A 57547-nucleotide genomic window follows, 5' to 3' on the forward strand; every position below is an offset into this window, starting at 1 on the left:
CCAGCCCAGCAACAGGGTCAGTCCCCCTCCCACCGTCAGCGCCGCCGGGAGCGCCCCCAGCCGGTCCATGGCCCAGCCGGTGGCCTGGGTGGTGCCCAGCGCCAGCCCGCCGCCCAGCAGGTAGATCAGCCAGAGCCGCGTCTCCTCCACGCCCAGGTTGCGCAGCGCATAGGTGCCGAGGTGCGGCGAGATCAGCAGCGTGCCGAAGGAGGCACTGGCGATCAGGGCGAGGCCGGTCAGCCCGACGGGCTGCCGCAGCAGCGCCATCATCCCGCCGGGCGAGGGGCGCGGCGCCGATGCCCCGGCCTTCGGCCCCGGCAGCGCCGCCATCCCCGCCAGCGACAGCAGGCAGAGCGCGGCCAGCGCCAGGAAGGAGGGGCGCCAGCCCCCGTCGGCGACCAGCGCCAGGACCATCGGCAGGCCGAGCACCAGCGCCAGCCCATAGGCGGACACCACCAGGCTGACCGCCTGATTGCGCCGTGCCGGAGCCACCATCTCCGGAATCAGGGCGAGGACCGCCGCCAGCAACGGCCCCGCGCAAAGCCCGGAAAACAGTCGCGCCGCCAGGAGGGCCGGGAAGCTGGGCGCGAGCGCCGCCGCCGCCGAGCCCAGCCCCAGCCCGGCCAGCGCCCAGGCCGCCACCCGCCGCCGCTCGCAGCCACCCAGCAGCAGCGCCGCCAGCAGCCCGCCAAGGCCGGCCGCCAGCGCGAAGACCAGGCTCGCCAGCGCGGCCCGTGCCGCCGGGATTGCCAGATCCTCGGCCAGGAAGGGGGCTAGTGGAAAGGTGATGACCGAGGCCAGCGCATTGACGAAGGCCACGGCGCCCAGCAACACCAGGGGCACGAGGCCGCGAAGGCCGCTCGGGGGGCGCATGGCGGTGTTTCCGTCCGTGAGAGTGACATGATATGAACCGGTTCATTATAGGGCGGTCAAGCAGGGGGCGCCGGTGCCGACGCCACGGGTGAAGCTGAAGGATGTCGCCCGCATGGCCGGGGTGGCGGTCGGCACCGTCTCCCGCGTGCTGAACGACAACCCCACGGTCGCCGAGCCGATCCGCTGCAAGGTGCACGAGGCCGTCGCCCGCCTGGGCTACCAGCTGGATCCGGTGGCGCAGAGCATGCGTGGCAACCGTAGCCGGCTGGTGGCCTGCGCCATCCGTGACTTCGACATCCCCCGCTTCGGTACATTCATCCGCGAGGCGGAGCAGGTGCTGCGCGTCGCCGGCTACACGCTGCTGCTGTCCAGCACCACCAACAGCCCCGCCGTGGAGGTCGCCCTGCTGCGCGCCTTCGAGAGCCGCAAGGTGGAAGGCGTGATGATGACCGTCAGCGACGAGCGCAACGCCGAGGTGCTGGCGGCGCTGGCGCGGGCGCCCATGCCAGTGCTGGCGATCGATCGCGACCGGCTACCCGGCATCGACCGTGTGGCGGCGGACCATCGCAGCGGCGCCGTGGCGGCGATGGCGCATTTGCTGGAGCTGGGGCATCGGCGCATCGCCATGCTGGTGGGCGATACCCGGGCCTTCCCCTCGCGCAGCCGGGTGGAAGGCTTCCGCCAGGCCCTGGCCGCCGCCGGGGTCGCGCCGCAGCCGCGCCTGCTGCGCGACCGTGTCCTCACGGCCGAGGATGCCTTCCGCGAGACCATGGCGCTGATGAACCTGCCAGAGCCGCCGACCGCCATCTTCGTCGCGGCGATGGACATGCTGGGCGGATGCCTGCGCGCCCTGCGCCAGCTAGGCAGCCAGGTGGGGCGGGATATCTCGCTGGTGGCGGGGTCGGATTCGGAGCTGGCGGAATTGCACGAGCCGCCGGTTACCGCGATCTCGTGGGACCTGGCGGCCATGGGGCGGCATGCGGCCACCATGCTGCTGGAACGGATGGGCTCGGCCGAGGTGGAGGTCGGCCGGTCGCTACTGCTGCCGACGCAACTGGTGATCCGGCGCAGTTGCCGGGCGCCGTGACATCCGGGCCATGCCGAGAGGATGTCGCGCCGCTTGGCCGCCCGCGAGCGCGGAAGGCGGCAAAGATCTGCCATTGCAATCGAACGCCGCCGGATGTGAGCGCTGCGTGGTGGCGCGACAAGCGTGTCGCCGGAGTGGCCAGGCGCCGGCCCCGGCTGAAGCGCCGCCATCGCCGATGGCGCCTTTGACCGCGACAGGGTTACGGGTGCCGCTGCCGGGTCAACAGGGCTTCGAGCTCCTGCCACCCCCTCCCGGCTGGCTCCGCGGTGGGTGGTGAAGAAAACCTTCGGCCGGATGACCCGCGGACACCGCCCTGGTTCGCGATCAGGAACATTGCTGCGATATCTCCGAAGCGCCGTGACCCATATCGGCATGGGTGCCCCTGCTTCAGGCGAGGATGCCATCCATGGCCATTTCCGAATGGCCGGGCCGCAGAAGGTCGCGACGCGACGTCCGACCAACGTCGCCGGGAAGCTCTCCCGCTTGCTCCGCAGGCGCGGGACGTGGACGATCCCCATCCCAGAACAAGAACCGGGAAACAGGTCTCGCCAGGCGCAGCACGGCCTTTCCATGGGTGAGGATGCAGGCGATGAGACACGACACTTGGACGCGCCGGGCCATGCTGGCAACGGCCGTGACGACAGCGGGAAGCGGCATGGCGCGGGCACAGGCGGCGGAGCGGCCGCTGCGGCTGGTGGTGAATGCCGGGCTGCAGGTTCTGGACCCCATCGCCGGCACCTCCTTCGTCACGCGCAACTTCGCCTACATGGTGTTCGACACGCTGGTGGCCATGGACAGCCAGGGCATCATGCGGCCGCAGATGCTGCAGGGCTGGAAGGCCAGCGATGACCGGCTGACCTACAACTTCACCCTGCGCCCGGGCCTGGAATGGCATGACGGCCAGCCGGTGACGGCGGAGGATTGCGTTGCCTCCCTCAAACGTTGGGGGGCGCGGGACTCTACCGGGCGCCGGCTGATGGGCGCGGCCCGATCCCTCCGCGCAACAGCCACGGACAGCTTCGTGCTGGAGCTGGCGCGACCTTTCGGCGGTGTCATCAGCGCCCTCGGCAAGCCCAGCGTGCACGTGCCCTTCATGATGCCCGCGCGTATTGCCGCCAACACTCTACCGACCGTGCCGGTGAAGGAGATCATGGGGTCCGGCCCCTTCGTCTTCCTCAGGAACGAATGGGTGCCGGGTGAGAAGGCCAGCTTCCGCCGCAACCCGCGCTACCGCCCGCGCGAGGAGCCGGCGGACGGTCTGGCGGGTGGCAAGCGCGTCTTCATCGAACGCGCCGAGCTGCTCAGCATGGACGACCCTTCCATGCGCGTGGCGGCACTGCAAGCGAACGAGGTGGACTACCTCGAATACGCTCCCTTCGACTATCTGCCCATCCTGCAACGCGACAGAGGCACGACGCTGGCAAAGCCGGGCGGCATCGCGCAGATCATGGGCGGGCTCGTGCTCAATCACGCGCAGCCGCCCTTCAACGACCTCAAGGTACGGCAGGCGCTGCAACTGGCGCTGGACCAGGGCGGGATCGTCGCCGCGCACGGCCTGCCGGAGGGGATGTTCCTGCCGCGCTGCCAGTCCATGACGCTCTGCGGCACGCCGCTCTCCTCCGAGGCGGGCGGCGAGGCGCTTCGGCCCGACATGGAGCGGGCCCGCGCCGTGTTGCGCGAGTCCGGCTACGACAACGAACGGGTGGTGCTCCTGGATGCTCAGACATCCTCGCTGATCCATCCCATGGCCATGGTGGTGTCGGACCAGATGCGCAGGCTCGGACTGAATGTCGATCACCAGGTGATGGACTGGGCGACCGCCGCGCAGCGCTGGCTGAGCAGCGAACCGGTGGAGCGTGGCGGCTGGAGCGCCGTGCCGGTGGTCTATACCGGCTTCGACATGGCGGACCCGCTGGTGAATGTGGGCATCAGCTACAATGGCACCCGCGCCGCGCCCTGGCTGTATGACGACGCGGCGCTGACACCGTTGCTGCGCGAGTTCGAGGCCGAGCCGGAGGACAACATGGAGCGGCGGCGCGCCCTGGCGGCCGAGATGAACCGCCGCGCGCTGATCAATGTCAACATGCCGCTGACCGGGCAGTTCTCCAGTCCCGCCGTCTGGCGCAGCGAGCTTCAGGGCGTCATCGACTTCGGCTTTCCCGTGCTGTGGAACATCCGCCGGGCCTGAGTGCCAGGCCATCCGGCAGACCAGAACAAGGACTTTCCCATGCCTCGTCATATCGCCTGCCTGTCCTATGATTTCGACACCTGGTCCGGCTTCGCCGCGCGCGGCATGACGACGCCGACGCCCATCTCGCGCGGCGAGTTCGGCGTCGTCGGTGCGCGCCGCATCCTCGACCTGCTCCGCAGCCGCGGCATCAAGGGAAGCTGGTACATCCCCGGCGTGGTGATCGAGACCTACCCCGAGGCCTGCGCGAGGGTGGTGCAGGAGGGGCACGAGATCGGCCACCATGGCTGGAGCCACGTGCCGCCCGCCGAGCTTCCCGCCGAGGTGGAAGCGGAGGAATTCGCCCGCGCCATCGAGTCCATCCGGCGCCTGACCGGCAGCAAGCCGGCCGGCTACCGCTCCCCCGCCTGGGACCTCAGCGAACGCACCATCGACCTGCTTCTTCGGCACGGCCTGCGCTACGACAGCAGCATGATGGGGCATGACTGCGAGCCCTACTTCGCCCGGCGCGGCGACCGGGTGGCCGTCGACGAGCCACTGATCTTCGGCGAGACGACGGACCTCGTGGAGGTGCCCATCAGCTGGTCGCTCGATGATCACCCGCATTTCGAGTTCTTCCGCACCAAGGCGGGCGTCATGCCCGGCCTCGCCAATGCGAGCGCGGTGCTGGAGAACTGGCTGGCTGATTTCGAGTACATGTGCCGCACCAGCGAGTGGGGCGTCATGGTCTATACCTTCCACCCGTATGTCAGCGGCCGCGGCCACCGCATGATGATGATGGAGAAGCTGATCGACGGCCTAGCGGGCATGGGGGCCGAGTTCCTGACACTGCAGCAGGTGGAACAGGAGTTCCGCAATCGCCAGGTGGGCTGAGAATGGCGCAGGCATCGCGCTTCTCCGGCCGCGCGGCCATTGTAACGGGCGCGGCGGGGGCATCGGGGCCGCGACGGCGCGCCGGCTGGTGGCCGAGGGCGCCAGGGTCCTGGTGACGGACCGCTCGGCGGAGGTGGAAGCCGTCGCGCGCGAGATCGGCGGCACGGCGCTGCTGCTCGACGTCAACGAAAAAGGGGCGGGGGCGAAGCTCGCCGCCGCCGCGCCGGAGGCCTTCGTACGCCGGGATGCGCTGGTGAACAATGCCGGCATCGGCGGCAGCCGGCCGCTCGCGGAATCCGATGACGACCGCATCGACCGCTCCATCGACACCAATCTCAAGGCGGTGCTGCGCATGACACAGGATTGCCTGCCGCACCTTGCCCGCCCGGGCGGGCGGATCATCAATGTCTCCTCCATCTTCGGCCTGGCAGGCTACCCCGGCTCGGCGGCCTATGCGGTGGCCAAGGCGGGCGTCGCGCAGCTCACCCGGCAATTGGCCTGCGACCTGGGGCCGGACGGCATTCAGGTGAACGCCGTCGCGCCGGGCATGATCGAGACGTCAATGACGGCGGATCATCTGAGGGATCCCCGCTACCTGGCCAACATGCTCACGCCGACGCCGTTGCGCCGCAGTGGCAAGCCGGAGGAGATCGCCTCGGTGGTCGCCTTTCCGACGTCCGACGATGCCTCCTTCGTCACCGGCCAGGTGCTGGTGGTGGATGGCGGCTGGCTGATCTCCCGCGCCGCGCTCGCCCCCGGAGGGAGAGCCCGCATGAGGCGCCATGGCTTTCCTCGCCACCAGTCTCGCCCCTGGTTACCTGGCGGCCGAGGCCGCGGCCTGCCGCGCGGCCACGTGGCGATTCACCGGCCATTTCAGTCCGAGATTCTCCCGTAGCGTACGGCCCTCATAGGCTGTGCGGAACAGCCCGCGCCGCTGCAACTCGGGCGTGACGAGCTCGACGAAGTCCTCGCAGCCGCCGGGAAGCTGATTGGGCGTGATGTTGAAGCCGTCGCAGGCACCGCGGGTGAACCAGTCCTCCATCACGTCGGCCACGTCGCTGGCGGTGCCGATGACGCAGGAATTCCCCTCGCCCGCCATCTGCCGGCAGAGCTGGCGGATCGTGAGGTTGTGGCGGCGGGCGCGGGCCAGGATGCGCTCGGCGGCGCTGCGCACCTGCGGCTCGCCCCGCGGCTCCGGGACCGGCCCATCCAGATCGTGTCCGGTCAGGTCGCCGAACTCGTTGTAGACCCGCGCCAGCCCGACCAGGGGATCGAGCAACTCTTGCAGCCGGTCGAACTTGGCCTGTGCCTCCTCGCGCGTGCGACCCACGATCGGGCGCAGCGCCGGCATGATCTTCAGCTCGTCCCAGTCGCGGCCATGCCGCGCCAGCCGGCCCTTCACGTCGTCATAATAGGCCTTGGCATCGTCGATGGTGTCCTGTGCGGCATAGATCACCTCGGCATGGGCGGCGGCAATGTCGCGGCCTTGCCCAGCGGCGCCGGCCTGGAACAGCACCGGGCGGCCCTGCGGCATGTCCGCAAGGTTCAACGGTCCCTTGACCTTGAAGTGCTTGCCGACATGGTTGAGCTCGTGCATCCGGTCCTCGTCGTAGAAGAGGCCGGATTCGCGATCATAGATCAGCGCCCCGGGCTCCCAGCAGTCCCAGAGACCCTTGACGACCTCGACGAACTCGGCGGCGCGCTCGTACCGCGTGTCATAGTCGAGATGCCGGTCTCGGTTGAAGTTGCGACCCTCCGCATCGGACCAGGAGGTGACGATGTTCCAGCCCGCGCGACCCTTGCTGATCAGGTCCAGCGTGCCGAACTTGCGCGCGATGTGGAACGGCTCATTGTACGTGGTCGAGGCGGTGGAGACGAGACCTACATGCTTCGTCACCATCGCAAGCGCGGGAAGCAGCGACATCGGCTCCATCTCCGCAAGCTCGAAGCCGGAGCGGGCGAGCGAGCCGGGCGGCAAGTCCTTCTCGCGGATGGCGATGCCATCGGCGAAGAAGACCATGTCGAACAGGCCGCGCTCCGCCGCCTGGGCCGTGCGGACATAGTGCTCAATGCGCAGTGTGCCATCGGCCGGCACGTCCGGGTGGCGCCATGCGGCGGGGTGATAGCCGAGGCCGCGCATGGACATGCCGAGCCGCATCTTTCGTTTCTGCATACGAGATCTATCCTTTCTGCCTGTCAGGTCGGCAGCGAAACCGGCTGCGGCCGGGGTTCCAGCGTGGGAATGGCGGCGATCAGCGCGCGGGTATAGGCCTCGCGCGGGGCACCGAAGACGGCGGCGGGGGAGCCGCTCTCGACAATCCGCCCTTGCCGCATGATGGCGACGTGGTGCGCGACATGCCGCACCACGCCAAGGTCATGCGAGATGAAGAGGTAGGAGGTGCCATGCCGCCGCTGCAACGCCAGGAGTTCGTTGAGGATGGCGGCCTGCACGGAGATGTCGAGCGCGGATGTAGGCTCGTCACAGATCACCAGGCGCGGATGGCCTGCGAAGGCGCGGGCGATGGAGACGCGCTGCTTCTCGCCGCCCGACATCTCACGTGGATAGAGATCGAGGTAGCGCTCGCCGAGCTTCACCGATTCGAGCTGCTCGATGACGCGTCGGCGCAGCGCCCTGCCGGCGAGGCCGCCATAGAGCTGCATCGGCCTGCCGACGATCTCGGCCACCGTGCGGTGCGGGTTCAACGCCGCATCCGGGTTCTGGAAGACGAACTGCACCGCCTGCTGCGCCGGTCGCGGCCGGCGCTGCACCAGCCGCTCCAGCACCGCCTCCTCAAGGCGGATATCGCCTGCCTCCGGCACGATCAGCCCGGCGACACAACGTGCCAGGGTGGACTTGCCCGAGCCGCTCTCGCCGACCACCGCGAGGGTCCGCCCGGCAGGGATGTCGAGCGTCACGTGATCCACCGCGCGCACCGGCGCCGGACCGCGCAGGAACGGGAGCGCTGAGCGGCCGCGGAAGCTGCGGCAGAGATCCACCATCTGCAAGCGGGGCCGGCCTTTCACCGCCGTGGTTACGGCCTCCTCCTCCATCAGCGGTTCCGGCGGCAGGCGCTGATGGATCTCGTTCTGGAAGTGGCAGCGGCTGTGATGCGTGCTTCCGGCGTGCCCGGCGGCATCCAGCTCCGGCATGACATCGTGGCAGGTGGCTTCGGCGATGGCGCAGCGGGGGGAGAAGACGCAGCCGACAGGCGGTGTGCGCAGGTCCGGCAGCCGGCCGGGAATGGCGGCAAGCCGCCGGCGTGGCCCCCCGATCGCGGGCATGGCCCGCATCAGCGCGACCGTATACGGGTGGCGCGGCGTGCGCAGCACCTGCTGCGTCGTGCCCTCCTCGATGAGCTGTCCGGCATAGAGCACGCCGACCCGGTCGCAGACCTGCGCGACGACGCCCATGTTGTGGCTGATGAACAGCACCGCCACGCCGGTCTCGCGGCGCAACTCGTTCACAAGCTCCAGGATCACCGCCTCGGTCGTGACATCGAGGCCGGTGGTCGGCTCATCCATGATCAGGAGGCGCGGCTGGCAGGCGAGCGCCATGGCGATGACGACGCGCTGCTGCTGTCCGCCGGAGAGCTGGTGTGGGTAGCGGTGCGCGATCTCGGAGGGGTGCGGCAGATGCACTCGCTCCAGCAGCGCGACGGCACGCGTCCAGGCGGTGGACCTGTCCGCGGCCCTGTGCAGGCGGATCGCCTCGGCGATCTGCTCGCCGACCTTGATGGCCGGATTGAGCGCGCTCATCGGGTCCTGGTAGACCATGGCGGCGGTGCGGCCGCGCATACGCGCCAGGGCCGGCTCGGAAAGGGTCATGATGTCCTGGCCATCCACCCGCACAGTGCCGGTGGCCTGGCCCTTGATGTGGCGCATCACCGCATAGGCAACGCTGCTCTTGCCGGAGCCGCTCTCCCCGATCAGCCCCAGCGCCTCGCCCGGGGCAATACTGAAGGAGACGCCGCGCACGGCGCGCAGCGGGCCATAAGTGATGGAGAGGTTGCGCACATCCAGGACGGGCGGAGCGAGCTGGCCTATGGCGTTCACCGCATCCTTCCTCCGCCCGGCAGGGCAAGCCTGTGGCGCAGCCGCTCGCCGAGGAGCACGGTACCGATTGAGGCGAGCGCGATGGCCAGGCAGGGATAGATGACCAGCCAGGGCGCGATCTCGATGAACTGCTGTCCGTCCTTCACCATCAGCCCCCAGGCCGGGGTCGGCGGCGTCACGCCGATGCCGAGATAGGCCAGCGAGGCAGCCAGCAGAATGCCGGATGTCACCCGCAGCGAGAAGTCGACGACGATGATGGGCAGGACGTTGGGCAGCAGCTCGCGGAAGAGGATGAAGCGCCGGCTCTCGCCGCGCGAGCGTGCGGCCTCGATGAACTCGCGGGTGGCGAGGTCCACAGTGATGCTGCGAACCAGCCGGGCCGATCGTGGCCAAAAGACAAGGGCGATGGCAGCGATGACATTGATCGGCGCGGGGCCCAGCATGACCACCACCAGCATGGCGAGAATCAGGCCGGGGAAGGACATCAGCGCGTCCATGATGCGCATGATGGTCTCGTCGGCTGCGCCGCGAAGGTAGCCGGCAGCCAGGCCGGTGACGGTGCCGAGCATGACGCCGAGCGCTGCGGCAGCCATGGCAAGCAGCAGGGTGGGGCGGGCGCCGGTCAGCACGCGGGAGAAGACGTCACGGCCGAACTCATCGGTGCCGAAGGGAAAGGCCAGGCTGGGCGGCTCCAGCGCGTGCAGCGGGTCGAACTCGGTCGCCGAGAGCGGCGAGAGCGAGGGCCCGAGGACCACCAGAACAGCCATGCCCAGCACGATGAAGGCGCCAGGCAGATCGCCCGGCCGGATGCCAGGGACGAGGCGGCGGGCGCTCGGCGCAGCCCCGCTCACGCCCGCAACCTCGGTGTCAGCAGCAGTGCCACGACATCGGCCAGGAGATTTCCGATGCCGTAGGCGGCGGCCACCAGCAGGACCGTGGCCTGGATGACCGGCACGTCGCGGTAGCTCACGGCGTTGGTGACCAGCTGTCCGAGCCCCGCATAGGAGAACAGCGTCTCGACGACTACGAGGCCGCCGATGACGTAGCCTAGATACATGCCGATCTCCGTGATGGTAGGCGGCAGCAGGTTGGGCAAGGCGTGCTTCAGCACCACGCGCCGGAAGGGCACCCCCTTCAGGATGGCGGTGCGCACATAGGGGCTGGCCATGACCTGGATCATGCTGGCACGGGTGATCTGACTGATGAAGGCCAGCATACCGGTGATCAGGACGCAGACGGGCAGCACCAGCGCCTCCGGCCTCGCCAGTGGGTTCTCGTTGGGATCCATCAGGCTGGTGCCAGGAAGAACCGGAAGCCAGATGCTGAAGGCGAGGATGGCGAGCAGGCCGATGACATACTCCGGCAGGGCATAGGCGCCGACGGCGATGGCTCCGATGAGGCGATCGAGCAGCCCGCCCGGCCGGAGTGCCGCGACGATGCCGAGGGCGACAGCCAGCGGCGCCGCGATGGTCAGCGTCAGCAGGCCCAGAATGGCGGAGTTGCCGAGCCGTCCCATCAGCAGGGGCGCGATGGGCTGGCCGTGCTGCAGCGAAGTGCCGAAGTCACCCTGCAGCAGGGCAGTGAGCCAGGCGAGGTATCGCTGGGCCAGCGGCTCGTCGAGGCCAAGGCGCTCGCGCAGCGCCGCAGCCTGCTCCGGTGTCGCCATGTCGCCGAGTACGGCGGTCGCGACGTCGCCCGGCAGCACGTTGACGATGCCGAAGGTCAGCAGCGACACGACCAGCAGCACCACCGCCAGCAGCAACGTCCGGCGGAGGATGAAGCCCAGTGCCTGCATCGGCTCAGGCGCTCAGCCAGATGCCGCGGGTCTCGATCGTGCCGTACTTCGGGGGCTCGAAGCCTTGCACCTTCTCCGAGGTGACGCCGACGTAGTTGCGGAAGTAAGGCACCATGCGATCGCTGTGCGCCTGGATCAACTTCAATGCCTCGCCGGCGACCTGCTTGCGCTTCGCCAGGTCCACCTCGGCGATCATTGCGTCGAGCTTGGCGTCCAGACCTGGCGCCACCTCCGTGTTGCCGTAGTTGTAGATCGCCTTGCTGTGATGGATCTTGTAGACCCCGTCGTACAGCGTGGCGGAGCCGGAGAAGTAGGAGGAGTACATCGGCATCTTGCGCGCAACGTTCGCCGCGTACTCTGTATAGGGGATGTCGCGCACCCGGACGGTGATGCCGATCTTGGACGCGGCCTCGGAGAAGGCGAGGACCATCTTGGGTGCCGGTTGGCGGTCGCTGGTCGTATAGGCGTCAATACTCAACTCCTTGACGCCGGACTCATCGAGCAGCTTCCTTGCGCGCGGCAGGTCCTGCTCGATCACGGGAAGCTGCGGCAGGTAGACGTTGCCGGGAGGCAGGGTCACGTCATTGCCCGGCACGCCCTGGCCGAAGAGCGCGGCGGCAACGATGGCCTTGCGATCGGGAATATACTGGAAGGCCTGCCGCACCTTCGGGTTTGTGAAGGGCTCCTTGTTCCCCATGATCTGGATGGTGTGGTAGTCGCCGGTCGGCGCCGAATGGGCCTTGAAGCCCGGCAGGCGGCGCATGACGAGGTATGTTTCCAGCGGGATCTGGGTGATGAGGTCCACCTGCCCGCCGCGCATGGCGGCCTGCATGGCTACTGCCTCACGGATGAAGACCATGCGCACGCCGTCCAGATGCTGCACATCCGGGTTCCAGTAGCCATCGAACTTCTCGACAGTGATGGAGCTGCCCGGCTGGAACTCCTTGAAGCGGAAGGGGCCGGTGCCATTGGGTGTCTCGCGCAGGCTGTCGATGCCGCGGGCGGGCAGGATGCGGCAGGCGCGATAGGCAAGAACGACGGGGAACTCGCCGAAGGGCATGGTCATGGTGACGCGGAGCTTCGTCGGCCCCTCGGCCGCCACCGACTGCACCGGGCCGAAGGCGCCGAAGCCGGCGCCGGCGCGGGACTTGTCAATCGAGCGCTCGATGGTCGCGGCCACGTCGGCCGAGGTCAGCGTCTGCCCGTCATGGAAGCGCACGCCTTCGCGAAGGGTCAGCAGCCACTCCTGTCCGTCCTTCAGCCCTTCCCAGGCCGTGGCCAGCCAGGGTAGTGGCTGCGCGTCGGCATCAAGCATCACGAGGTTGTCGTAGACCATCTGCGAGAACTCCATGCCGGAGAAGGAGTTGGTCGCCATCGGGTCGAGCATGTCGGGCGGGTCGGGGCGGCAGAAGCGCAGCACGCCGCCCTTGCGCGGGACCACGCCGGACTGCGCATAGGCGCGGCGGCCCGGCAGCAGGGCGGCGCCGGTCAGCGCGGCGGCGCCGCCCAGGATCACGCGGCGGGAGAGGATGAGGTTCGGCATTCGCGGCGGCATCATGGCGGCACGATCTCTCCTAAGGGGGGGCTGTCGTCGTCAGGCGTCAGGCGGCGCTCTGCGTGTGGCGGCTCGGCACGGGCGGCAGGCCGAGGTTCTCGCGCAGGGTGTCGCCCTCGTATTCGGTGCGGAACAGGCCACGGCGCCGCAACTCCGGGATCACGAGTTCGACGAAGTCACGTGCGGAGGTGGGCAGCCAGGGTGGCTGGATGATGAAACCATCGGCGGCGCCTTCGGTGAACCATTGCTCCATGGTGTCCGCGACGGTGTCCGGCGTACCGATCACGCCGAGGTGCCAGAAGCCGGCCGAGATAGCGGCGAAAAGGTCGCGCACCGTCATCCGCTCGCGCCGCGCGCGCTCCATCATGGTCTGGGTGAAGCTCGCATCGCGGCCGGGCGTGTTGTGATGACTGGCCATTGTCATCTCCGGCACCGGCGCATCCAGCGGCAGGTGACTGAGATCCGGGAAATGGTTGATCAGCAGCATGCCATGCGCCACGCGCGGATCGAGCAGATCCTGCGCGCGCTGGAACTTCTGGCGCGCCTCCTCCTCAGTGTGGCCGACAACCGGCATGATGCCGGTCATCACCCTCAGGGCGTGATCGGGGCGGCCATGGGCGGCGAGGCGCCGCTTGACCGCGGCGTAGTAGTCCTGCGCCAGCGGCAGCGTCGGCTGTGCGCTGTAGAGCAGATCGGCCCGCGCCGCCGCGAAGTCGCGCGAGTTGGCGGAAGTGCCGGCAGTGCAGACCGGCAGCGAGCCTTGGATCGGCCGGGCTGTGTCCAACGGACCGCGGACCTTGAAGTGGGCGCCCTCATGATCGAGGAAGTGGACCTTCGCGCGATCGAAGTACCGACCACTCGCCTTGTCGCGCAGGAACGCGTCATCGTCCCAGCTGTCCCAAAGCCCGCGCATGACCGACAGGAACTCGGCCGCGCGCTCATGCCGAGCCTTGGAGGATTGCGGGTCCTGCTGGCCGAAGTTGCGCGCCTCGTCAGGGCTGGTGCTGGTCACCAGGTTCCAGGCGGCGCGGCCTTTGCTGAGATGGTCGATCGAAGCCAATCGCCGCGCCAGCGCGTAGGGCTCCATGTAGCTGGTCGAGGCGGTGATGACGAAGCCGACATGCTGCGTCACGGCAGCCAGTGCGGCGCAGAGCAGCGTCGGCTCCAGCTTCAGGTGCCCCTGCTCCATGTCGCGGCGGATCCGCGGATCGTCCTGGTTCCGCATTGCCGCCTGATCAGCGAAGAACAGGAAGTCCATCCGTCCCTGTTCGGCAATCTCGGCGCATTCACGATAATGCGCTAACGACAGGCCATTGTCCGCCGGGCTCTCCGGCAGGCGCCAGGCGGCATAGTGGTAGCCTTGGTTGGCGACCGAGAGGCCCAGTCGCATCATGCGCTTGCTCATGACTCAAGCTCCCGCGGCGGCCAGGGCATGGGCATGGCGGCTGACGGCGGGCCGCAGGCCGAGATTGCCGCGCAGCGTCTTCGCCTCGTATTCGGTGCGGAACAGGCCGCGGCGCTGCAACTCCGGGATCACCAGCGCGACGAAGTCCTCCGAATCCACGGGAATGCAGGGCGACTGAATGTTGAAGCCGTCGGCTGCGCCGGTGGTGAACCACTCTTCCATCAGGTCGGCGATGCTTTCCGGAGTGCCCACCACACCCATGTGCCAGAACCCCGCCGAGACCTTCTCGTAGAGCTGGCGGATGGTCAGCCCGTCCTGCTTCACCTTCTCCAGCAAGGGAGAGGAGAAATGTCCCTTGCGGTTGTCCGGCAGCGGAATGTCCGGGATCTGACCATCGATGTCGTGACCGGTGTAATCAGGGAATCCGTTGACCACGAGCAGGCCGAGGCCGAGGCGCGGCAGGATCAGCTCCTGCATGCGGTCGAACTTGTCGCGCGCCTCGGCCATGGTGCGGCCGACGAAGGGCATGATGCCGGGCAGCACCAGCAGGTCGGACTCGCTGCGGCCGTACTTCGGAAGGCGACGCTTCAGCGAGGCGTAGTAGCCACGCGCGGATTCCAGGTCCGGCTGGCCGCCATAGACCACATCGGCGCAGCGCGCGGCCAGCTCCTGCGCGTTGTCGCTGTCGCCGGCGGTGAAGACCGGGATCTGGCGCTGCGGCGATGTCGGCACGTCGAGTGGACCGGCGACGGAGAAGTGCTTGCCCTTGTGCCGCAGCAGGTGCATCCGCTCACGGTCGAAGAAAATGCCGCGCGCTTTGTCGATGAGGATCGCACCGTCGTCGAAGCTGTCATGCAGACCCTGAAAGACCTCGAGGAACTCGGCGGCGCGCTCATGCCGGTGGTCGGAGGGCAGGACGCGGTCCAGGCCGAAGTTCCTTGCCTCGTCGAGGGAGAACCCCGTCACCATGTTCCACCCGGCGCGCCCGCTGCTCAGCAGATCGAGCGTGGCGAACATCCGGGCCAGATTGTAGGGATGGTTGTAGGTCGTTGAGGCCGTTGCGACCAAGCCGACATGCCGGGTACAGGTCGCCATGGCGGCGAGCAGCGCCATCGGCTCGTGCTTGACGAGCTGGTGCTCCAGGTCGCGGGCGATGGCGGGGTTGTCCAGATCGCGCACAGCGGAGGAGTCCGCCAGGAAGATCAGATCGAAGCGGCCTCGCTCGGCGATCTCGGCGCAACGCCGGAAGTGCTCGAGGCGCATGTTGCCGTCGGCCGGAACGCCGGGGTGGCGCCAGGCCGCGTAATGATAGCCGAGATTGGCGATCGAAAGGCCCAGCCGCATCTGCCGCGTCCGCACGGTCGTGACATTCCCTTCTGGCGCGCGGCGCGGGGCCGCGGCGTGTGAGGAGCGAGGCTGTCCTTGCGGCCTTAACCGAGGATGCCACCGCCATGCCAGTGCTGTGCTTGCCTTCCCGCCCGGCAAGATCAGCGAAAATGCCCGAGGCTGGGAAGCGGAAAATTGCATCGCAACGCAGGTTATTGCAATGCGATATGAAGCTGTGCAGCATGCGGCGGGAGTAAGAGGGGAAGCAGGAATGCCGGGCCACGTCGTCGTCGGGACGATCGATCGCGATCCTTTGCTGGTGCGATCGGTGGGCAAGGCTTTCGCGATGCTGCTGGCCTTCGACAGGCGCAATCCGACCCTGAGCCTGACGCAGCTCGCCGCCGCCACCGGGCTGGATCGCAGCGCGGCGCAACGCTATGCGCACACGCTCGTCGGCCTGGGCTACCTGCGTAAGGACCTGCGCAGCCGGCGCTTCTCCCTTGCTGCGCCGGTGCTCGATCTCGCCAGCCGCTTCATGGGCACCGATCCCCTTCTTGCTGCCGCGCGACCCTATCTGCAGCACCTGAGCGCCGAGACATGCGAGACCGTCAATCTCAGCCTACGGGATGGAACGGAGGTGTTGTTCATCGCCCGCATGGTCGGGCGACACGTGCTGAACATCGATGTGAGCGTGGGCTCCCGGCATCCGGTCTATTGCACCTCGCCCGGTATCGCCATCCTCTCGGCTCTTCCGGAGGAGGAGGCGCGTCGGATCCTGCAGGCCTGCGACCGCAAGCCGCTGACAGAGATGACGGTCTGGCGGATGGAACCCCTGATGCAGAAGGTTGCCCTGGCGGCCCGGCGTGGCTTCGCCGCGGCTTTCGAGGAGATCTACCATGGCGACCTCGCCGTCGCCGCGGTCATTCGCGATGTGCATGGGAAGCCGCTGGGCGCCATCAACATCGCGGCCCTGCGATCGCGCATGACGCCGGCCGAGGTTGAGCAGCGCTATGCACCCATGGTGATGGAGGCGGCGCAATCCATCTCCCGGGCCTGCATCGCGAGAAGCTAGGCGTGGCCGCATGGCGCGTCGTCGCTGAAGGTCGCGGCGTCCGAGGCTTTATCGCCGGCGTGGTGGCGTTGTGAATGGAGGCCGCGATGCCCGGACGCTCGCGCAGGACACCGGTGATCCGCTGAGGAAGGACGGCGCGGGTCCGGCCCTGGCGGAAACGCGCGCCGCGCCGCGCCGGCCACGCCGGGTTTCCTCGGCCGTGCGCTCGATCCGGCTCAGGTTGCGGCGGGTGTCCAGGCCGGCAGCGGGAAGACCCGGTCATAGGCCAGGTTGAAGGCGAAGGTGTAGACCAGGTAGAAGGCGACGATCGCCAGATCCAACACGAAGGCCTGGGCCAGGCTGATGCCGAGATACCAGGCGATCGGCGGCAGCAGCACCAGCATGAGGCCGGCCTCGAAGAGCAGGGCATGGGCGACGCGCAGCCCGAGCCCCTTGCGGGTATGACCGGCGAAGCGCTGCATCGCATGGTCGAAGCCGAGATTGTAGACGTAGTTCCAGGCCGTCGCCGCCATGGCGCTGCCGAGGCCGATGACGCCCATGTCGGTGCCGTGCAGGCCGAGGACGAGGCTGCCCAGGGGAATGATCAGGGCGAGGCCGATGAGTTCGAAGAGGATGGCGTGGCGGATACGGTCGCGGGTGCTGCGCATGGTCGTCTCGGAATTCCAGGGTCGGGCGCCGCCTTTTATCTGTGATATGCCGGGGCTCAAGTTGGCACCTATCCGGATATCAGATGGATGACCCTGTCCTTGGAGCAACTCCAGGCCTTCGTGGCGGCCGCGGAGGCGGGGTCCTTCTCGGCCGCCGCCCGCAGGCTGCGCAAGGCGCAGTCGGCCGTCAGCACCCAGATCGCCAATCTCGAGATCGACCTCGGGGTGGCGCTGTTCCATCGCGCGGGCCGCGTGCCGTCGCTGACCCCGGCGGGGGAGCGGCTGCTGCTGGAGGCGCGCGTGGTGCTCGACCGGCGGGAACACCTGATCGGCGTGGCGCGCAGCCTGGAGCGCGGGGTGGAGAACCGGCTGGTCGTCGCCATCGACGAGCTTTATCCCGAGCATGCCCTGGGCGCGCTCTTCGCCGCGTTCGCCCGGCGCTTCCCGCATGTCGAGCTGGAGCTGCTCTTCCCGCTGATGGAGGATGTCAGCCGGCTGGTGCGCGACGGGGCGGCGGATCTCGGCGTCATGTGGCGCCAGGAGGTCCTGCCGCCGGAGCTGGGCTTCCAGACGATCGGCTGGGTGCCGCTCAAGCTGGTCTGCGGCCGCGAGCACCCCCTGGCCAAGGCCCGCGTCGAATGGGAGGAGCTGAAGCGGCACCGGCAGATCCTGGTCGCCGCGCGCGGCGACGGGCCGGAGAAGCGGCGCCTGCGGGTGGCGGCCGAGGTCTGGTGGGTGGAGAGCCACTGGGTGATCCTGGAGATGGTCAAGCACGGCATCGGCTGGGCCTTCGTCTCCGACCACGTCATTGCCGCCTCGCCCGCCGCGCCGGACCTGGTGACGCCCGACCTCGAGTTCGACGAGGGCGACTGGCCGGTGGCGCTGGAGCTGGTGTGGCACAAGCAGCGGCCGCGCGGCCCCGCCGCCGCCTGGCTGCGCGAGCGTTTCGCGGCGGCGGGGCGCGAGGCGCTGTCGCGGGTGGCCCGGCGCGGCTGAGGGGCGCGGTCCCGATCCGCCTTCCATCTTGCCCCGGCGGGCCGGCCTCGCCATACCCTGCGGCGTGGCCCATGACCTGACCTCCGCCGCCGGGCGCCGCGCCGCCTGGATCAACAGCCTCTTCGTCGATCATGCCCTGCTGCGCCTCGGCTGGCGCAACTGGGGCGTGGTCGAGGCCGGGCGGCTCTACCGCTCCAACCATCCGAGCCCCTGGCAGCTGCGCCGCGCCGTGCGGCGCTTCGGCATCCGCAGCCTCGTGAACCTGCGCGGCCATCGCGAGGCCTGCGGCTCCGACGCGCTGGGGCGCGCCATGGCCGCGGAGCTGGGCCTCGCCCATGTCGACGCGCCGCTGGAATCGCGCGGCGCGCCGCACCGCGACCGCATCCTGCGCCTGGCGCGGATCTTCGGCGAGCTGCCGGAGCCGGTGCTGATCCATTGCAAGTCCGGCGCCGACCGCACCGGCCTGGCGGCCGGTCTCTGGCTGATGCTGCAGGGCCGGCCGGTGGAGGAGGCGATGCGCCAGCTCTCCTGGCGCCACGGCCACGTCCCGGCGAGCAAGACCGGCATCCTAGATGCCTTCTTCCGGGACTATGCCCGCTTCCTGCGGCAGCACGGCCCCAAGCCTTTCCTTGACTGGGTGCGGGAGGATTATGACGAGGAGGCGCTGCGCGCCGCCTTCCGCAGCCGCCCCTGGGCCGACCGGCTGGTCGACGGCATCCTGCGGCGGGAATAGGCGGCGCCGGCGTCAGCCGGCCGCGAAGGCCTGCGTCCGCACCATCCGCGCATAGAGCCCGTCCCGCGCCATCAGCTCGGCATGGGTGCCGCTCTCGGTGGCGCGCCCCTCCTGCATGACGATGATGCGGTCCGCCTCCTGCACCGTCGCCAGGCGGTGCGCGACGACGAGGGTGGTGCGCCCGGCCCGCAGCCTCTCCAGCGCCCGGCCGATGGCGGCCTCGTTCTCGGCGTCCAGCGCGCTGGTCGCCTCGTCCAGCAGCAGCACGCGCGGATTGCGCAGCAGGGCGCGGGCCAGGGCGATGCGCTGCTTCTGCCCGCCCGAGAGGCGCGAGCCCCCGGGCCCGAGCACCGTGTCGTAGCCCTGCGGGAGCGCGGCGATGAAGTCGTGCGCGGCGGCGGCGCGGGCCGCCGCCTCCACCTCCGCCCGCCCGGCGCCGGGATGGCCGCAGGCGATGTTGGCCAGCGCCGTGTCGTCGAAGATCACCGCGTCCTGCCCGACATAGGCCATGGCGCCGCGCAGGCTCTCCAGCGTCACGGAACGGATCTCGGCGCCGTCCAGCGTGATGCGCCCGGCCGTCGGGTCGTAGAGGCGCGGCAGCAGGGCGAGGGCGGTGGACTTGCCGGCGCCGGAGGGGCCGACCAGCGCCACCGTCTGCCCCGGCTCGGCGGTGAGCGAGAGATCCTCCAGCGCCGCCTGCGGGGCGGCCGCGTCGCCGCCCGGATAGTGGAAGCCGACATGCTCCAGCACCAGCCGCCCCGGCCCCTCGGGCAGCGGTGGCGCGCCGTCCGGCGTGGTGATGGCGGGGCGCCGGTCCATCACCGAGAACACTCGGATCAGCCCGCCGAAGCCTTCCTGCAGGGCCGCGTTCAGCGCGCCCAGCGAGCGCATCGGCCGCGTCGCCAGCAGCAGCGCGGAGATGAAGCCGGTGAACTCGCCCACCGTGCCGCGCCCGGTCGAGACCTTCCAGCCGACGAAGGCCAGCACCCCGGCGACCGCGACGCCGCCGAGCGCCTCCAGGATCGGGTCGAGCTTGGCGCGGGTGCGGGCGATGGAGAGCAGCGCCTCGCGCAGATCGGCGAAGGCGCGGCCGGCGCGATGCTCCTCCTGCGCCTCCAGCCCGTAGGTACGCACCACGCGGGCGGCGGCGAAGCTCTCGGTCAGCAGGGCGGCGGTGTCGCCGACGCGCGCCTGCATGCCGCTCGACGCCCGGCGGATGCGCTTGCCGAGCTTCATCACCGGCACCACCGCCACCGGATAGATGACCGCCAGGATCAGGCTCATGTGCCAGTCCAGCCAGACCATTGCGGCGGCGAGGCCGATGACGGTGAGCCCGTCGGCCAGGGCGTTGATCGCCTTGGTCAGCGCCTCGCGGATCGCCTGGGCATCGGCGGTGAAGCGGGCGGCATGGCGGGCCGGGGCGTCATGCGCGACCAGCGCGAGGTCGGTGCGGGTCAGGGCGCGGAACAGGTCGTTCTGGATGCGCTCGATGACGCGCAGCACCACCGCCTGCACCGAGATGGCCTGGCCGTACTGCGCCAGCGACTTCGCGGCGGTGAGCAGGATGATGGCCGGCGGGATCAGCCAGACGATGCGCCCGTCGCCGGCGGTGAACAGGTCGAAGGCCTGCTGGATGACCAACGGATAGAGCGCGGTCAGCCCCGCCAGCGCCCCGGTGCAGACCAGGGCGAGCAGGATGCCGCCCTTGTGATGCCGGACATAATGCCGCCAGAGGCGGGCTGTCAGGGCGCGGGTGGTCTCGGGGGGCGGGAGGGCAGCGGCCATGCCGCCGCGCTTAGAGCCTTCGGGGGCGGCGGCAAAGGGGCTTCTGTCCGGACCGGTGGCCACTGGAGCCGGCTTGCCAGATCTATTTAACATAAGTATATCTTTATGTGTCGCCGGTCCCGCGCGAGCGGGTGAAAAGGGAACGCCGTGCGCTCCGGCCGGGCCATCGCGCCCGGGAGCCAGTCGGCGGCTGCCCCCGCAACTGTCAGCGGCGTGCCGCTGGCCCATTCGCCGTGGAAGCCTCCGCGGCGGGCCACTGCGCCACCCTCCGGGGCGCGCGGGAAGGCCGGGCCGGCGGTGTCCTGGGCGCCATGCCCCGGAACGCCGCGAGCCAGGAGACCTGCCGGCGTCGCACCAGACCAGGCCGCCGGGCGGGGTGAACCGGAGGCAGGACCGAGAGCATGACGACCTTCCAACGGGGCCCCTCCGGCCCGGCCACCGCCACCGCCCGGCCGGAGGGCGGCGCATGACCGTCGCCGCCAATCTGGGCTTCCCCCGCATCGGCGCCCGGCGCGAGCTGAAATCCGCGCTGGAGGCGCACTGGGCGGGCGAACTGGACGAGGCCGGTCTGCTGGAGGCCGCGCGGGGCCTGCGCCAGCGGCACTGGCAGCTCCAGGCCGGCCAGGGCATCAGCCACATCCCGAGCAACGATTTCGCGCTCTACGACCAGGTGCTCGACACTGCCGGCATGCTGGGCGCCATCCCCGAGGGCTATGGCTGGCGAGGTGGGCCGGTGTCGCTCGCGACCGCCTTCGCCCTGGCGCGCGGCGCGCGTGGCACCGCGGCCGAGCGGTCCGCCGGCATCGCGGCCGGCCTGCCGGCGCTTGAGATGACCAAGTGGTTCGACACCAACTACCACTACCTGGTGCCGCGCCTCTCCGCTGGGCAGCGCTTCGAGCTGACGGAGAACCGCCCCCTGGCGGCCTTCCGCGAGGCCCTGCCGCTGCGCACCCGCCCGGTGCTGCTCGGCCCGGTCAGCTTCCTGCTGCTCAGCAAGACGGAGGACGGCTCGGACCCGCTCGGCCTGCTGGACCGCCTGCTGCCGCTCTATACCAGGCTCCTGGGCGAACTGGCCGCAGCGAACTGCGCCTGGGTGCAGATGGACGAGCCCGCCCTGGCGCTCGATCTCCCCGAGGCGGCGCGCGAGGCCTTCCGCCACGCCTATGCCGCCCTGGCGGAGGGCGCCACGCCCGACCTGCTGCTGACCAGCTATTTCGGCCCGATGGCCGACAATCTGGCCACCGCCGCCAGCCTGCCGGTGGCCGGGCTGCATCTCGACCTGGTTCGCGGCGCGGCCGACCTGGAGCCGGCGCTCGATCTGCTCCCCCCGGAGCGCTGGCTGTCGCTCGGCCTGGTGGACGGCCGCAATGTCTGGCGTTGCGACCTGCGCGCGGCGCTGGGCACCCTGCGGCGGGTGGCGGAGCGGCGGGGGACGCGGCGGCTGATCGTCGCCCCCTCCTGCAGCTTGCTGCACGTCCCGGTCGATCTGGCCCAGGAGGGCGGGGAGGGCCAGCGGGGGCTCGACCCGGCGGTACGGTCCTGGCTCGCCTTCGCCACCCAGAAGCTGGAGGAGGTGGCCGCCCTGGCACGCGGCCTGGACGAGGGCGAGGCCGCCATCGCCCAGGCCCTGGCCGCCAGCGACCGGGCGCGGCAGGGGCGGGCGGAGAGCGCCGCCGCGCACCGGCCCGAGGTGCGGGCGCGCCTCGCCGCCGTGACGCCGGAGATGGCCCGGCGCGCCGGCGCCTTCCCGGCCCGCCGCGCGGCACAGCGGGCACGGCTCGGCCTGCCCGACTTTCCCACCACCACCATCGGCTCCTTCCCGCAGACGCCCGAGGTGCGGCAGGCCCGCGCCGCCCTGGCGCGCGGCACGCTGGACGCGGAGGGCTACGAGCGGCGGGTTGAGGCCTGGATCGACGAGGCCCTGCGCTGGCAGGAGGAGGTCGGGCTCGACGTGCTGGTGCATGGCGAGTTCGAGCGCAACGACATGGTGAAGTACTTCGGCGAGCAGCTCGACGGCTACGCCTTCACCCGGCATGGCTGGGTGCAGTCCTACGGCAGCCGCTGCGTCGCGCCGCCGATCATCTGGGGCGACGTGGCGCGGCCGGGGTCCATGACGGTGCGCTGGGCGGCCTACGCGCAGTCGCGCAGCGCGCGGCCGGTCAAGGGCATGCTGACCGGGCCGGTGACCATGCTGCAATGGTCCTTCGTGCGCGACGACATCCCGCGCGCCGAGGTCTGCCGCCAGATCGCCCTGGCGCTGCGGGACGAGGTGACGGAGCTGGAGGCGGCTGGCATCGCCGTGATCCAGGTCGACGAGCCGGCCTTCCGCGAGGGGCTGCCGCTGCGCCGCGCGGCCTGGCAGGCCTATCTGGACTGGGCGGTGGAGAGCTTCCGCCTGGCCACGGCCGGGGTGCGGGACGACACCGCCATCCACACCCACATGTGCTACTCCGAGTTCAACGACATCCTGCCCGCCATCGCGGCGATGGATGCCGATGCCATCTCGATCGAGACGACACGCAGCCGGATGGAGCTGCTCGATGCCTTCGCGCTCCGTCCGGGCGGGGGCGAGGAGGCGGCCTGGCCGGCCGAGATCGGCCCCGGCATCTGGGACATCCACAGCCCGCGCGTGCCGGAGGCGGCGGAGATGGCGGAACTGCTTCGGCTGGCGCGGAGGCGGCTGGCCGACTGGCAGATCTGGGTCAACCCGGATTGCGGGCTGAAGACCCGCCGCTGGGAGGAGGTGCGCCCCGCGCTGGAGCACATGGTCGCCGCCGCGCGCACGCTCCGCGCCGAGGCGGGGGGAAGCGGGACCGGCACAGCCTGAGCGGGCGCGCGCCGGAGAGGGGGCGGGGCCGCCATGGCCCCGTCCCGGAAGGGATCAGCGGGCGGCGGTCCGGGCCTCGCCCGGCAGGGGGGCTGGCGTGACGGCCGGCAGGGCGGAGGCCGCGGGGCGGCCGTTCACCAGCAGGGTGACGATGCCGACCAGCGCCACGGCGGCGACGTAATGCGCCGGGCCCAGAGGGTCGATCGCCACCAGGCCGGAGACCAGCAGCGGCGTCAGCCCGCCGAAGATCGCATAGGCCACGTTGTAGGCGAAGGAGACGCCGGTGAAGCGGATCGGCGGCGGGAAGGCGTGGATCATCACGAAGGGCACCACGGTGATGCCGCCGATCGCCACGCCGGCCAGGGCGTAGAGCGGCACCAGCAGATCGGGCCGCAGGCCGGCGCCGATGTAGAGCGCGTAGGTGGTGGCCAGCAGCGCCAGCCCGCCGGCGATGCCCACCCGGATGCTGCCGAAGCGGTCCAGCAGCCAGCCGCAGAGGATGGCCGAGACGCTCAGCGTGAAGGTCGCCGCCAGATTGCCGCGCAGCGTCTCGGCCGGGGTGAGGCCGTGCAGCTTCTGTAGCAGCGTGGGCGTCATCAGGATGACGACGACGATGGCGGCGGTCAGCATCCAGGTCATCAGCATGGAGATCGCCACGCCGCGGCCGTGCCCGGCCAGCACCCGCTTGATCGGCAGGTCGCGCGTCAGCTCGGCGCGGCGGCGCATCTCCTCGAAGACCGGCGTCTCGCGCAGGAAGCGGCGCAGGTACATGGCCAGCAGCCCGAAGACGCCGCCGATCAGGAAGGCGATGCGCCAGCCCCAGGCGGCGACCTCGGCGGGGGTCATGGCGGTGTTGATGGCGGTGGCCATCAGCGAGCCCAGCATGATGCCGCCGGTGAGGCCGCCGGTCAGCATGCCGACGGCGAGGCCGACATGGCGCGGCGGCACATGTTCGGAGACGAAGACCCAGGCGCCCGGCCCCTCGCCGCCGATCGCGGCCCCCTGCATCATACGGAAGATCAGCAGCAGGATCGGCGCGGCATAGCCCAGCGTCGCATAGGTCGGCGTCAGGCCGATCAGCAGCGTCGGCACCGCCATCAGGAAGATGGAGAAGGTGAACATGCGCTTGCGGCCGAGCTTGTCGCCGAAATGCGCCATGACCAGGCCGCCGAGCGGCCGCGCCAGGTAGCCGGCGGCGAAGATGCCGAAGGTCTGCAACTGCTGCAGCCAGTCCGGCATGCCGGGCGGGAAGAACAGGTGGCTGATGGCGGCGGCGAAGAAGACGAAGATGATGAAGTCGTAGAACTCGAGCGCGCCGCCAAGCGAGGCGAGGATGAGGGTGCGTAGATCCTGACGCGACAGGCTACGGGTGCTGGAGGATCTGCTGGGCTCGGTCATCGCTCTCTGCCAATCGCGCGGGAAGGCGGACCGATGCGGTTCGTTTCAAGCAGGCGGCCCAGGCGGTAATTTTAAGTCGCCGGGCTCGCGATTCCAGCAGTGGCTGCTTGATGCAGCCCTGCATCGGGGGCGGGGCTTGCCCGCCCCCCATGGCCCGTCCTCAGGCGGCGGGGGGCGTGCTGCCGGAGGTGGCCCCGCTGGAGATGGACCCGCTGGAGATGGCCTGGCTCAGCCTCGCCTCCTGCTCGGGCGAGAGCGAGGAGCGCAGCACCCGCCCCCGCACGCCCTTCAGCTCGGCCAGCACCTTCTCGGGCTGCACCTTGCGGACCAGCACGAAGAGCGCCGAGCTGTTGGGCGGGATGGTGTCGGCCAGGGATTTGATGAGGCCGTCATCGATGCCGTAATCCGTCATCGAGCCGGAGATGGCGCCGGTTCCGGCGCCGACCAGGCCGCCGATGGCCAGCCCCGCCAGGGGATTGAGGAAGAGCAGCCCGACCAGCGAGCCCCACAGGGCGCCGGACAGCCCGCCCGAGGCGGCACCCACCGCCGCCAGGTTGATGCTCTGCTTGAGGTTCACCTTGCCGTCGCCGTCGCGCACCGCGACCACGGCATCCTCCAGGTCGACCAGATATTCCTTCTTCATGCGGACCAGCTCGCCCAGCACGCGGTCGGCCTCGGTCGGGCTGTCGAAGCCCACGACGATCAGTTCAGACATATCAGGCTGCTCCTCCGGCGTTCATACGGGGAGCTTAGGTCCGCCGCCGCCTCCCGGTTACGTCATGATTGCGTGACACCTCCGCCGGGCGTGCTTCGCAGCAGTCCGGCCAGCGCCGCGCGGCTTTCCTCGGCGGAGGCGCGGCAGCCATCCTCGACCCACCAGCGCCGCGCCGCCGCCAGCGCCTGGCCGAGCGCCGGGCCCGGAGCGACGCCGAGCGCCAGGACATCCCGCCCCTGCAGGGGAAAGACCGGGCGCGGCGTGGCGGCGATGCGGGCGCGCAGGGCGGCGCGGTCGGCGCCGTCCCGCGCTTCCGCCAGCAGGGCACGGTCGGCGGCCAGGCCGGGCGGCAGCTCCGCCAGCCAGCGGCGCAGCGCCGCCTCCCGCAGATCCGGCGCCGGCGGAGGGGTCTCGAGCAGCGCGCGCAGGCGCTTCGCCTCCTCGCCCGAGAAGCGCAGGCGCGCGGCCAGGGCGGCCGCCGTCCCGCCCTCGGGCGGCAGCAGGGCGGCGAGGCGCAGCATCGAGCCGGAGCCGGAATCGGGGGCGGGTCCGGAGGGGGCGATCGCCAACAGCCGCGCGAGCGGCGCCAGATCGGCCCGCGCACCCGCCTCGGGCAGCAGCGCGGCCAGCACGCCCTGGTCGCGCATCGGCGCCAGCGCCGCCAGCCCCGCCCCGGGCGGGTCCTCCGCGGCCAGCAGGCGCTTCAGCTCCATCCAGACGCGCTCGGCCGAGAGGCGGGCGAGCCCGGGCAGGGCGGCGCGGATCGCCGCCAGCGCCGCCGGATCGGGCTCGCCCCTGCCGTAGCGCGCGTGGAAGCGGAAGAAGCGCAGCAGGCGGAGATAATCCTCGGCCAGCCGCACCCGGGGCTCGCCCACGAAGCGCACCCGGCCCGCCGCGAGATCGTCACGGCCGCCGAAATAGTCCCAGAGCCGCCCTTCGGCATCCATCGACATGGCGTTGATGGTGAAGTCGCGCCGCGCCGCATCCTCGCGCCAGTCGGTGGTCCAGGCCACGCTGGCATGGCGGCCGTCGGTGTCGAGGTCGCGCCGCAGGCTGGTCACCTCCACCGGCTGATGGTCGAGCACAGCGGTGACGGTGCCGTGCTTCAGCCCGGTCTCGAAGACCTTCAGCCCGGCCCGCCGCAGCCGCGCGGCCACCGCCTCGGGTGGCAGGGGGGCGGCGATGTCCACGTCGTGCACCGCCCGGCCGGCCAGCAGGTCCCGCACCACGCCGCCCACGGCGCGTGCGCCGGGCAGGGCGGCCAGCACCATGGCGGCGGTGCCCTGGCGGAGCGGCCCGGGCGGCACAAGCCGCGTGGCGGGGGGGTCGGCGGGATCGGTCATGGCGACGGCAGGCCAGCATGCGGCGGCGCCCCGCGCAAGCCATGCCCCGCCGCCGGCCGGAAGGGTGCATCCAAACCGGAACTTCCGCGTTTCGGGGGCAGGGCCACCCGGCACGGGTGGCGCGCAGCATCGAGGAGAAGCGACAGATGGTGGACGAGAACCGCGTGACCGGCGCCGCCCGTGAGACCGTGGGCCGGGTGCAGGAGGCCGTGGGCGGCCTGACCGGCAGCAACGAGTACCGCGCGCGCGGCTACGCCAACCAGGCGCAGGGCCAGGCCGAGAACGCGCTGGGCCAGATCTGCCAGAACGTGCGCGAGCAGCCGCTGACCTCGCTGGCGATCGCCGCCGGCATCGGCTATATCCTGGGCCGGCTGCGCATCCTCTGAGGCGCCTTCCGGGGCGCCTAGCGCGCCCCGGACCCCCCGTCCGGCCGCCCCGACCGGCCGCCCCTTTCCGGCGCCGGAGGCCCGCATGGCCCTTCCCTCCGATTTCGATCTGATCGTGCTGGGCTCCGGAACGGCCGGTACCGGCATCGCCACACGGTGCGCCCGGCGGGGCTGGCGTGTCGCCCTGGCCGAGGCCCGCGAGCCCGGTGGCACCTGCGCGCTCCGCGGCTGCGAGCCCAAGAAGGTCTTCTGGACCCTAGCCGATGCGATGGAGCGGGCGCGCCTCCTCGCGCCGCATGGCGTGGCGGGGGGCGAGGCGCTGCGGCTCGACTGGGGCGCCGCTCAGGCCTTCAAGCACAGCTTCACCGATCCCGTACCGGGGAATCGCGCGGCGGCCCTGCGCGAGGCCGGCGTCACGCTGCTGGAGGGGGCGGGCCGCTTCCTGGCTCCCGATCTTATCGGTGTCGGCACGGCGCGGCTGCGGGCCCGCCATGTCGTCATTGCCACCGGGGCGGTGCCCGCCCCGCTGCCGATCGAGGGCGCCGGGCTCCTGGCCACCAGCGACGACGTGCTGGACTGGCCGGCGGTGCCGCGGCGCCTGATCCTGCTGGGCGGCGGCTATATCTCCTTCGAGATCGCCCATCTGACGCGCCGCGCCGGCGCCGAGGTCACCATCCTGCAGGAGGATGACCGGCCGCTCTCCGCCTTCGACGCCGAACTGGTCGACCGGCTGGTGGCGTGGACCCGCACACTCGGGATCGACGTGCGGCTGAACTGCCGCGCCGAGGCCATCCTGCGGCGCGGTGCGGGCTACGCGGTGCGCGCCGCCGGCGGCGAGACCTTCGAGGCGGATGCGGTGGTGCATGGGCTCGGCCGGGTTCCCGCCCTGGCGGGGCTGGATCTGGAGGCCGGCGGCGTGCCGGTGGAGAAGGGCCGCCTGCAACTCGACGAGGTCCTGAGGAGCGTCGGGAACCCCCGGGTCTTCGCTGCCGGCGATGCCGCGCAGCGCGGCCCGGCGCTGACGCCGGTGGCCAGCGAGGACGCGCGCGCCGTCGCCGCCACCCTGCTGGAGGGCGAGGGCCACCGCCCCGACCACAGCCTGGTGCCGAGCGCGGTCTTCACCTTGCCGCCGCTCGCCATGGTGGGGCTGACCGAGGCGGCGGCGCGGCAGCAGGGCCTGGCGTATGAGGTGCGGCGCGGCGACATGGCGGCGTATCAATCCGTGCGTCGCACCGGCGAGGCGGCGGCTGCCTTCAAGCTCCTGGTCGAACCGGGCGGGGAGGGGCGCCTGCTGGGCGCGCACCTGCTGGGGCCGGAGGCGCCGGAGGTGATCAACCTCGCGGCCCTGGCCATGCGGGCCGGGACACCCGTGACCGAGCTGCGGCACATGATGACCGCCTATCCGAGCGCGGGATCGAACCTGGCCTCGATGCTCGACTGACCGCCGCGCATTGCACCGCAGCAAAAGCTTCATTACCTTTCGCGCCATTCGCTCTGGACCCGGTGAGACTCCGGGTGGCTCTTCCGGCCGCCGATCCGCCGGACAACGCATGCGGCAGTGAGACGACGCCCGGCGTCCTCTCCCTGAGCCTGTTGCGGAATCCCTCGCCTGATGAAAGAACGCCTTTTCCTGCACGACCGCGCCGAGTGGTACAGCGGCCTCGGCAACCTGCGCCGCGACGTCCTGGCCGGCATGGTCGGCACCTTCGCGCTGATCCCCGAAGTCATCGCCTTCTCCTTCGTCGCCGGGGTCGATCCCGAGGTCGGGCTCTTCGCGACCTTCGTCATCAGCGTCGTCATCGCCTTCGCCGGTGGCCGGCCTGCGATGATCTCGGGCGCCGCCGGCTCGGTCGCGCTGGTCGCCGCCGCGCTGGTGGCGAGCCATGGGCTGCAGTACCTGCTGGCGGCCACCGTCCTGGCCGGGCTGATCCAGATCGTCTTCGGCCTGCTGCGGCTCGACGTGCTGATGCGCTTCGTCTCGAAATCCGTCCGCACCGGCTTCGTCAACGCGCTGGCGGTGCTGATCTTCTCGGCGCAGCTGCCGCACATGCTGGGCGTGGCGTGGCAGACCTGGGCGCTGATCGCCGCGGGCCTCGCCATCATCTACCTCGTGCCGCGGCTCACCACCGCCATCCCCTCGCCGCTGATCTGCATCCTGGCGCTGACGGCGCTGACCATGGCGGTCCCGATGCCGGTGGCGACGGTCGCCGATCTCGGCCGCCTTCCGGACAGCCTGCCCGCCTTCCTGATCCCGGAGGTGCCCTTCAGCCTGGAGACGCTGGCGATCGTGGCGCCCTACGCGCTGGCCATGGCCATGGTCGGGCTGCTGGAATCGATGATGACGGCGAGCGTGGTGGACGACCTGACCGAGACCAACAGCTCCAAGGCGCGGGAATGCGCCGGGCTCGGCCTCGCCAACCTGGCGGCGGGCTTCACCGGCGGCATCGCCGGCTGCGGCATGATCGGCCAGACGGTGGGCAATCTCCGCTTCGGCGGCTGGGGCCGCGTCTCGACGCTGACGGCGGGCGTCTTCCTGCTGGTGCTGATGGTGCTGCTGCGGCCCTGGGTCAGCCAGGTGCCGGTGGCGGCGCTGGTCGCCATCATGATCATGGTCTCCGTCGAGACCTTCTCCTGGGCCTCGCTGCGGGACCTGGCGCGGCACCCGAAGGTCTCCAGCGTGGTGATGCTGGCCACCGTGGCGGTGACCGTCCTGACCCACAACCTGGCCGCCGGCGTGGCGGTGGGCGTGATGCTGAGCGGCGTGTTCTTCGCCTTCAAGGTGATGCGCCTGATGGATGTCCGCGACGAATACGACGCCGCCACCGGCACCCGCACCTACCGCGTCTCCGGCCAGGTCTTCTTCGCCAGTGCCGAGATCCTGGCCGATGCCTTCGACCTGCGCGACGAGGCGCCGAACATCCGCATCGACCTCACCGCCGCGCATCTCTGGGACGTCACGGCGGTGGCGGCGCTGGAGGCGGCGGTGGGCAAGCTGCGGCGGCGCGGGAAGCGGGTCGAGGTGGTCGGGCTGAACGCCGCCAGCGCGCTGCTGGTGGACCGGCACGGGCCGGCAATCCAAGCCGGGATGGGGGCCGGGATGGGGGCCGGGGCGGGGTAGTCAAGCCGCCGGTCGCTCGGGCATGCTCCTCCGGTCCAGAAAGAAACGACCGGAGGAACTCCCCCGATGACCACCCGCCGCACCCTGCTCGGCGCCAGCCTGGCGCTGCCGGCCCTGACCTCCGGCATCATCCCGGGGGCGCGGGCGCAATCCGCCTGGCCCGAGCGGCCCGTGCGGATGATCGTGCCCTATCCGCCGGGCGGTTCGACCGACGTGCTGACGCGCCTGACCTGCGAGCGGATGCAGAACGCGCTGGGGCAGAACTTCGTCATCGACAACCGGCCCGGCGCGGGCGGCAATATCGGCATGGACGCGGTCGCGAAATCGGCCCCCGACGGCTATACCTTCGGCGCCGCGACCATCGGCCATTTCTGCATCAACCAGTATCTCTACAGCAGGATGCCCTGGGACATCGACCGCGACTTCGCGCCGGTCGCGATGGTCTGGGAGATGCCCAATGTCGTCGTGGTGGCGAGCGACCATGTGAAGGCCCGGACGCTGCAGGAGTTCGTCGGCTGGGTGCGCGAGCAGCCGCGCGGCGTTTCCTTCGGCTCGCCCGGCGTCGGCACCACGCCGCATCTCTCGGGCGAGATCTTCCGCAACCGGCTGGGGCTGGACGCCACGCATGTGCCGTTCCGCGGCGCGGCGCAGACCATCCCCGCCATGCTCTCGGGCGATGTCACCTTCGCCATCGACAACCTGGCCTCCTATGTGCCGGTGATCCAGGAGGGGCGGATGCGGGCGCTCGCGGTGACCGGCGCCTCGCGCTGGCCCTCGCTGCCCGATGTGCCGACCATGGCCGAGGCGGGGGTGGAGGACTTCGTCATCACCTCCTGGAGCGCCTTCGTGGCCCCCGCCGGCACGCCGCGCCCGGTGATCGACCGCTTCAGCACCGCCATGCGCGACTTCGCGGCCGATCCGGCGGTGAGGGAGCGTTTCCTGAAGGCCGGCGGCACGCCGCTCTGGACGACGCCGGAGGCGATCACCGAGCGCGGTCACCGGGAGCGGCCGATGTGGCGCGAGGCGATCGAGAAGTCGGGCGCGCGGGCGGACTGACCGGCCCGCCGCCGCGCCCCTGCCCCGCATCGTCCGCCTGCCCTGCATCGCCTGGAAGCGAGGAACGCCCCATGACCCCTAGCCTGCCCGACCTGCTGCGCCGCCCGGGGATCGTGGTGGCGCCCGGCTGCCATGACGCGCTCGGCGCCCGCATCCTGCGCCAGGCGGGCTTCGAGGCGATCTACATGACCGGCAACGGCCTCTCGGCCAGCCTGATCGGGGCGCCGGACCTCGGACTGCTGACCATGACCGAGATGGTGGCGCGCGGGCGGGCCATCGCCGCCAGCATCGACGTGCCGCTGATCGCCGATGCCGATACGGGGTACGGCAACCTCAACAACGTCGTCCGCACCGTGCGCGAATACGAGGCCGCCGGGGTCGCCGCCATCCATCTGGAGGATCAGGCGACGCCGAAGCGGTGCGGCGCCATGAGCGGCCTGTCCCTGGTCCCGCCGGCCGAGCACGCGGCCAAGCTCCGCGCCGCCCTCGCCGCGCGGCGCAGCCCGGACTTCCTCGTCATCGGCCGCTCCGACGCACGGCTGGTGAACGGCTTCGAGGACGCGGTGCAGCGCGGCACCGCCTATGCGGAGGCGGGGGCCGATCTCGTCCTGCTGGAGATGCTGCAATCGCCCGAGGAGATGCGCGAGGCGGTGGCGCGCATCCCGGCGCCGATGGCCTTCAACGTCGTCGAGCACAAGGTGCCGCCACTGACCGCCCGCGAGATCGGCGAACTCGGATTCCGGCTGCTGAACTACCCGGTCTCCTCGACACTGGCCTATGCGGCGATGATGCGCGGCTTCGCGGAGAGTCTGCGGCGGCAGGGCACGACACTGGCGCCGGAGGCCCCGCCGCTGCTGCCGCTGCACGATTACGAGGAGATCCTGGGGCTGCGGGAGGCGTATCACTGAGCCGCGCCGCGGCGCCGGCCCTCAGCCGGCGCGGGCCAGGACCAGCTCGGCCAGCCGGGTGAACTCCGCCACGCTCAGCGTCTCCGCCCGCCGCGTGCCCTCGATCGCCGCCGCCTCCAGCAGCGCCTCGGCGCTGCCCAGCGACTTCAGGCTGGAGCGCAGCATCTTGCGCCGCTGCCCGAAGGCCGCGGCCGTCACCTTCTCCAGCGCCGCCAGCAGGGCGGGGTCGGGCGCCTCGGCATGCGGCACCAGATGCACGATGGCCGACCACACCTTGGGCGGCGGGCTGAAGGCGCCGGGCGGCAGGCGCAGCGCCATGCGCGCCGCGCAGCGGAACTGCGAGAGCACGGCGAGCCGCCCGTAATGCTCCGTATCGGGGGCGGCGATGATGCGCTCGGCCACCTCCTGCTGGAACATCAGCGTCAGGCTCTCGAAGAGATGCGCCTGCCGCAGCCAGCCGATCAGCAGCGGCGTGCCGACATTGTAGGGCAGGTTGGCGACGATCCGGCGCGGTGCCGGCAGCAGCGTCCTGGCGTCGATCCGGAGCGCGTCGCCCTCGATCACCCGCAGCCGGCCGGGGAAATGCTCCCCCAGCTCCGCCAGGCCGGCGATGGCGCGGCGGTCCAGCTCCACCGCCACCACCTCGGCCGCGGGGCTTTCCAGCAGCGCCCGGGTCAGCCCGCCCGGGCCGGGCCCGACCTCCAGCACATGCCGCCCCTCCAGCGGCGCGGCGAGGCTGGCGATGCGGGCGCAGAGCGCGGCGTCGAGCAGGAAGTGCTGGCCGAGCGCCTTGCGCGGCGCCAGGCCGTGGCGGGCGATATGCTCGGCGAGGGAGGGGAGCGGGGGCGCCGGAATGGTCGCCTCAGCTCCGCATGTCGATCTGCGCCCGGCGGCGCAGGTCGCGCTGCAGCTGGCGCGAGGTCAGCTCGATCCGGTCGCGCAGGATCTGCATCCGGGCCTGGTCCGGCGTCAGCTCGGCGATGTTGCGCGTCTCCTTGCTGCAGACCGCCAGGACCAGCACGCCATCGGGGGCGATCAGCGGCTGGCTGGCGCGGTTCAGCGGCAGGCCGGAGAGGATGTTGCGCAGCACCGGCGGCTGCACCGAATCGAGCGGCACGGTGCCGGGATCAACCGGCCGGTCGCCGCCGCGCCCCGCCGCCTCGACCGCCGAGCAGGCCTTGCCCTCCAGCGCCCGGGCGCGCTCCACCACCTGCACCTGCTGCGCCGTCGGCGCCTGCGGGTCCAGCGTGCCCTGGAAGGCGAAGAAGGCCTGGCGCATGGTGATCAGCGTCACCAGCTCGCGCCCCGTCTCGCGCTTCTGCCGCAGGGCGACGATCTGGAAGCCGCCGGGCACGCGCACCGGATTGGAGATGGCGCCGGGCGGCATCTGGCTGACGATGCGGCCGACGGCCGGGTCGAACTCGTCCGGCCGCGTCCAGCCCATGTCGCCGCCCTGCAACGCGGTCTGGCTCTGGCTGAACTGGGTGGCGGCGGCGGGGAAGGGCACGCCGCGCCGCAGCTGCCCCACCACGTCGTCGACGAAGCGCCGCACCTCGGGCTCGGAGGTGGGATCGTCCACCGGGATGAAGATCTCGGAGACCAAATACTCCGGCTCGCCGGTGCGCGCCTTGTGCGCCTCCAGCGCCTCCTGCACCCGGGCCGGCTCGACCTGCGCCTGCGGGCCGAGCTGCTGGCGGATCAGGCGGGACCAGCCGATCTGGGTGCGGATCTGGTCGTAGAGGGCGCGGGGCTGCACCCCGGCCGAGCGCAGCTGCGCCGCCAGCCCGCCGGCCGGCAGGCCGTTGCGGCTCTCGATCTCGGCCACGGCGGCGGCGACATCGGCGTCGGTCACGGGGATGCGGCGGCGCTGCACCTCCTGCATGCGCAGCCGCTCGTCGACCAGCAGGCGCGTGACCTGCGGCCGCAGCCGCTCCACCGCGTCCGGGCCCATGCCGGCGTTGAGCGCGAAGAGCCGGGCGCGGTTGGCCACCTCGCTGGCCGTGACGATGTCGCCGTTCACCACGGCGACGATGCGGTTGACCTGCTGCGCCGGCGGCGCCGGCGGCGCCGGCTGGGCCGCGCCCTGGGCCGCGCCGGCGCGCTGCGCCAGGGCGGGCGGGGTCAGGGCGGGCGTGGCCAGGAGGCCCGCGGCCAGCGGCAGCGCCAGCAGGCCCCCCCTGATGACGGGAAGAGCCCGGTTGGGCCGGGACGGGGCGGGGGGCGGTGCGGAGGCGCGTCGCATGGTGCCGGACTTCCTAGAGCATTCCGGGGCGCAAGGGAAACCGGGCCGCCCCGCCCGCCACGGCGGACCGGCGCGGGGCGGCGTCAGATCGCCCGGAAGCCGAAATCGCCGATCGTCTTGAAGGAGAGGCGGAACAGCAGGACCGTGTCGGAGGGGTAGTAGTTCAGGCTGGAGCTGGGCTCGGCATAGGTCTTGGCGAAGCGGGTGTCGAAGATCAGGCACTCGTCCTCGTAGGTCAGGCTGAGGCCGGCCGAGACGGCGCGGTTCAGCTCCAGGTCGTAGCGGCCATAGGCGCCGGCGCGCCAGAAGCGGGTGACCTGGGCGGAGACATTGCCCGAGACCTCGCGTCGCTCGCGGGTGGTGATGAAGGCGTTGGTCGGCGCCGCCTCCAGATAGCCGGCGCCGACCGAAAGGCGACTGAAGCTCACCCGCGCCTGGCCTTCCAGCAGGCGGCTGTCGAAGTCGTCCTTGTCGAGCCGGGCGCGGCCGGTGAGGTCGAGCCAGGAGACCGGCGAGACGCGCACCCGCCCGACCCAGTCCGAGGCCTTCTCCTCCAGCCCCGAGCCGGTCTCGAAGACCGAGGCGTCGGTGGTGCGGAAGGAGCGGCCGACCAGCCCCTCGATCTGGCCGCCATTGGGGAAGAGCCAGGCGCCGCGCAGGGCCGTGTCAACCCGCGTGCCGCCTTCCTGGCGGTCGCGGCCGGGGAAGCGGTTGAGCGCGAAGAGATTGGCGTCGGTGAACTCGAAGTCGATGCTGTCCTCGTTCGGGATCAGCGTCTGGCGCCCGGTGCCGGGGCCGGTGACAAGCTGCACCCGCGGCTCGATGATCTGGCTGCCATACGCGCCGGCGCTGCGCATCAGCGGCAGGCGCCAGTCGAGGCCGATGCGGATATTGCCGTTGGCCTCGGTGATGCTGTCGCGGCTGCCGTAATTCGGTGCCAGCGTGAAGTCGTCGGCCCAGTGGGCCAGCCCGTCCGCCTGCGCGCGCAGCGTCCAGACCTGGCCGAAGCGGTCGATGCGCGGCAGCTCGTAGCCGATGCGCGAGGACAGGCGGCGGGTGTCGGTGCCCTCGCTGCGCCAGAGCGCGAAGCCGCCGGCGTCGAAGGTCAGGTAGCCGCCGAGGCGGTCGCGGCCGAGGAAGTGGTCGACATAGGCATTGGGCAGGACCAGCGGGATCTGGCCGACGTCATCGACCTCCGAGAGGCCCTGGTAGCCGCGGCCGTCGATGCGGGCATAGGTGCCGGTGCCCCAGAAGCCTTCCAGGAAGGCGTCCGAGCTGAGCACGCGGGGCGAGGGGTAGCGCCATGCGCGCAGATAGGCCTCGCTGCTGGCGCGGTTGAAGTTGAAGCCGGTGCGCCAGTTCTCGTCGAGCGAGAACTGGCCCTTGCTGTAGATGTGGCCGCCCCAGCCCTCCTCGTCCGCCGCGCCGGCCCGCTCGCCGATCGAGCCGGTCGCCTGCACCTCGCCGAAGTTGAAGCGGCGGCGGTAGGCGAGGCCGAGCGCCGGGTCGCGCTTGGTCGAGAGGGTGGGCGAGAGGGTCAGGTCCGAGGCGCCGTCGATCGCCCAGTAGTAGGGCTGGGTGACGAAGCCGCCGAGGAAGGAGGAGGTGCCGAGGGTCGGCGTCAGGAAGCCGGACTGGCGCGGCGTCGAGGGGTCGGGGTGCGAGAGGTAGGGCGTCCAGAGCACCGGCCAGCCATCGAGCATCAGCGTCGCGTCGCGGTAGCGCAGGCGCTTCTCGGCCTGGTCGTGCGTGGCGAGGCGGGCGCGCAGCTGCCAGAGCGGCGGCGCCTCCGGATTCTCGGCGCAGAGATCGCAGGACGAGTAGAGCACGCGGGACATGTCGAGGATGGTGCCGTCGGTGCGGCGGGCGCCATTGGCCACCAGCCGGCCGTTCTGCGCCAGCCGCGCCGCCAGCCCCTCGACCACGCCGTCGCGCATGTTGCCGGTCAGCTCGGCGCGCTCGGCGAAGAGGACCTGGCCGTCCGGCTCCAGCAGCTGGACATTGCCCTCGGCCACGGCGATGCCGGTGTTGCGGTCGAAGGTGAAGGTGTCGGCGCGCAGGATGCGCTCGTTCTGCCAGGCCTCCACGGCGCCGCGCGCGATCACCAGGTTGCGCTGCTGGTCGTACTCCACCTCCTCGGCGGTGAAGGTGACGGGCGCGTTGTTGCCGGTCTGCGAGGGGTCGGTCGCGCCGGCGGGCAGGGGGGCGCCGGCCGGCGCGGCGGTGGCCGGCGCCGCCCCGCGGGTCGCGCCCTGCTGCTCGGCGCCCGAGGGCAGCACGGCCTGGCCGGGGCCGCCGCCGAGCGGATCGGTGCCATAGGGCGAGATCTGCGCGCCGCCGGGCCGCGGCGGCAGGATCAGCGCCAGCAGGGCGACACCGGCGAGCAGGCCGGCATGGGTCAGGCCGGGATGGCGCCTCCGCGGCGGCATCCGCTGGCAGCTGGGTTCTCCGGCCGGAATCGCCCCGGCGTCGCGCATGGCTCGGTCCATGCCGCCTTCCATAGCCGCTTCGCGCCAAGCCGGCGAGTGTATCCCGGCCACACCCCGGGGGTGGCCGCGCCTCAGCCGCGCGGCACCGCCTCGTGATGGCGGATCACTTCCCGGACGACGAAGGCCAGGAACTTCTCGGCGAAGTCCGGATCGAGCTTGGCCTCGGCGGCGAGGCGGCGCAGCCGCGCCACCTGGCGCGCCTCGCGCCCCGGATCGGCCGGCGGCAGCCGGTGCGCTGCCTTGAGGGCGCCGACCTGCTGGGTGCAGCGGAAGCGCTCGGCCAGCATGTGGATGATGGCGGCGTCGATATTGTCGATGCTGTCGCGCAGGCGCAGCAGATCCTCCGGCAGATCGGCGGAGGCCTCGGTCTGTGTCATGCTTCTCCTCCCGCGCCGGGCTTCCCGGCCCCGGCCGATGCGTCATCCCGTCCTCATCCCCTCCTCGGGGCGGGCCGGTCTCAGCCATCCTCCACATAGAGGAGCAAGGCAACCGCCAGCATGACCCCGGCGAGCGAGGGCGCCCAGGCGGCCAGCGCCACCGGCAGGGTGCCGGCCTGGCCGAATTCCTCCGCCACCTTGTCGAGCAGGAAGAGGGCGAAGCCGGCGGCGACGCCTGCGCCCAGCATCTGCCCGACGCCGCCGCGCCGCGACTGGCGCATCGAGAAGCCGGCGGCGAGCAGCGCCATGCCGACCGCCAGCAGGGGCGTGGAGAGCAGGGAATGGAACTGCAGCCGGTGCCGCAGCGCCGAGAAGCCGCTGTTCTCCAGCACCTCGATGAAGCCCGGCAGGGCCCAGAAGGAGAGCGTGTCGGGGCTGGCGAAGCTGTCCTCGATGCGGTCCGGCGTCAGGCTGGTGGGCAGGTCGATCTCGCGCGGCAGCGAGGCCTGGCGATCGGCGCCGAAGGTCACCGCCTGGCTCAGCCGCCATTGCCCCGGCGTCAGCCGCGCCTCCGGCGCCTCGACGCGGGCCAGCGGCCGGTCGGCGGCGGAGAGGCGCCAGAGCGAGACCTGGCGCAGCAGGAAGCCCTGCGGCCCGATCTCCGGCACCCCGGCCATGATGGCGACGCCGTTGGGCTCGATCGAGGGATCCGCCTGGCGCAGCCAGAGCCGGCCGCCGGCCAGCGAACTCAGCCCGGTGGCGTTGCGCAGGTAGGTGGCGTCGAGCCGCTCGGCGCGCGAGAGCATGGCGGCCGAGAGCGGCGAGACCACGGCGATCGCCAGCAGGCCGAGGCAGAAGGCCACCAGCACGGGGCCGAGGAGGAAGCTCCAGGCCGAGATCCCGGCGGCGCGCGCCACCACCAGCTCCGAGGCGCGGTTGAGCCGCCAGAAGGCGATGATGCCGCCGAGCAGGATGCCGAAGGGCAGGATCTGGAGGATGACGAAGGGCAGGCGCAGGGCGGCGATCGAGGCCACCATCACGAAGCCGACATCCTCCCGCGTGGCGGCACGGCGCAGCAGCTCGATGAAGTCGAACAGCGCCACCAGCGCGGCGAGCGCCACGATCATCACCAGCGCCATCATGGCGAAGCGGCGGGCCACATAGAGCGAGAGGGTGAGCGAGAAGGCCATGGGATCAGCCCTCCAGCGCCTGCGGCCGGCGGCGGCGCAGGCCGCGGCTGCCCGAGAGCACCCAGCCCGCGGCCAGGGCCGGCCCCAGCGCGTGCAGCCAGATCAGCGGGATGAAGGCATTGTCGCGCGCCGCCAGATTGCCGACCGCGAGGCCCAGCGCCAGCAGCCCGACCACCAGCGCCACGCCGACCACCGCCGGGCGCCAGTCGCCGTAGCGCCGGAAGCCAACCGCCAGCGCGCAGGCCAGCCCGACCATGGCGAAGGACAGGGCGGTAAAGGGCGATGCCATGCGCTGGTGCCCCTCGGCGCGGAACTTGCGGATGTCGCGCTCGGGCAGATTCTCGGCCGGGTCCGGATGCAGCAGCTCGCCCACGAAGCGCTCCCGCGAGTCGCGGTTGCGCGATTCCGTGACGGCGGAGGTGGAGGTGGCGAGATCGACGCTGTTCTCGGCGAAGCTCAGCACCGAGAGACGCGCCGGATGGCCGGCGGTGGCCGGCTCCAGCTGCTGCCGCACGCCGTTCATGAGGATGACCCGCGGCCCGGTGGCGCCGGAGAGCAGGCGGCCCTGCTCGGCCATGATGGTGACCGGCGTGCCGGGCTCGCGCGTGTCGTGCACCAGGATGCCGCGCAGCGTGCCGTCGCTGTCGCGCCGCCGGGCATAGACGGTGAGGTCGTCGCCCAGGCTGCTGAACACGCCCTCCTGCAGCAGGATCGCCGCCATCTCGTTGCGGATCTCGAACTGCCAGGCGCGGAAGGCGGCGTGGCTGACCGGCACCAGCCAGAGCTGCAGGAACAGGCAGAGCGCGGTGGACAGGCCGGCCAGCAGCAGCGCGGGCCGCGCCAGCCGCCAGTCCGAGAGGCCGGCGGCGCGCATCACCACCAGCTCGCGGTCGGCGTTCAGGCGGACATAGGTGAACAGCACCACGACGAAGGTGGTGATCGGCAGGATGACGGCGAAGAAGCTCGGCAGCAGCAGGCCGGTCAGCTCGATGAACACGGCGAGCGACAGGCCGCGGTCCAGCACCAGCTCGATGAAGCGCAGGCTCTGCGTCAGCCAGACCAGCGCGGCGAGGCCGGTGGTCACGGCGAGCAGCGCGATGCCGAGCTGGTGGAACAGATAGCGGTCGAGGCGGGACATGCGGCGGGGGCAAGCCTTTCGCGGCGGGCCGGGGCGGATAAGCCAGGGCGGGCGGGGCTGAGGCGGCCGGGGCGGGCCGGCATGCCTCCAGGGAGCGTCCGACCCATGTAGGCCGGGTGGCGGGCGGCGCCAAGCGCGGCCGCCGCCTCAGCCCTCCGCTTCCCGCAGCGCCAGGGCCCGGGCATAGACCTGCCGGCGCGGCAGGCCGGTCGCGGCGGCGACCAGCGCGGCGGCGTCGCGCAGGCTCTCCCCCCCGGCCAGCGCGGCGCGCAGCCGGTCGTCGAGCCCCGCTTCGGCCTCCGGCTCCGCCTCTCCCGGCGGGCCGACGACGAGCGCGATCTCGCCCCGCGCCGGATGCTCCGCGTAATGCGCCGCGAGCTCGGCCAGCGTGCCGCGCCGCACCTCCTCGAAGCGCTTGGTCAGCTCGCGCGTCACCGCCGCCGGCCGTGGCCCGAGCGCCTCGGCCAGCCCCGCCAGCGTCTCGGCCAGGCGGTGCGGCGCCTCGTAGAAGACCAGGGTGGCGGAAAGGCCGGCCCGCTCGGCGGCGCGCAGCCGGGCGAGCTCCGCGTTCCGCGCGGCGGCGCGGGGCGGCAGGAAGCCGTGGAACAGGTAGGGGTGCGGCGGCAGGCCGGAGAGGGTCAGCGCCATCACCGCCGCGTTGGGCCCCGGCACGGCCGAGACGGTGACGCCCGCGGCGATGGCGGCGCGCACCAGCCGGTAGCCGGGGTCGCTCATCAGCGGCGTGCCGGCATCCGAGACCAGGGCCAGGTGTTCACCCTGCGCCATCCGTGCCAGAAGGCGGGGCGTGGCCGCGTCCTCGTTGTGTTCGTGCAGCGGGGTCAGGCTCACCGAAACGCCATGTCGCGCCAGGAGCGGAGCGGTTACCCTGGTGTCCTCGCAGAGCACCGCGTCGGCCGCGCGCAGCACGGCCAGGGCGCGGGGCGCGAGGTCGCCGAGATTGCCGATCGGCGTCGCCACCAGTGTCAGCCCGGGCCTGCCATCCGGGCGAGGGGAGGTCTCATTTGTCGTTTCCGTGGTGTCTGTCCCGTCCTGCTGCCGCACGGCCTGAGGCCCTCCCGTCATCGCGCCGGCCCGCCTTCCGGACAGGCTCCCGCCCCGCCCCGGCCGGCCCCCGCCGGAGGGGGCTGGCCGGCGGCCTGCTGCTCGGCGCCCTTGTGGCCCTCTCAGCCTGCGCGCCGCAAGTCTCGGGGCCGGGCTATGCCCCGGCGCCGCAGGCCGGCCTCCCCGCCGCGCCCGAGCCGCAGCGCGCCAAGGTCGGGCTGCTGCTGCCGCTGACCGGACAGAACGCGGCGCTCGGCCAGTCGCTGCTGAACGCGACTCAGCTCGCCCTCTTCGAGCAGGGCGGGCCGGGCGTCGAGTTCCTGCCGCGCGATACCGGCGGCACGCCGCAGGGCGCCGCCGCGGCGGCCCGGACGGCGATGGACGAGGGCGCCCGCCTGCTGGTCGGGCCGCTGACCGGCCCCGAGACCGCCGCCGCCGCCGGCGCGGCGCGCGCCGCCGGCGTGCCGGTCCTGCCCTTCACCAACGATGCCAGCCAGGCGGCCGACGATGTCTGGCCGCTCGGCATCACCCTGGCGCAGCAGGTCCGGCGCGTGGTGGGCGCGGCGCACCAGCAGGGCGCGCAACGCTTCGCCCTCGCGGCGCCGCGCAACGCGCTCGGCAACCAGATGGCCGCCGCGCTGCGCGGCGCCACCGGCGATCTCGGCCTGCCGCCACCGATGATCGAACTCTATCCGGCCAGCGCCTCGCCCGGCGCGCTGGCCGCCGACGTGGCGCGGCGCATCGGCGCCACCCCCGACGCTGAGGCCGAGGCCGGCAGCCGCGCGGAGGTGCTGATCCTGGGCGAGAGCGGGGCGCGGGCGCGGGAGATGGCGGCCGGGCTCGCCGCCGCGGGTGTCGCCATGCCGCCGCTGCGCCTCGCCGGCCATGCCCTCTGGATCAGCGACGAGAGCCTGGGCCAGGAGCCCGCCCTGGCCGGCGCCTGGTTCCCCGGCCCCGACCCGGCGGCGCGGGGCGCCTTCGACAACCGCTATCAGGCGGCCTTCGGAGAGCGCCCGGCGCGCATTGCCGGCGCCGCCTACGACGCCGCCGCCCTGGCCGCCCGCGCCCTGCGCGGCGCGCAGACGGATGCCGGTGCGGCGCCGCAGATCCCGCTGGGCGAGGTGGTGCTCGGCGCCGACGGCGCGCTGCGGCTCAATCCCGGCGGGCAGGTGCAGCGGGCGCTGGCGGTGTATTCGATCGCCCCGGGCAGCCCGCCCGGCGTGGTGGCCCCGGCCGAGCTGCCCGGCAGCGCCGGTTACTGAGCCCCCGCCGGAGCCGGGCCTGACCGGATCGGGGCACGGCGCCGGCGCATCGACAGGGCGGCCATCCTGCCGGACAATGCCGCCCCGCCACCGAGGGGGATGCGCATGGAGGAGGAGAGGCCGTCGCCCGGCCGCTGGCTGGGCTCGGCAGGGCTGATCGGCGGCGTGCCGCTGCTGCTCCTCGCCCTGCTCGGGCTGAGCGGGCAGGCCGAGGCGGACGTGGTGCTGTTCTGCCTCGCGCTGACCGCCGCCGCGGCGCTGCTGCTGTCCTGGTTCTGGCTGCGTGACCTGTCGCGCCTGGCGCGGTCCCTGCGCCATGCGGCGGAGGGCGGAATGCCGGCGCCGCGAAGCGAGGCCGAGGCCAGCCACCGGGGCCTCGCCATCCCGATTCTCTCCGAGGTGTCCGAGGGCGTGACGCGGCTGATCGGCCACCTCGCCGAGCGGCAGGCGATGGTCGAGCGGCTGCGCCGCAGCGACGCCGCCATTCTGGAAAGCCTGCCGGACCCCTTGCTGGTGCTGGGCGCCGACCGCGCGCCGCTGCGCGCCAACGCGGCGGCGCGGGCCCTCTTCGCCGCGCCGGCCGCCGAATCGGGGCCGCTGGCGGGCGATGCCGCCGCGCTGCTGCGCCACCCGAAGCTGGCGGGGGCGGTGGACCGTGCCCTGGCCGAGGGGGAAGGGCAGAGCACGGACATCACCCTGCCCGTGCCGGTGCCGCGCGAGCTGGCCGTGCAGGTCATCCCGCTCGATCCGCCGCTGATCGATGGCGGGCGGCTGGTGGTGCTGCTGGCCGACCGCACGCGGGAACGCGCGGTGGAACGGATGCGCGCCGATTTCGTGGCCAATGCCAGCCACGAATTGCGCACCCCGCTGGCCAGCCTGATGGGCTTCATCGAGACGCTGCGCGGGCCGGCGAAGGACGATCCGGAGGCGCAGGCGCGCTTCCTCGGCATCATGGCCGAGCAGTCGGAACGGATGCGGCGGCTGATCGAGGACCTGCTCGGCCTCTCGCGCATCGAGCTGGCCGAGCACCAGGCGCCCACCGGACGCGTCGCGCTCGCCGCCCTGGCGCGGGCCGAGACCGAGGCCATGGCGCCGATCCTGGACAGCCGGGCGGTCACGTTGCGGCTCGATCTCGACGAGACGGTGGAGGCGGCGCCGGCCGATGCCGGGCAGCTCGCCCAGGTGCTGCGCAACCTGCTGGAGAACGCGGTGAAGCATGGCGGGCAGGCCTGCCACATCACCCTGGCGGTCAGCCGCGCCGAGGCGCCGCGGCCCGGTGCGCTGCTCAGCGTGACCGATGACGGGCCCGGCATCGCGCGCGAGCACATCCCGCGGCTGACGGAGCGCTTCTACCGGGTGGACAAGGCGCGTTCGCGCAGCGCCGGCGGCACCGGCCTCGGCCTCGCCATCGTCAAGCACATCGTCAACCGCCATCGCGGCCAGCTGCTGATCGAGAGCCAGGAGGGCGAGGGCGCGACCTTCAGGGTCTGGCTGCCCTCCGGGTGATGGCGGCCGGAGAGGGCGCCCTCAGCCGGCGGTGCCCGCCCCGGAGGGCCGCCGCCTCTGCCGCCGCCCCGGCGCCGCGATCGCCTGGCCCAGCATGGCCCGCTCGCGCCCCTCGGCGCCACGCAGCAGCTCGGGGATCACCGTGGCCTCGGGCAGGTTGCGCCAGTACTTCTTCGGCATCTCGGCGCGCATCGCCTCGGGCTTCAGCCGGGCCGGATTGAAGATGCTGGCGAAGTAGGTGCGCCAGAGATCCTCGGCGGCATCGGCGGCGGGGGCCTCGGCGCGGTGCGCGCCGGCGGTGAAGGTGGTGACGGCGCCGTCCCAGTGGGCGCAGCGGCGCGGCGTCAGGATCGACCAGCGCAGGGCGGCGAAGCGGCGCTCGAAGAACCCCGCCTCGGCCTCCACGATATGATGCTCCGGCTCGAACCACGCGACCGAGCGCACCCCGTCCGGCGTCTCCACCTCGCGGAAGCGCAGGAAGGCGTGCATCTTGTGCGCGTCCCGCCGCACCGCCCGCGCCATGGCGGCGAGGCGGGCCATGCGCGCCTCGGTCGGCGTGCGCAGCAGGCCGGGGCGGCGGCGGGCATCCCAGAGCAGGCCATAGAGCAGGGCGAAGCGTTCCGGGTCGCTGTGCCGGATGGCCAGCTCGGCCTGGACCAGGAAGTCGCGCGGCACGGCGGGGGAGGGGGCGTCGCGCGGCAGGTCGGGCGCGGCGCCGTCGAACAAGCCGGCGGCCCCGTCCTGCCCGGGCCAGGAGACCGCCTCGGGGGCGATGCCGGCGGCCAGCAGGCCGCGCGCGGCGGCGCGCCAGCCGTCGAAATCGGCCGGGCCGGCGAGGCAGATACTACAGGCCAAGGGCGAGCTGCTCCGGCCGTGCCGCCCGGGCGAAGGCGCTTCCCGGCTGCAACTGCCGCCGGAGCCCGGCGGAATCGATCTGTCCCGGCGGCGGTCGGTGGTCGGGCGCGGTCAGGAAAGGCGCCACCTTGCGCAGCGGCACGCGCAGCCGGGCGAGGTCGGCGAGCTTCACCCGCCCGTGCCGCCGTGCCTCGAGCACCCGTTCCACCGTGCGGGCGCCGAGGCCGGGCACGCGCAGCAGCGCCTCGCGCGAGGCGCGGTTGAGGTCGAGGGGGAAGCCGGCGCGGTGCTTCAGCGCCCAGGCCAGCTTCGGGTCGATCTCGAGGTCGAGCATGCCGGCCTCGCCGCCGGCCAGGATCTCGCTCGGCCGGAAGCCGTAGAAGCGCATCAGCCAGTCGGCCTGGTAGAGCCGGTGCTCGCGCAACAGCGGCGGCGGCGCCGGGGGCAGGGCGGCCGAGGCGGCGGGAATCGGCGAATAGCCGGAATAATAGACCCGCTTCAGGCCGAAGCGGCTGTAGAGCCCGTCGCTGGCGTCCAGCACCTGGCCGTCGGTGCTGGCATCGGCGCCGACGATCATCTGCGTCGACTGCCCGGCCGGGGCGAAGCGCGGCGGCAGGGCGCGGCGGGCCTCGCGCCGCTCGGCGCCGGCCGTCGCGATCCGGGTGGAGAGTTCGGCCATGGCGCCCTCGATCACCGGCATGTCCTTCTCGGGCGCCAGGGCGCGCAGGCTGGCGGCCTGCGGCAGCTCGACATTGATCGACAGGCGGTCGGCCAGCAGCCCGGCCTCGGCCAGCAGTTCCGGCGCCGCCTCGGGGATGGTCTTGAGATGGATGTAGCCCTTGAAGCCATGCTCCTGGCGCAGCGCGCGCGCCACGCGGACGATCTGCTCCATGGTGTAGTCGGGGCTGCGGATGATGCCGGAGGAGAGGAACAGCCCCTCGATGTAGTTGCGGCGGTAGAAGGCCAGGGTCAGCCGGACCAGCTCCTCCACGGTGAAGCGGGCGCGGCGGACCGGGGCGGAGGCGCGGTTGATGCAATAGGCGCAGTCGAAGACGCAGGCATTGGTCAGCAGCACCTTGAGCAGGGAGATGCAGCGCCCGTCCGGCGCATAGGCGTGGCAGATGCCCATGCCCTCGGTGCTGCCGAGGCCGCCCTGGCGCGAATCGCGCTTATCGGTGCCGGAGGAGGCGCAGGAGGCGTCGTACTTGGCGGCATCGGCCAGCACCGCCAGCTTGGCGCGGAGGTCCATGGGAAAAGCCCTGAAGGATAGTTCTTGATATGTTCTTTCAGGGCCCGGGCGCAAGGCCCGGCGTCGCGCGAGGCCTTGCGGCGCCGGCCCGTCAGGGCCAGCGCACCTCGGGCGGCATGGACATCAGGATCGCCTCGACATTGCCGCCGGTCCGCAACCCGAACAGGGTGCCGCGGTCCTGCAGCAGGTTGAACTCGACATAGCGCCCGCGGCGGACCAGCTGGTGCTCGCGCTCGGCCTCAGTCCAGGGCTCGTGCATGCGGCGGCGGACGATGGCGGGATAGGCGGCGAGGAAGGCCTCGCCGACGTCGCGGGTGAAGGCGAAGTGGTCCGGCAGGCGGGCCTCGTCGGCCTCGTCGCGGCCGAGCCAGTCGTAGAAGATGCCGCCCGCGCCGCGCGGCTCGCCCCGGTGCGGCAGGAAGAAGTACTCGTCGCACCATTGCTTGAAGCGCGGGTAGTAGGCCGGGTCGTGCCGGTCGCAGGCGGCGCGGTAGGCGGCGTGGAAGGTGGCGGCGTCGGCCTGCGATTCGGGCGCGTCGAGGCGCATCGGCGTCAGGTCGCCCCCGCCGCCGAACCAGGGGCGGGTGGTGGTGATGAAGCGGGTGTTCATATGCGCCGCCGGCACGCGCGGCGAGCGCATGTGGGCGACCAGCGAGACGCCGGTGGCCAGGAAGCGCGGATCCTCCTCCGCGCCCGGGATCTGGCGGCGGAACTCGGGGCTGAACTCGCCCCAGACGGTGGAGACATTGACCCCCACCTTCTCGAAGACTCGGCCGCGCATCACCGCCATCACGCCCCCGCCGCCGCCCTCGCGCCGCCAGGGCGTGCGGGCGAAGCGCCCGGCGGGGAGGCCGGCCTGCGGCCCGGAGGCCAGCTCGTCCTCGATCGCCTCGAAGGCGGCGCAGAGGCGGTCGCGCAGCGATTCGAACCAGGCCGCGGCGGGGGCGGCGAGGGGATGGCGGTCGGTCTCGGGGGACTGGGTCATGGCGGTCACGGCCTCCTCTGCGGCGGCGAGGACGCCCCGCCCGCGCTGCGCTACCGCGATGCCGTCGGCGCCGCAACGCGCAGAAAGGCGGGCTTCGGCCGGGGCGTGCGGCGCCAGGGGCGATTGCCACCCCGCATACCCTGCCTTTATATGGCCATGGCGCATGGCAGCAGCGCGGTGACGCGCTTGCCCCGGCGCCTCCGCTTGTGCGCGGAAAGGGGTTCAGCGGCGCCCAGCCTGCCAGGTTTCGGGGTGCCGCCAGGAGGGACGGAAAGAGGGATGGCCGATACGCTTGCGCCGAGCAGCTCCCCCGCGATGGGCGGCTCCCATGGGGGCGGCTCCCCTGGGGATGATCCGCACGCGGCCGAAGGGACGAAGCGGGATTTCCTGAAACTGGTGGCCGGCTCCTTCGCGGCGGTCGGCGTCGGCGCCGTGGTCTGGCCCTTCATCGCCTCGATGAACCCGGCGAAGGACGTGCTGGCCCTGGCGAGCACCGATGTGCAGCTCGACCATATCGCCGAGGGCCAGGCGGTCACCGTCATGTGGCGCGGCAAGCCGGTCTTCGTGCGCCACCGCACGGGGGCGGAGATCCAGGAGGCCGAGGGCGTGCCGCTCTCCGACCTGCGCGACCCGCAGACCGACGATGCCCGCGTCCACCGCCGCCCGTGGCTGGTGGTGGTCGGCGTCTGCACCCACCTCGGCTGCGTGCCGCTGGGGCAGAAATCGACCGACCCGCGCGGTGAATTCGGCGGCTGGTTCTGCCCCTGCCACGGCAGCCACTACGACACCTCCGGCCGCATCCGCCGCGGCCCGGCGCCCCTGAACCTGGCCGTGCCGGATTACGAGTTCACGTCCGACACCCAGATCCGCATCGGCTGAGGACCGCACCCCATGGCATCCGGCCTTCACGAGAGCAGCTTCACCAACCCGGTGGTGCGCTGGATCGACCAGCGCATGCCGGTCTTCACCATGATGCAGAAGGAGTACGGGACCTTCCCGACTCCGCGGAATTTCAACTACTTCTGGAATTTCGGCGCGCTGGCCATGATCAACCTGATGATCATGATCGCCACCGGCATCTTCCTGGCGATGAACTACACGGCGCACACTTCGCTCGCCTTCGACAGCGTCGAGCGCATCATGCGCGACGTGAACTACGGCTGGCTGATCCGCTACGTGCACATGAACGGCGCCTCGATGTTCTTCATCGTGGTTCTCGTGCACGTCTGGCGCGGCATGTACTACGGCTCCTACAAGGCGCCGCGCGAGCTGCTCTGGATCCTCGGCGTCGTCATCTTCCTGCTGATGATGGCCACCGCCTTCATGGGCTACGTGCTGCCCTGGGGCCAGATGTCCTTCTGGGGCGCCACCGTCATCACCAACCTGTTCAGCGCCATCCCGCTGGTCGGCGACAGCATCGTGACGCTGCTCTGGGGCGGCTTCTCCGTGGACAACCCCACGCTGAACCGCTTCTTCAGCCTGCACTACCTGCTGCCCTTCGTGATCGCGGGCGTGGTCTTCCTGCATGTCGCGGCGCTGCACATCACGGGGTCCAACAACCCGCTGGGCATCGAGCCCAAGGGCCCGCAGGACACGCTGCCCTTCCACCCCTATTACACGATCAAGGACAGCGTCGGGATCGTCGTCTACCTGATCGTCTTCGCCTTCCTCGTCTTCTTCACGCCGAACTACCTGGGCCATCCGGACAACTACATCCCGGCCAACCCGCTCTCGACGCCCGCGCATATCGTGCCGGAATGGTACTTCCTGCCCTTCTACGCCATCCTGCGCGCGGTGCCGAACAAGCTGGGCGGCGTGCTGATGATGTTCGGCTCGATCGCCATCCTCTTCGTGCTGCCCTGGCTGGACCGCTCGCCGGTGCGCTCGATGCGCTTCCGCCCGATCGCCAGGTGGCTGTTCCTGCTCTGGACGGTGAATTTCTTCGTCCTGATGTACTGCGGCGGCATGCCGGCCGAGGAGCCCTACGTCACCGTCAGCCGCTTCGCGACCGCCTACTACTTCGGCTACTTCCTGGTGATCCTGCCGCTGCTCGCCAAGATCGAGCGGCCCCTGCCGCTGCCCGAGAGCATCGCCCGACCCGTGCTGCGGGGCGGTGGGCCGCTGCCCGGCGCCGCGACCGCCCAGCCGATGGAGAAGGCGTGATGGCCCTGCGTTCCCTGAAGGCCGCCGCCAAGGCCGTCACCCTGGCGGCCACCCTGGCCCTCCCGCTCGCCCTCGGCGCCGCCCCGGCGGCGCGGGCCGCCGAGGGGGTCGCCGTCCCGGACACCAAGTTCTCCTTCGACGGCCTCTTCGGCACCTTCGACCGCGGCGAGCTGCAGCGCGGCTTCCAGGTCTACAAGGAAGTCTGCTCGGCCTGCCACGCCATGCACCTGGTGGCCTACCGCAACCTGCGCGAGATCGGCCTCTCCGAGGCCGAGGTCGCCGCCGTGGCCGCGGGCTACCAGATCCCCGACGGGCCGAACGACGATGGCGAGATGTTCGAGCGCCCCGGCCGCGCCTCGGACCGCTTCCGCCGCCCCTTCGCCAATGACGCGGCGGCGCGCGCGGCCAACAACGGGGCGCTGCCCCCCGACCTGTCGCTGATGACCAAGGCCCGCCCGGGCGGCGCCGACTACGTGCATGCCCTGCTGATGGGCTACGAGGCCCCGCCGGAGGGCGTCACGGTCATGGAGGGGATGCACTACAACAAGTACTTCCCCGGCCATCAGATCGCCATGGCGCCGCCGATCAGCAGCGACGGCCAGGTGCAGTACGCCGATGGGACCACCGCCACGGTGGACCGCATGGCGACCGATGTCTCGGCCTTCCTCGCCTGGGCGGCCGAGCCGGAGCTGGAGACCCGCCGCGCCATGGGCGTGCGGATCATCCTCTTCCTGGTCATCCTCGGCGGCCTGACCTATGCGGTGAAGCGGAAGATCTGGGCCAGGGTCCACTGAGGCGGGGCGGCACCCCGCCGCCCTCCGCATGAAGGGCCGCCGCCGGAGCCGGACTCCGGTGGCGGCCCTTTCCTCGTCGCAGGGAAGCATTCCATGACCGACATCATCGAACCCGTCATCGGCCTGATCGGCGGCTCCGGCCTCTACGACATCGACGGGCTGGAGGAGCGCGCGTGGCGCCGGGTGGACAGCCCCTGGGGCGAACCCTCCGACGAGCTGCTCTTCGGCCGGCTCGACGGCGTGCGCTGCGTCTTCCTGCCCCGCCACGGCCGCGGCCACCGCATGCCGCCCTCGGCGCTGAACTATCGCGCCAATATCGACGTGCTGAAGCGGGCGGGCGTGACCGAGATCCTGTCCCTCTCGGCCGTGGGCTCGCTGAACGGCGACCTGCCGCCCGGCACCTTCGTCATCGTCGACCAGTTCATCGACCGCACCTTCGCGCGGCAGAAGTCCTTCTTCGAGACCGGCTGCGTGGCGCATGTCTCAGTGGCGCATCCGACCTGCCCGCGCCTCGGCGACGTGGCCGAGCAGGCGGCGCGCGACATCGGCCTGAAGCACCGGCGCGGCGGCACCTATCTGGTCATGGAGGGGCCGCAGTTCTCCACCAAGGCGGAGAGCGAACTCTACCGTGCCTGGGGCTGCGACGTGATCGGCATGACCAACATGCCGGAGGCCAAGCTCGCCCGCGAGGCCGAGCTTTGCTACGCGACCATCGCCATGGTCACCGATTTCGACTGCTGGCACCCCGACCACGACGCCGTATCGGTCGAGGCGGTGGTGAAGGTGATGTACGAGAACGCCGACCGCGCTAAGGCGCTGGTGAAGGCGGTGGTGCCGATGCTGGGCGCGCCGCGCGGCCCCTGCCCGGCGGGCTGCGACCGGGCGCTGGAATACGCCATCGTCACGCCGCCCGAGAAGCGCGACCCGGCGCTGATGGCCCGGCTCGACGCCGTCGCCGGCCGCGTGCTGCGCGGCTGAGGCCTGTCCCGGCGGCGGCCTCAGCCCGGCATGCAGAGCCGCTCCAGCATCAGCACCAGCTCCTGCGGGTCATAGGGCTTGGACAGCACCGGCGCGCCGCGGTGCCGCTCCGGCAGCCCCGCCGCGCCATAGCCGGTGGCGACGACGAAGGGGATCTCCATCTCGACCAGCCGGTCCGCCACCGGCGTGGAGACCTGGCCGGCCAGGTTGATGTCGAGCACCGCGGCGGCGGGGGCGGCGCCGGAGAAGTATTCCAGCGCCTCCTCCACCGTCGCCGCCGGGCCGAGCACGTCCGCGCCGGCCTCGATCAGCGCATCCTCCACCAGCATGGCGATGAGGGCCTCGTCCTCGACAACCAGCACGCGAAGCCCCTGCAGCCGGTTCATGCGCTCTCCTCCTCCACCTGGGGTCCACTCACGGGCCGGAAGCGGATCTCCGCCATGAAGCCCGCCTCCGCATAGTCCATCTCGACGCCTGAGCCGGGGCCGAGTTCGGCCGGCAGGCCACGCTCCAGCATCCGGCTGCCGAAGCCGCGGCGCGAGGGCGGGCGCACCGGCGGCCCGCCGCGCTCCTGCCAGGTCAGCCGCACCATGCCATCCGGGTCGCCCCGCCAGGTCACCTCGACCTGACCCTCGGGCCGCGACAGGGCGCCGTGCTTGATCGCGTTGGTGGCCAGCTCGTGCAGGGCCAGGGCAAGGCCAAGGGCCTGACGCGGCGCCAGCCAGACCGAGGGGCCGTCGATCAGCAGGTGCGGCTCGCCGCCGGGTTCGGCATCCCCCTGCCAGGGGGCGAGGGCGGCCCGTGCCGTGTCCTCCAGCGTGGCGCCGCGCCAGGTGCGCGCGGTCAGCAGGTCGTGCCCGCGCGACAGGGTCAGCAGCCGCGCCTGGAAGTCGTTCAGGAAGCGCGGGATCGCCTCGGCGCTGGTGCCGGCGGTGCGCGCCGTCTGCAGGGCCAGGGAATGCACCGTGGCCAGGGTGTTCTTGACCCGGTGGTTCAGCTCGCCGAGCAGCAGCGCCTGCCGCGCCTCGGCGGCCTTGGCCGCCGTGATGTCGCGCGCCAGGCCGCCGCGCCGGGTCATGATTCCCTGGGTGTCGAGGATGGGGAAGCTGACGTCGCGGATCCAGCGCATGCCGCCATCGGGCCGCAGGATGCGGTACTCGACATCGTAGCCACCCTCGCGGCCGGCCGCCTCCATCGCCTGGCGGTAGCGCTCCTGGTCGGCCGGGTGGATGGCGTCGCGGCCGGCCGCCGGGTTCTCGAACATCCGCTCGCGCGCGATGCCCCAGATCCGCTCGAAGGCGGGGCTGACGAACTCCATGGTCTGCCAGTCGGGCGAGACCATCCACATCACATCCGGGCTCGCCTCGGCGAAGCGGCGGAACCGGCTCTCCGAGGCGGCCAGCGCCATGGCGGCCTGCACCGCCGCCTCGCGGGAGGCGGCCTGGGCGGACACCTGCCGGGCCAGGGCCTCGCGCGCCTCGACCAGGTCGGAGACATCGGTGACGGCGCCGATCCAGCGGCGGATGCTGCCATCCGGCGCCCGGGCCGGCAGGGCGCGCACCATGCACCAGCGCCAGCCGCCCTCCATGCGGCGCAGGCGCAGCTCGGTGCTGAAGGCCTCGCCCTTGCGCAGCGCGCGCTGCCAGGCCCGCTCGGCGCGCCGCTGGTCCTCCGGGTGGATGATCTGCGCCAGCGCCTGCATGGCCACCGCCGGCGCCATGCCGGTGAAGTCCTGCAGGCGCGGATTGACGTAGTCGATGCGCCCATCCGGCAGGCTGGACCAGACCACCTGCGGGATGGCCTCGGCCAGGGTGCGGAAGCGCAGCTCGCTCTCGCGCAGCGCCTCGCCGGCGCGCCGCTCGGCATCGATGTCGGTGATGGCGACGACGGCGCCTTTCAGCGTGCCCTGCGCGTCGCGTACCGGCGCGGCGGCGATGCGCAGCCAGACCATGCTGCCGTCCCCGCGGCGGTAGTGATACTCGCCGCTGGCCGGCAGGCCGGTCAGCAGGGTGCGGCCGATTGGCAGCTCGGCGCCCGCCGCGCGCCGGCCATCGGCATGATAGGCCTCGAAATCCTCGCGATACTGCGCGATGCCGGCGGAGAGCCGCACCGGGTGACGCAGGATATCTTCCAGCCGGCGGTTACCCAGCAGGATACGGCCCGAGGGCGCCTCGGCCAGCAGCACGCCGACCGGCACATTGTCCATCACCGCCTTCAGACGCGCCTCGCTGTCGCGCAGCGCCGCCTCGGCCGCGCGCTGGTCGGTGACGTCGCGGAAGAACAGGGTGAGCCCCTCGGTCGAGGGATAGACATCGGCGGAGATCCAGCGGCCGAGGGCGGGGTGGAAGGCGGTGGCGCCCTGCGGGGTTCCCTCCTGCGCGGCGCGGCGGCAGACGGCGCCGAAGGGTCCGCTGTCCCAGCCGGGGAAGCCTTCGCGGAGCGGGCGGCCGATCAGTTCGCGCTGCCCGGCCTGTGCCCGGGCGCGGCCGTTGATGTAGAGGACGATGCCGTCAGGGTCGAGCACCAGCACGCTGTCGGTCGTGGTCTCCAGCACGGTCTGCAGCCGGGCGGTCAGCGTGATCCGCTCCGCCTCCAGCGCCTCGCGCTCGGCCGCCGCGAGGCTGAGCGCCCGCGCCGCGCTGTCGATCTCGAAGAGGCCGCTCGGCGGGAAGGGCGGCAGCGCCGCGCCACGGCCGAAGGCGCTGGCCATGCGGCCGAGGCGGCCGAGCGGCAGGGCGATGCGCCGGTCCACCCAGAAGGCGAGCGCCAGGGTGAAGACCAGCAGCATCAGCCCGCCCATCACCAGCACCGGGCTCAGCGTGCGCAGCAGGTTGCCGTCGAGCTGCTCCGCCGGCAGGCCGATCAGCACCACCCATTCGGTGCCGACGACCCGGTGCCAGGCGGTGTAGAGCGGCACGCGGTCGCGGCTGCGCCCGCGCAGCCAGCCGCTGGCCTCGCCGCTCGCCACGGCCTGCTGCGTGGCGCTCTGCGACGAGGCGCGATGGCCGATCATGCCCTCGATCGGCGGCAGGCGCGCGATCAGCCGGCCCTCCGCATCGGCGATCACCGCGATCCAGCCGGGCGGCAGGTCCACGAGCTCGAGCGGCCGGCTCCAGATCCGCTGGGGCGCGATCTCGGCCGAGACGAAGAGGCGCGGCGGGCCGGAGGGCACCGCCACCGCCTGTACGATATCGACGCGGTAGACGTTGTTCTCGGGGTCCATCCGCAGGTTGGAGACGCCGCTGCGCTGCGGCGACTCGGGCAGCACCGGCAGGCTGTCCTCATCCGCCCAGTCCTCGAAGGGAATCGCGGTGTCGACCAGCACGCGGCCCTGGCGGTCGGTCAGGCGGATGCGCCCTTCCTCGCCCTCCAGCACGGCCCGGGCCTGCTGGTGGAAGACGTCGTAGCGCCCGTCGCGCAGGGCGGGGGAGGTGGCGAGCGCGCTCAGCTCGCCGCGCAGGCCAAGGATCTCGCGCTCCAGCACGAAGGCGACGCCCTGCGACATCTCGCGCGCGGCGGCGGCCAGGCGCTCGTTCTCGGCATCGGCCATGCGGCCGGCGATATGCCCGGCCAGGGCCCAGAGCGGCAGCAGGGCGGCCAGGGCGATCATCAGCAGATGCAGGCGGACGGTGGGCTTCCAGCCGGGCAGCCACGCCCTCATGCCGTCCGCCTCCGTCCCTGCCGCCGCTTGCGGCGAGACGTCATGCCGAATATTCCGTGCCCGCGCGGGGAAGGCCGCCTGTCGCCGCAACCGAGACATGCATGGCCCTGCTAGAACTGCACCCTGCATAGACCAAGCGGCGCCGGCCCGCATCCCCCAACCGTGCTTCCCCCGATCGAGAGTCCCGGCTCCCGGGCCCGGCCGCCCGCTCCCCGGGGGAAAGGGGGAGGGGGCGGTGGCAAGACCTCAGTCGGCGTACTGGCCGGCGGCCTCGATCACCGGGCGCCACTTGGCGATATCGGCCTCCCAGAAGGCCTTGTGCGCCGCCGGGGTGGCCCGCTCCGCCGCCACCGGCTCGGTGCCGAGATCCTGGAAGCGGCGGGCCAGGCTTTCGTTGGCGAGCGCCGCCTGCAGCGCCTTCGACAGCCGCGCGATGACCGGCGCCGGCGTGCCCTTGGGCGCGTAGAGGCCGTGCCAGATGGTCACTTCCATCCCCGGCAGCCCCGCCTCGGCGGTGGTGGGCACGTCGGGCAGGGAGGGGAGGCGCTGCGGCGTGGTGACGGCGAAGACCTTCACCGCCCCGGCGCGGATATGGCTGGTGGTGTTGGTGGTCTGGTCGCACAACACGTCCACCGTGCCGGCGATCAGGTCGGTCATCGCCGGGCCGGTGCCGCGATAGGGGACGGTGGTCATCGGCGCGTCGATCGCCTTCTGCAGCAGCAGGCCGCAGAGGTGGCTGGCGGCGCCGATGCCGGCATTGGCGTAGTTGATCCCGGTGGTGTCGCGCTTCACCAGCGCCACCAGGTCCTGCAGCGTGTTCGCCGCGATGTCCTTGTTGGCGATGATGGTCATCGGCACCTCGGTGACCAGCCCAATCGGCTCGAACCCGCCCACCGGATCATAGCTCAGCCGGCGGTAGAGGCTGGGGGTGGTGCCCATGCCGATATGATGCAGCAGCAGCGTGTAGCCGTCCGGCCTGGCCTGGGCGACGCGGGCCGCGCCCAGCGTGCCGCCGGCGCCGCCGACATTCTCCACCACCACGGTCTGGCCGAGATCGCGGCCCATGCCCTCGGCGACGAGGCGGGTCACGGTGTCCGTCGGGCCGCCGGCGGCGAAGGGCACGACGATGGTGATGGTGCGGCTCGGGTAGTCCCCCTGCGCGCGCGCCGCCGTGGGGGCCAGCGCGAGGGTCACGGAGGCCAGCGCGGCCAGCCCAGCGGAAAGCAGGGGCAGGGCGGCCAGCAGGCTGCGTCGATGCATCGGATGTTCACTCCCGGTCTTGTGCCGTCCGATGAGACGGTCCGGCACTGTTCCCGATTAGCGAGGATGCTCCGGGCGGTGAACTAAAAAGAGCGGCGCCGCGCCTCAGCTGTCCATCTTGAGGGCGGCGATGAAGGCGCTCTGCGGGATCTCGACCTTGCCGAACTGCCGCATGCGCTTCTTGCCCTCCTTCTGCTTCTCCAGGAGCTTGCGCTTGCGGCTGATGTCGCCGCCGTAGCACTTGGCGGTGACGTCCTTGGACATGGCGGAGATGGTCTCGCGCGCGATGACGCGGCCGCCGATCGCCGCCTGGATGGGGATCTTGAAGAGCTGGCGGGGGATCAGCTCCTTCAGCTTCTCGCAGATCGAGCGGCCGCGCCGCTCGGCCTGGGAACGGTGCGCCATGAAGGAGAGCGCGTCCACCGGCTCGTTGTTCACCAGGATGGAGATCTTGACCAGGTCGCCCTCGTCATAGCCGTCCATCTGGTAGTCGAAGGAGGCATAGCCGCGGCTGACGCTCTTGAGGCGGTCGTAGAAGTCGAACACCACCTCGTTCAGCGGCAGGCGGTAGACCGCCATGGCGCGGTTGCCGACATAGGTCAGCTCCACCTGCTGGCCGCGCCGTTCGGAGCACAGCGTCAGGATGGCCCCCAGATGCTCGTCCGGGACCATGATGGTGGCCTTGATCCAGGGCTCCTGGATGCTCTCGATCAGCGACGGGTCCGGCATGTCGGCCGGATTGTGCAGGTCCGTCTCCTCGCCCTTGGTCAGCTTCAGCTTGTAGACGACGCTGGGCGCCGTCGCGATCAGGTCGAGGTCGAACTCGCGGGAGAGGCGCTCCTGGATGATCTCGAGGTGCAGCAGGCCCAGGAAGCCGCAGCGGAAGCCGAAGCCCAGCGCGGCGGAGCTCTCCGCCTCGAAATGGAAGGAGGCATCGTTCAGCCGCAGCTTGCCGAGCGATTCGCGCAGCTTCTCGAAGTCGTCGGCATCGACCGGGTAGAGGCCGCACCAGACCACCGGGATGGAGGGCTTGAAGCCCGGCAGCGGCTCGGCGGCCGGCACGCGGTCGTCGGTGATGGTGTCGCCGACATTGGTCTCGGCCACCGTCTTGATGGCGGCGTTGAGGTAGCCCATCTCGCCCGGCCCCAGGCTGTCCACCGCCACCATCTTGGGGCGGAAGACGCCGACGCTGTCCACCGTGTGCGTCGTGCCCTCGGCCATGAAGCGGATCTTCTGGCCGCGGCGGATGGTGCCATCCTTCACCCGGATCAGGATGATGACGCCGAGATAGGGGTCGTACCAGCTATCCACCAGCAGCGCCTTCAGCGGCGCGCCGGCGTCGCCCTGCGGCGCCGGCAGGCGGTGGACGATGGCCTCCAGCACGCCCTCGATGTTGAGGCCGGACTTGGCGGAGATCTCCACCGCCTCCGAGGCGTCGAGGCCGATCACGTCCTCGATCTGCTGCTTCACCCGCTCCGGCTCGGCCGCCGGCAGGTCGATCTTGTTCAGGACCGGGACGATCTCGTGATTGGCGTCGATCGCCTGGTAGACATTGGCCAGCGTCTGCGCCTCGACCCCCTGGGAGGCATCGACCACCAGCAGCGAGCCCTCGCAGGCGGCCAGCGAGCGGGAGACCTCATAGGCGAAATCGACGTGGCCCGGCGTGTCCATCAGGTTGAGGACATAGGTCTCGCCGTCCTTCGCCTTGTAGTCGAGGCGGACGGAGGCGGCCTTGATGGTGATGCCGCGCTCCTGCTCCAGCTCCATGCTGTCGAGCATCTGCTCCTTCATCTCCCGCTGGGAGATGGCCCCGGTGGCCTGGATCAGCCGGTCGGCCAGGGTGGATTTCCCGTGGTCGATATGGGCGATGATGGAGAAGTTGCGGATACGGGAGAGAGGTGTGTCGGTCATGCTGTTCCGGCGGCAGGTAAGGCGGAGCGCACCCGCCGAGGTCTTGCCGCAGCAGATAGGGCAAGCGGCGGCGGAATCAAAGCGCGGCGGCGGCCGAGGCCGCGCCAAAGGGAGGGGCGGTAGCCGCGGGCCAAGCTAAGGCTTGTCAGCTGCCGGGAGATTGGCTTTTCTTTCGTGGCAGCAGATCGTCCGACCGGCGTACTGGAGAAGCCATGCCAGACCGCGCGACATCCACATGTCGATCCATCCTTCTCCAATGCGGCCTGGTGCCGGCCCTCTTCCTGGC

Annotated in this window: 47 protein-coding genes, 1 riboswitch and 1 other annotated feature (2 of these 49 only partly in view); of the genes, 20 read left to right on the forward strand and 27 right to left on the reverse strand. The window is 71.7% G+C overall.

Translation table 11 applies throughout. From position 1 onward, the window contains the following. Positions 1–873 carry the 5' portion of an MFS transporter gene (locus D9598_RS06115; protein WP_198365489.1) on the reverse strand. The gene continues 345 nt to the left of window position 1, outside the view, so only the first 873 of its 1218 coding nucleotides appear in the window; its start codon is at positions 871–873; its stop codon lies off the left edge, out of view. Positions 874–946: 73 nt separating this feature from the next. Between D9598_RS06115 and D9598_RS06120 the strand changes: the two genes are divergently transcribed. The 4 genes from D9598_RS06120 (at position 947) to D9598_RS06135 (ending at position 5916) form a co-directional block, all read left to right on the forward strand. Then, a complete protein-coding gene (locus D9598_RS06120; protein ID WP_198365490.1) occupies positions 947–1960 on the forward strand; it encodes a substrate-binding domain-containing protein in 1014 nt (337 codons plus the stop codon). A 589-nt stretch (positions 1961–2549) separates the two neighbouring features. Next, positions 2550–4148, forward strand: coding sequence for an ABC transporter substrate-binding protein (locus D9598_RS06125; protein ID WP_198365491.1), 1599 nt, complete (start codon positions 2550–2552; stop codon positions 4146–4148). A 39-nt stretch (positions 4149–4187) separates the two neighbouring features. Continuing rightward, positions 4188–5021 (forward strand): polysaccharide deacetylase, encoded by an 834-nt coding sequence (locus D9598_RS06130; protein WP_198365492.1) that lies wholly within the window; start codon positions 4188–4190, stop codon positions 5019–5021. Positions 5022–5109: 88 nt separating this feature from the next. Then, complete coding sequence (locus D9598_RS06135) at positions 5110–5916, forward strand: SDR family NAD(P)-dependent oxidoreductase (RefSeq protein ID WP_370591944.1); 807 nt, start codon at positions 5110–5112, stop codon at positions 5914–5916. Here the strand turns inward: D9598_RS06135 and D9598_RS06140 are convergent. The 7 genes from D9598_RS06140 to D9598_RS06170 are packed head-to-tail and all read right to left on the reverse strand — an operon-like array spanning position 5836 to position 15188. Further along, positions 5836–7194, reverse strand: coding sequence for an LLM class flavin-dependent oxidoreductase (locus D9598_RS06140; RefSeq protein WP_198365493.1), 1359 nt, complete (start codon positions 7192–7194; stop codon positions 5836–5838). The genes D9598_RS06135 and D9598_RS06140 overlap by 81 nt on opposite strands. Before the next feature lie 23 nt (positions 7195–7217). Further along, on the reverse strand, positions 7218–9074 hold the full coding sequence (locus D9598_RS06145) for an ABC transporter ATP-binding protein (RefSeq protein ID WP_198365494.1): 1857 nt from the start codon (positions 9072–9074) through the stop codon (positions 7218–7220). Continuing rightward, positions 9071–9925 (reverse strand): ABC transporter permease, encoded by an 855-nt coding sequence (locus tag D9598_RS20985; protein WP_198365495.1) that lies wholly within the window; start codon positions 9923–9925, stop codon positions 9071–9073. Before D9598_RS20985 ends, D9598_RS06145 begins: the two co-directional genes overlap by 4 nt. Beyond that, positions 9922–10869, reverse strand: a complete 948-nt coding sequence (locus tag D9598_RS06155) for an ABC transporter permease (protein WP_198365496.1) — start codon at positions 10867–10869, stop codon at positions 9922–9924. Before D9598_RS06155 ends, D9598_RS20985 begins: the two co-directional genes overlap by 4 nt. Positions 10870–10873: 4 nt before the next feature. After that, a complete protein-coding gene (locus D9598_RS06160; RefSeq protein WP_198365497.1) occupies positions 10874–12412 on the reverse strand; it encodes an ABC transporter substrate-binding protein in 1539 nt (512 codons plus the stop codon). Positions 12413–12470: 58 nt separating this feature from the next. Beyond that, positions 12471–13829: an LLM class flavin-dependent oxidoreductase gene (locus D9598_RS06165; RefSeq protein ID WP_198365498.1), complete on the reverse strand. Its 1359-nt coding sequence runs from the start codon at positions 13827–13829 to the stop codon at positions 12471–12473. Between the two features lie 3 nt (positions 13830–13832). Continuing rightward, the gene (locus D9598_RS06170) at positions 13833–15188 is read right to left on the reverse strand and encodes an LLM class flavin-dependent oxidoreductase (protein WP_370591945.1); all 1356 of its coding nucleotides are present in this window, start codon (positions 15186–15188) and stop codon (positions 13833–13835) included. Positions 15189–15426: 238 nt separating this feature from the next. On the opposite strand from D9598_RS06170, the gene D9598_RS06175 reads away from it, so the two are divergent. Then, the gene (locus tag D9598_RS06175) at positions 15427–16227 is read left to right on the forward strand and encodes an IclR family transcriptional regulator (protein WP_198365500.1); all 801 of its coding nucleotides are present in this window, start codon (positions 15427–15429) and stop codon (positions 16225–16227) included. A 215-nt stretch (positions 16228–16442) separates the two neighbouring features. Here D9598_RS06175 and D9598_RS06180 read toward each other — a convergent pair whose 3' ends face one another. Further along, the gene (locus D9598_RS06180; RefSeq protein ID WP_198365501.1) at positions 16443–16874 is read right to left on the reverse strand and encodes a PACE efflux transporter; all 432 of its coding nucleotides are present in this window, start codon (positions 16872–16874) and stop codon (positions 16443–16445) included. 87 nt (positions 16875–16961) lie between these two features. On the opposite strand from D9598_RS06180, the gene D9598_RS06185 reads away from it, so the two are divergent. After that, entirely contained in the window at positions 16962–17870 is a 909-nt protein-coding gene (locus D9598_RS06185) for a LysR family transcriptional regulator (protein ID WP_198365502.1), read from the forward strand. Between the two features lie 64 nt (positions 17871–17934). Continuing rightward, positions 17935–18603 carry a dual specificity protein phosphatase family protein gene (locus tag D9598_RS06190; RefSeq protein WP_198365503.1) on the forward strand — a complete coding sequence of 223 codons (669 nt, stop codon included), beginning with the start codon at positions 17935–17937 and terminating at the stop codon, positions 18601–18603. A 12-nt stretch (positions 18604–18615) separates the two neighbouring features. On the opposite strand, the gene D9598_RS06195 is transcribed toward D9598_RS06190, so the two are convergent. Then, a complete protein-coding gene (locus tag D9598_RS06195) occupies positions 18616–20388 on the reverse strand; it encodes an ABC transporter ATP-binding protein (RefSeq protein WP_198365504.1) in 1773 nt (590 codons plus the stop codon). Positions 20389–20485: 97 nt separating this feature from the next. After that, positions 20486–20751, forward strand: a riboswitch (cobalamin riboswitch). Between the two features lie 103 nt (positions 20752–20854). On the opposite strand from D9598_RS06195, the gene metE reads away from it, so the two are divergent. Continuing rightward, positions 20855–23215: a 5-methyltetrahydropteroyltriglutamate--homocysteine S-methyltransferase gene (gene metE / locus D9598_RS06200; RefSeq protein WP_198365505.1), complete on the forward strand. Its 2361-nt coding sequence runs from the start codon at positions 20855–20857 to the stop codon at positions 23213–23215. 54 nt (positions 23216–23269) lie between these two features. On the opposite strand, the gene D9598_RS06205 is transcribed toward metE, so the two are convergent. From D9598_RS06205 to D9598_RS06215, 3 genes are all read right to left on the reverse strand, one after another. Then, positions 23270–24613 carry an MFS transporter gene (locus D9598_RS06205; RefSeq protein ID WP_198365506.1) on the reverse strand — a complete coding sequence of 448 codons (1344 nt, stop codon included), beginning with the start codon at positions 24611–24613 and terminating at the stop codon, positions 23270–23272. 160 nt (positions 24614–24773) lie between these two features. Beyond that, on the reverse strand, positions 24774–25328 hold the full coding sequence (locus D9598_RS06210; RefSeq protein ID WP_198365507.1) for a DUF1269 domain-containing protein: 555 nt from the start codon (positions 25326–25328) through the stop codon (positions 24774–24776). Between the two features lie 62 nt (positions 25329–25390). Further along, positions 25391–26671, reverse strand: a complete 1281-nt coding sequence (locus tag D9598_RS06215) for a CCA tRNA nucleotidyltransferase (RefSeq protein ID WP_198365508.1) — start codon at positions 26669–26671, stop codon at positions 25391–25393. A 116-nt stretch (positions 26672–26787) separates the two neighbouring features. Here D9598_RS06215 and D9598_RS06220 point away from each other — a divergent pair, with 116 nt between their 5' ends. The 5 genes from D9598_RS06220 (at position 26788) to D9598_RS06240 (ending at position 32139) form a co-directional block, all read left to right on the forward strand. Then, positions 26788–27057 (forward strand): CsbD family protein, encoded by a 270-nt coding sequence (locus tag D9598_RS06220; RefSeq protein ID WP_370591946.1) that lies wholly within the window; start codon positions 26788–26790, stop codon positions 27055–27057. Positions 27058–27142: 85 nt separating this feature from the next. Beyond that, positions 27143–28498, forward strand: a complete 1356-nt coding sequence (locus tag D9598_RS06225) for an NAD(P)/FAD-dependent oxidoreductase (RefSeq protein ID WP_198365510.1) — start codon at positions 27143–27145, stop codon at positions 28496–28498. A gap of 52 nt (positions 28499–28550) precedes the next feature. After that, positions 28551–28606 (forward strand) — a sequence feature (sul1 is cis-regulatory element that is thought to sense ions involved in sulfur or methionine metabolism; They are found in Alphaproteobacteria). Positions 28607–28669: 63 nt separating this feature from the next. Continuing rightward, entirely contained in the window at positions 28670–30175 is a 1506-nt protein-coding gene (locus tag D9598_RS06230) for a SulP family inorganic anion transporter (RefSeq protein WP_198365511.1), read from the forward strand. 66 nt (positions 30176–30241) lie between these two features. Then, entirely contained in the window at positions 30242–31231 is a 990-nt protein-coding gene (locus tag D9598_RS06235; RefSeq protein ID WP_198365512.1) for a tripartite tricarboxylate transporter substrate binding protein, read from the forward strand. A 71-nt stretch (positions 31232–31302) separates the two neighbouring features. Further along, complete coding sequence (locus D9598_RS06240) at positions 31303–32139, forward strand: oxaloacetate decarboxylase (protein ID WP_198365513.1); 837 nt, start codon at positions 31303–31305, stop codon at positions 32137–32139. A gap of 21 nt (positions 32140–32160) precedes the next feature. On the opposite strand, the gene rsmA is transcribed toward D9598_RS06240, so the two are convergent. The 7 genes from rsmA to rsmI form a co-directional block, all read right to left on the reverse strand. After that, entirely contained in the window at positions 32161–32994 is an 834-nt protein-coding gene (gene rsmA / locus D9598_RS06245) for a 16S rRNA (adenine(1518)-N(6)/adenine(1519)-N(6))-dimethyltransferase RsmA (RefSeq protein ID WP_198365602.1), read from the reverse strand. A 7-nt stretch (positions 32995–33001) separates the two neighbouring features. Next, complete coding sequence (locus D9598_RS06250; RefSeq protein WP_198365514.1) at positions 33002–34381, reverse strand: peptidylprolyl isomerase; 1380 nt, start codon at positions 34379–34381, stop codon at positions 33002–33004. Positions 34382–34464: 83 nt separating this feature from the next. Next, positions 34465–36870 carry an LPS-assembly protein LptD gene (locus D9598_RS06255; protein WP_198365515.1) on the reverse strand — a complete coding sequence of 802 codons (2406 nt, stop codon included), beginning with the start codon at positions 36868–36870 and terminating at the stop codon, positions 34465–34467. Between the two features lie 71 nt (positions 36871–36941). Then, positions 36942–37247, reverse strand: coding sequence for a chorismate mutase (locus D9598_RS06260; protein WP_198365516.1), 306 nt, complete (start codon positions 37245–37247; stop codon positions 36942–36944). An 80-nt stretch (positions 37248–37327) separates the two neighbouring features. Then, positions 37328–38437: an LPS export ABC transporter permease LptG gene (lptG, locus tag D9598_RS06265; protein WP_198365517.1), complete on the reverse strand. Its 1110-nt coding sequence runs from the start codon at positions 38435–38437 to the stop codon at positions 37328–37330. Positions 38438–38441: 4 nt separating this feature from the next. Continuing rightward, positions 38442–39575: an LPS export ABC transporter permease LptF gene (gene lptF, locus D9598_RS06270; RefSeq protein WP_198365518.1), complete on the reverse strand. Its 1134-nt coding sequence runs from the start codon at positions 39573–39575 to the stop codon at positions 38442–38444. A gap of 147 nt (positions 39576–39722) precedes the next feature. Further along, positions 39723–40658: a 16S rRNA (cytidine(1402)-2'-O)-methyltransferase gene (rsmI, locus tag D9598_RS06275; RefSeq protein ID WP_198365519.1), complete on the reverse strand. Its 936-nt coding sequence runs from the start codon at positions 40656–40658 to the stop codon at positions 39723–39725. A gap of 92 nt (positions 40659–40750) precedes the next feature. On the opposite strand from rsmI, the gene D9598_RS06280 reads away from it, so the two are divergent. Both D9598_RS06280 and D9598_RS06285 read left to right on the forward strand, forming a co-directional pair. After that, a complete protein-coding gene (locus D9598_RS06280; protein WP_198365520.1) occupies positions 40751–41899 on the forward strand; it encodes a penicillin-binding protein activator in 1149 nt (382 codons plus the stop codon). Between the two features lie 105 nt (positions 41900–42004). After that, positions 42005–43405 carry an ATP-binding protein gene (locus D9598_RS06285; RefSeq protein WP_232476935.1) on the forward strand — a complete coding sequence of 467 codons (1401 nt, stop codon included), beginning with the start codon at positions 42005–42007 and terminating at the stop codon, positions 43403–43405. Between the two features lie 21 nt (positions 43406–43426). On the opposite strand, the gene D9598_RS06290 is transcribed toward D9598_RS06285, so the two are convergent. From D9598_RS06290 to hemF, 3 genes are all read right to left on the reverse strand, one after another. Further along, positions 43427–44260, reverse strand: a complete 834-nt coding sequence (locus tag D9598_RS06290) for a TIGR03915 family putative DNA repair protein (protein WP_198365522.1) — start codon at positions 44258–44260, stop codon at positions 43427–43429. Beyond that, positions 44250–45509 (reverse strand): putative DNA modification/repair radical SAM protein, encoded by a 1260-nt coding sequence (locus D9598_RS06295; protein ID WP_198365523.1) that lies wholly within the window; start codon positions 45507–45509, stop codon positions 44250–44252. The genes D9598_RS06290 and D9598_RS06295 overlap by 11 nt, the downstream gene beginning before the upstream one ends. Positions 45510–45600: 91 nt before the next feature. Further along, positions 45601–46494: an oxygen-dependent coproporphyrinogen oxidase gene (gene hemF, locus D9598_RS06300; protein WP_198365524.1), complete on the reverse strand. Its 894-nt coding sequence runs from the start codon at positions 46492–46494 to the stop codon at positions 45601–45603. Between the two features lie 279 nt (positions 46495–46773). On the opposite strand from hemF, the gene petA reads away from it, so the two are divergent. The 4 genes from petA to D9598_RS06320 all read left to right on the forward strand — a co-directional run bounded on the left by petA (position 46774) and on the right by D9598_RS06320 (position 50429). Then, positions 46774–47373: a ubiquinol-cytochrome c reductase iron-sulfur subunit gene (gene petA / locus D9598_RS06305; RefSeq protein WP_198365525.1), complete on the forward strand. Its 600-nt coding sequence runs from the start codon at positions 46774–46776 to the stop codon at positions 47371–47373. Between the two features lie 12 nt (positions 47374–47385). After that, a complete protein-coding gene (locus D9598_RS06310) occupies positions 47386–48657 on the forward strand; it encodes a cytochrome b/b6 (RefSeq protein ID WP_198365526.1) in 1272 nt (423 codons plus the stop codon). Continuing rightward, positions 48657–49451 (forward strand): cytochrome c1, encoded by a 795-nt coding sequence (locus tag D9598_RS06315; protein WP_198365527.1) that lies wholly within the window; start codon positions 48657–48659, stop codon positions 49449–49451. Before D9598_RS06310 ends, D9598_RS06315 begins: the two co-directional genes overlap by 1 nt. 93 nt (positions 49452–49544) lie before the next feature. Next, positions 49545–50429, forward strand: coding sequence for an S-methyl-5'-thioadenosine phosphorylase (locus D9598_RS06320; protein WP_198365528.1), 885 nt, complete (start codon positions 49545–49547; stop codon positions 50427–50429). Between the two features lie 20 nt (positions 50430–50449). Here D9598_RS06320 and D9598_RS06325 read toward each other — a convergent pair whose 3' ends face one another. The 4 genes from D9598_RS06325 to lepA form a co-directional block, all read right to left on the reverse strand. Then, positions 50450–50815: a response regulator gene (locus D9598_RS06325; protein WP_198365529.1), complete on the reverse strand. Its 366-nt coding sequence runs from the start codon at positions 50813–50815 to the stop codon at positions 50450–50452. After that, positions 50812–54090 carry a PAS domain S-box protein gene (locus D9598_RS06330; protein ID WP_198365530.1) on the reverse strand — a complete coding sequence of 1093 codons (3279 nt, stop codon included), beginning with the start codon at positions 54088–54090 and terminating at the stop codon, positions 50812–50814. Before D9598_RS06330 ends, D9598_RS06325 begins: the two co-directional genes overlap by 4 nt. Positions 54091–54336: 246 nt before the next feature. Next, positions 54337–55350 carry a tripartite tricarboxylate transporter substrate-binding protein gene (locus D9598_RS06335; protein ID WP_198365531.1) on the reverse strand — a complete coding sequence of 338 codons (1014 nt, stop codon included), beginning with the start codon at positions 55348–55350 and terminating at the stop codon, positions 54337–54339. Between the two features lie 105 nt (positions 55351–55455). After that, positions 55456–57261, reverse strand: coding sequence for a translation elongation factor 4 (gene lepA / locus D9598_RS06340; protein WP_198365532.1), 1806 nt, complete (start codon positions 57259–57261; stop codon positions 55456–55458). Between the two features lie 266 nt (positions 57262–57527). Between lepA and D9598_RS06345 the strand changes: the two genes are divergently transcribed. Next, on the forward strand, positions 57528–57547 hold the 5' portion of the coding sequence (locus tag D9598_RS06345) for a hypothetical protein (RefSeq protein WP_198365533.1). The gene runs 205 nt beyond the window's last position; only the first 20 of its 225 coding nucleotides appear in the window; its start codon is at positions 57528–57530; the stop codon falls past the right edge of the window.

The organism is Roseomonas sp. KE0001 (assembly GCF_016107285.1).
In the GTDB taxonomy this organism is placed as follows: Bacteria; Pseudomonadota; Alphaproteobacteria; order Acetobacterales; family Acetobacteraceae; genus Pseudoroseomonas.

Coding starts and splice junctions, on each gene's coding strand:
- D9598_RS06125 (WP_198365491.1), top strand. CDS start 2,550: ATGAGACACGACACTTGGACGCGCCGGGCCATGCTGGCAACGGCCGTG.
- D9598_RS06130 (WP_198365492.1), top strand. CDS start 4,188: ATGCCTCGTCATATCGCCTGCCTGTCCTATGATTTCGACACCTGGTCC.
- D9598_RS06140 (WP_198365493.1), bottom strand. CDS start 7,194: ATGCAGAAACGAAAGATGCGGCTCGGCATGTCCATGCGCGGCCTCGGC.
- D9598_RS06155 (WP_198365496.1), bottom strand. CDS start 10,869: ATGCAGGCACTGGGCTTCATCCTCCGCCGGACGTTGCTGCTGGCGGTG.
- D9598_RS06160 (WP_198365497.1), bottom strand. CDS start 12,412: ATGCCGAACCTCATCCTCTCCCGCCGCGTGATCCTGGGCGGCGCCGCC.
- D9598_RS06165 (WP_198365498.1), bottom strand. CDS start 13,829: ATGAGCAAGCGCATGATGCGACTGGGCCTCTCGGTCGCCAACCAAGGC.
- D9598_RS06175 (WP_198365500.1), top strand. CDS start 15,427: ATGCCGGGCCACGTCGTCGTCGGGACGATCGATCGCGATCCTTTGCTG.
- D9598_RS06180 (WP_198365501.1), bottom strand. CDS start 16,874: ATGCGCAGCACCCGCGACCGTATCCGCCACGCCATCCTCTTCGAACTC.
- D9598_RS06185 (WP_198365502.1), top strand. CDS start 16,962: ATGACCCTGTCCTTGGAGCAACTCCAGGCCTTCGTGGCGGCCGCGGAG.
- D9598_RS06195 (WP_198365504.1), bottom strand. CDS start 20,388: ATGGCCGCTGCCCTCCCGCCCCCCGAGACCACCCGCGCCCTGACAGCC.
- metE (WP_198365505.1), top strand. CDS start 20,855: ATGACCGTCGCCGCCAATCTGGGCTTCCCCCGCATCGGCGCCCGGCGC.
- D9598_RS06205 (WP_198365506.1), bottom strand. CDS start 24,613: ATGACCGAGCCCAGCAGATCCTCCAGCACCCGTAGCCTGTCGCGTCAG.
- D9598_RS06210 (WP_198365507.1), bottom strand. CDS start 25,328: ATGTCTGAACTGATCGTCGTGGGCTTCGACAGCCCGACCGAGGCCGAC.
- D9598_RS06215 (WP_198365508.1), bottom strand. CDS start 26,671: ATGACCGATCCCGCCGACCCCCCCGCCACGCGGCTTGTGCCGCCCGGG.
- D9598_RS06225 (WP_198365510.1), top strand. CDS start 27,143: ATGGCCCTTCCCTCCGATTTCGATCTGATCGTGCTGGGCTCCGGAACG.
- D9598_RS06230 (WP_198365511.1), top strand. CDS start 28,670: ATGAAAGAACGCCTTTTCCTGCACGACCGCGCCGAGTGGTACAGCGGC.
- D9598_RS06235 (WP_198365512.1), top strand. CDS start 30,242: ATGACCACCCGCCGCACCCTGCTCGGCGCCAGCCTGGCGCTGCCGGCC.
- D9598_RS06240 (WP_198365513.1), top strand. CDS start 31,303: ATGACCCCTAGCCTGCCCGACCTGCTGCGCCGCCCGGGGATCGTGGTG.
- D9598_RS06250 (WP_198365514.1), bottom strand. CDS start 34,381: ATGCGACGCGCCTCCGCACCGCCCCCCGCCCCGTCCCGGCCCAACCGG.
- D9598_RS06255 (WP_198365515.1), bottom strand. CDS start 36,870: ATGGACCGAGCCATGCGCGACGCCGGGGCGATTCCGGCCGGAGAACCC.
- D9598_RS06260 (WP_198365516.1), bottom strand. CDS start 37,247: ATGACACAGACCGAGGCCTCCGCCGATCTGCCGGAGGATCTGCTGCGC.
- lptG (WP_198365517.1), bottom strand. CDS start 38,437: ATGGCCTTCTCGCTCACCCTCTCGCTCTATGTGGCCCGCCGCTTCGCC.
- lptF (WP_198365518.1), bottom strand. CDS start 39,575: ATGTCCCGCCTCGACCGCTATCTGTTCCACCAGCTCGGCATCGCGCTG.
- rsmI (WP_198365519.1), bottom strand. CDS start 40,658: ATGACGGGAGGGCCTCAGGCCGTGCGGCAGCAGGACGGGACAGACACC.
- D9598_RS06285 (WP_232476935.1), top strand. CDS start 42,005: ATGGAGGAGGAGAGGCCGTCGCCCGGCCGCTGGCTGGGCTCGGCAGGG.
- D9598_RS06295 (WP_198365523.1), bottom strand. CDS start 45,509: ATGGACCTCCGCGCCAAGCTGGCGGTGCTGGCCGATGCCGCCAAGTAC.
- hemF (WP_198365524.1), bottom strand. CDS start 46,494: ATGACCCAGTCCCCCGAGACCGACCGCCATCCCCTCGCCGCCCCCGCC.
- petA (WP_198365525.1), top strand. CDS start 46,774: ATGGCCGATACGCTTGCGCCGAGCAGCTCCCCCGCGATGGGCGGCTCC.
- D9598_RS06310 (WP_198365526.1), top strand. CDS start 47,386: ATGGCATCCGGCCTTCACGAGAGCAGCTTCACCAACCCGGTGGTGCGC.
- D9598_RS06315 (WP_198365527.1), top strand. CDS start 48,657: ATGGCCCTGCGTTCCCTGAAGGCCGCCGCCAAGGCCGTCACCCTGGCG.
- D9598_RS06320 (WP_198365528.1), top strand. CDS start 49,545: ATGACCGACATCATCGAACCCGTCATCGGCCTGATCGGCGGCTCCGGC.
- D9598_RS06325 (WP_198365529.1), bottom strand. CDS start 50,815: ATGAACCGGCTGCAGGGGCTTCGCGTGCTGGTTGTCGAGGACGAGGCC.
- D9598_RS06330 (WP_198365530.1), bottom strand. CDS start 54,090: ATGAGGGCGTGGCTGCCCGGCTGGAAGCCCACCGTCCGCCTGCATCTG.
- D9598_RS06335 (WP_198365531.1), bottom strand. CDS start 55,350: ATGCATCGACGCAGCCTGCTGGCCGCCCTGCCCCTGCTTTCCGCTGGG.
- lepA (WP_198365532.1), bottom strand. CDS start 57,261: ATGACCGACACACCTCTCTCCCGTATCCGCAACTTCTCCATCATCGCC.